This is a genomic window from Ruegeria sp. HKCCD4884, from assembly GCF_013110855.1.
In the GTDB taxonomy this organism is placed as follows: domain Bacteria; phylum Pseudomonadota; class Alphaproteobacteria; order Rhodobacterales; family Rhodobacteraceae; genus Ruegeria.
Genome location: NZ_WVRJ01000020.1, coordinates 1 through 57,671, shown reverse-complemented (window position 1 = coordinate 57,671; position 57,671 = coordinate 1). Strand labels below are relative to the sequence as shown.

At 56.7% G+C, this 57,671-nt stretch carries 44 protein-coding genes (1 of these 44 running past the window's edge); 25 read left to right on the top strand and 19 right to left on the bottom strand.

Features of this window, described 5'->3' with window-relative positions; translation table 11 throughout:
* Positions 1–802 carry the 3' portion of an Ldh family oxidoreductase gene (locus GS636_RS21345; protein WP_171672522.1) on the top strand. 212 nt of this gene lie to the left of the window's left edge, so the window shows 802 of its 1,014 coding nt (coding positions 213–1,014); its start codon lies beyond the left edge, outside the window; the stop codon is at positions 800–802.
* An 11-nt stretch (positions 803–813) separates the two neighbouring features.
* Positions 814–2,055: an FAD-binding oxidoreductase gene (locus tag GS636_RS21340; RefSeq protein ID WP_171672519.1), complete on the top strand. Its 1,242-nt coding sequence runs from the start codon at positions 814–816 to the stop codon at positions 2,053–2,055.
* Between the two features lie 53 nt (positions 2,056–2,108).
* On the opposite strand, the gene GS636_RS21335 is transcribed toward GS636_RS21340, so the two are convergent.
* The 6 genes from GS636_RS21335 to GS636_RS21310 all read right to left on the bottom strand — a co-directional run bounded on the left by GS636_RS21335 (position 2,109) and on the right by GS636_RS21310 (position 8,131).
* Positions 2,109–3,104: an ABC transporter ATP-binding protein gene (locus GS636_RS21335; RefSeq protein WP_171672517.1), complete on the bottom strand. Its 996-nt coding sequence runs from the start codon at positions 3,102–3,104 to the stop codon at positions 2,109–2,111.
* Positions 3,101–4,135: a Gfo/Idh/MocA family protein gene (locus GS636_RS21330; protein WP_171672514.1), complete on the bottom strand. Its 1,035-nt coding sequence runs from the start codon at positions 4,133–4,135 to the stop codon at positions 3,101–3,103. Before GS636_RS21330 ends, GS636_RS21335 begins: the two co-directional genes overlap by 4 nt.
* Positions 4,132–4,971 carry a carbohydrate ABC transporter permease gene (locus tag GS636_RS21325; protein WP_171187418.1) on the bottom strand — a complete coding sequence of 280 codons (840 nt, stop codon included), beginning with the start codon at positions 4,969–4,971 and terminating at the stop codon, positions 4,132–4,134. Before GS636_RS21325 ends, GS636_RS21330 begins: the two co-directional genes overlap by 4 nt.
* A gap of 10 nt (positions 4,972–4,981) precedes the next feature.
* Entirely contained in the window at positions 4,982–5,896 is a 915-nt protein-coding gene (locus GS636_RS21320) for a carbohydrate ABC transporter permease (RefSeq protein ID WP_171095593.1), read from the bottom strand.
* Between the two features lie 64 nt (positions 5,897–5,960).
* On the bottom strand, positions 5,961–7,211 hold the full coding sequence (locus tag GS636_RS21315; protein WP_171187420.1) for an ABC transporter substrate-binding protein: 1,251 nt from the start codon (positions 7,209–7,211) through the stop codon (positions 5,961–5,963).
* The gene (locus GS636_RS21310) at positions 7,208–8,131 is read right to left on the bottom strand and encodes an N-acetylmuramic acid 6-phosphate etherase (RefSeq protein ID WP_253762955.1); all 924 of its coding nucleotides are present in this window, start codon (positions 8,129–8,131) and stop codon (positions 7,208–7,210) included. The genes GS636_RS21315 and GS636_RS21310 overlap by 4 nt, the downstream gene beginning before the upstream one ends.
* Positions 8,132–8,290: 159 nt before the next feature.
* Between GS636_RS21310 and GS636_RS21305 the strand changes: the two genes are divergently transcribed.
* From GS636_RS21305 to nagA, 4 genes are read left to right on the top strand one after another with little or no spacing between them, the layout of a single operon-like run.
* Complete coding sequence (locus tag GS636_RS21305; RefSeq protein WP_253762953.1) at positions 8,291–9,166, top strand: BadF/BadG/BcrA/BcrD ATPase family protein; 876 nt, start codon at positions 8,291–8,293, stop codon at positions 9,164–9,166.
* A complete protein-coding gene (locus GS636_RS21300; protein WP_171672508.1) occupies positions 9,153–9,908 on the top strand; it encodes a GntR family transcriptional regulator in 756 nt (251 codons plus the stop codon). Before GS636_RS21305 ends, GS636_RS21300 begins: the two co-directional genes overlap by 14 nt.
* A 13-nt stretch (positions 9,909–9,921) precedes the next feature.
* The gene (locus GS636_RS21295; protein ID WP_171672505.1) at positions 9,922–10,950 is read left to right on the top strand and encodes an SIS domain-containing protein; all 1,029 of its coding nucleotides are present in this window, start codon (positions 9,922–9,924) and stop codon (positions 10,948–10,950) included.
* Entirely contained in the window at positions 10,947–12,095 is a 1,149-nt protein-coding gene (nagA, locus tag GS636_RS21290; protein WP_171672502.1) for an N-acetylglucosamine-6-phosphate deacetylase, read from the top strand. Before GS636_RS21295 ends, nagA begins: the two co-directional genes overlap by 4 nt.
* A 22-nt stretch (positions 12,096–12,117) precedes the next feature.
* On the opposite strand, the gene GS636_RS21285 is transcribed toward nagA, so the two are convergent.
* On the bottom strand, positions 12,118–13,017 hold the full coding sequence (locus GS636_RS21285; protein WP_171672499.1) for a LysR family transcriptional regulator: 900 nt from the start codon (positions 13,015–13,017) through the stop codon (positions 12,118–12,120).
* 161 nt (positions 13,018–13,178) lie between these two features.
* On the opposite strand from GS636_RS21285, the gene GS636_RS21280 reads away from it, so the two are divergent.
* The 5 genes from GS636_RS21280 (at position 13,179) to GS636_RS21260 (ending at position 17,538) form a co-directional block, all read left to right on the top strand.
* Positions 13,179–13,673 carry a nuclear transport factor 2 family protein gene (locus GS636_RS21280; RefSeq protein WP_171672497.1) on the top strand — a complete coding sequence of 165 codons (495 nt, stop codon included), beginning with the start codon at positions 13,179–13,181 and terminating at the stop codon, positions 13,671–13,673.
* 20 nt (positions 13,674–13,693) lie between these two features.
* Positions 13,694–14,086: a nuclear transport factor 2 family protein gene (locus tag GS636_RS21275; protein WP_171672494.1), complete on the top strand. Its 393-nt coding sequence runs from the start codon at positions 13,694–13,696 to the stop codon at positions 14,084–14,086.
* Positions 14,083–14,685 carry an NAD(P)H-dependent oxidoreductase gene (locus GS636_RS21270; RefSeq protein ID WP_171672492.1) on the top strand — a complete coding sequence of 201 codons (603 nt, stop codon included), beginning with the start codon at positions 14,083–14,085 and terminating at the stop codon, positions 14,683–14,685. Before GS636_RS21275 ends, GS636_RS21270 begins: the two co-directional genes overlap by 4 nt.
* 138 nt (positions 14,686–14,823) lie before the next feature.
* A complete protein-coding gene (locus GS636_RS22965; RefSeq protein ID WP_171672489.1) occupies positions 14,824–15,990 on the top strand; it encodes an adenylate/guanylate cyclase domain-containing protein in 1,167 nt (388 codons plus the stop codon).
* Positions 15,991–16,281: 291 nt separating this feature from the next.
* Positions 16,282–17,538, top strand: coding sequence for an Hsp70 family protein (locus tag GS636_RS21260; protein WP_171672487.1), 1,257 nt, complete (start codon positions 16,282–16,284; stop codon positions 17,536–17,538).
* Positions 17,539–17,645: 107 nt separating this feature from the next.
* Here GS636_RS21260 and GS636_RS21255 read toward each other — a convergent pair whose 3' ends face one another.
* Positions 17,646–17,777: a DUF2256 domain-containing protein gene (locus GS636_RS21255; RefSeq protein ID WP_216602992.1), complete on the bottom strand. Its 132-nt coding sequence runs from the start codon at positions 17,775–17,777 to the stop codon at positions 17,646–17,648.
* Between the two features lie 9 nt (positions 17,778–17,786).
* A complete protein-coding gene (locus tag GS636_RS21250) occupies positions 17,787–19,286 on the bottom strand; it encodes an FAD-binding domain-containing protein (RefSeq protein WP_171672481.1) in 1,500 nt (499 codons plus the stop codon).
* Positions 19,287–19,661: 375 nt separating this feature from the next.
* Here GS636_RS21250 and GS636_RS21245 point away from each other — a divergent pair, with 375 nt between their 5' ends.
* The 3 genes from GS636_RS21245 to GS636_RS21235 all read left to right on the top strand — a co-directional run bounded on the left by GS636_RS21245 (position 19,662) and on the right by GS636_RS21235 (position 33,866).
* A complete protein-coding gene (locus GS636_RS21245) occupies positions 19,662–32,984 on the top strand; it encodes a hypothetical protein (protein WP_171672478.1) in 13,323 nt (4,440 codons plus the stop codon).
* Between the two features lie 18 nt (positions 32,985–33,002).
* Positions 33,003–33,482: an invasion associated locus B family protein gene (locus tag GS636_RS21240; RefSeq protein ID WP_171672475.1), complete on the top strand. Its 480-nt coding sequence runs from the start codon at positions 33,003–33,005 to the stop codon at positions 33,480–33,482.
* Between the two features lie 234 nt (positions 33,483–33,716).
* Entirely contained in the window at positions 33,717–33,866 is a 150-nt protein-coding gene (locus tag GS636_RS21235) for a M24 family metallopeptidase C-terminal domain-containing protein (RefSeq protein ID WP_371808764.1), read from the top strand.
* 50 nt (positions 33,867–33,916) lie between these two features.
* On the opposite strand, the gene GS636_RS21230 is transcribed toward GS636_RS21235, so the two are convergent.
* Positions 33,917–35,284 carry a tetratricopeptide repeat protein gene (locus tag GS636_RS21230; protein ID WP_171672472.1) on the bottom strand — a complete coding sequence of 456 codons (1,368 nt, stop codon included), beginning with the start codon at positions 35,282–35,284 and terminating at the stop codon, positions 33,917–33,919.
* A gap of 140 nt (positions 35,285–35,424) precedes the next feature.
* On the opposite strand from GS636_RS21230, the gene GS636_RS21225 reads away from it, so the two are divergent.
* The 4 genes from GS636_RS21225 to GS636_RS21210 all read left to right on the top strand — a co-directional run bounded on the left by GS636_RS21225 (position 35,425) and on the right by GS636_RS21210 (position 39,506).
* Complete coding sequence (locus GS636_RS21225; RefSeq protein ID WP_171187466.1) at positions 35,425–35,652, top strand: hypothetical protein; 228 nt, start codon at positions 35,425–35,427, stop codon at positions 35,650–35,652.
* 24 nt (positions 35,653–35,676) lie between these two features.
* The gene (locus tag GS636_RS21220) at positions 35,677–36,939 is read left to right on the top strand and encodes a DUF3179 domain-containing (seleno)protein (protein WP_171672470.1); all 1,263 of its coding nucleotides are present in this window, start codon (positions 35,677–35,679) and stop codon (positions 36,937–36,939) included.
* A gap of 11 nt (positions 36,940–36,950) precedes the next feature.
* On the top strand, positions 36,951–38,618 hold the full coding sequence (locus tag GS636_RS21215; RefSeq protein ID WP_171672468.1) for a sulfatase-like hydrolase/transferase: 1,668 nt from the start codon (positions 36,951–36,953) through the stop codon (positions 38,616–38,618).
* Positions 38,619–38,687: 69 nt separating this feature from the next.
* A complete protein-coding gene (locus GS636_RS21210) occupies positions 38,688–39,506 on the top strand; it encodes a hypothetical protein (RefSeq protein WP_171672465.1) in 819 nt (272 codons plus the stop codon).
* A gap of 91 nt (positions 39,507–39,597) precedes the next feature.
* Here GS636_RS21210 and GS636_RS22960 read toward each other — a convergent pair whose 3' ends face one another.
* The gene (locus GS636_RS22960) at positions 39,598–39,972 is read right to left on the bottom strand and encodes a YkgJ family cysteine cluster protein (RefSeq protein WP_171672462.1); all 375 of its coding nucleotides are present in this window, start codon (positions 39,970–39,972) and stop codon (positions 39,598–39,600) included.
* On the opposite strand from GS636_RS22960, the gene GS636_RS21200 reads away from it, so the two are divergent.
* Positions 39,874–40,344, top strand: coding sequence for a hypothetical protein (locus tag GS636_RS21200; RefSeq protein ID WP_171672437.1), 471 nt, complete (start codon positions 39,874–39,876; stop codon positions 40,342–40,344). The two genes, GS636_RS22960 and GS636_RS21200, sit on opposite strands and share 99 nt — an antisense overlap.
* A gap of 6 nt (positions 40,345–40,350) precedes the next feature.
* Here GS636_RS21200 and GS636_RS21195 read toward each other — a convergent pair whose 3' ends face one another.
* The 5 genes from GS636_RS21195 to comD all read right to left on the bottom strand — a co-directional run bounded on the left by GS636_RS21195 (position 40,351) and on the right by comD (position 47,351).
* Entirely contained in the window at positions 40,351–41,481 is a 1,131-nt protein-coding gene (locus tag GS636_RS21195) for a hypothetical protein (RefSeq protein ID WP_171672460.1), read from the bottom strand.
* Positions 41,471–44,815, bottom strand: a complete 3,345-nt coding sequence (locus GS636_RS21190) for an adenylate/guanylate cyclase domain-containing protein (protein WP_171672457.1) — start codon at positions 44,813–44,815, stop codon at positions 41,471–41,473. Before GS636_RS21190 ends, GS636_RS21195 begins: the two co-directional genes overlap by 11 nt.
* Positions 44,816–45,137: 322 nt before the next feature.
* Entirely contained in the window at positions 45,138–46,283 is a 1,146-nt protein-coding gene (locus GS636_RS21185; protein WP_371808763.1) for an alpha-hydroxy acid oxidase, read from the bottom strand.
* A gap of 10 nt (positions 46,284–46,293) precedes the next feature.
* Positions 46,294–46,848 (bottom strand): sulfopyruvate decarboxylase subunit beta, encoded by a 555-nt coding sequence (gene comE, locus GS636_RS21180; protein ID WP_171187480.1) that lies wholly within the window; start codon positions 46,846–46,848, stop codon positions 46,294–46,296.
* Entirely contained in the window at positions 46,845–47,351 is a 507-nt protein-coding gene (gene comD, locus GS636_RS21175; protein WP_171095649.1) for a sulfopyruvate decarboxylase subunit alpha, read from the bottom strand. Before comD ends, comE begins: the two co-directional genes overlap by 4 nt.
* Positions 47,352–47,475: 124 nt before the next feature.
* Between comD and GS636_RS21170 the strand changes: the two genes are divergently transcribed.
* A complete protein-coding gene (locus tag GS636_RS21170; protein ID WP_171672455.1) occupies positions 47,476–48,369 on the top strand; it encodes a LysR family transcriptional regulator in 894 nt (297 codons plus the stop codon).
* 11 nt (positions 48,370–48,380) lie between these two features.
* On the opposite strand, the gene GS636_RS21165 is transcribed toward GS636_RS21170, so the two are convergent.
* The 3 genes from GS636_RS21165 to GS636_RS21155 form a co-directional block, all read right to left on the bottom strand.
* Positions 48,381–49,658, bottom strand: coding sequence for an MFS transporter (locus GS636_RS21165; protein ID WP_171672452.1), 1,278 nt, complete (start codon positions 49,656–49,658; stop codon positions 48,381–48,383).
* Between the two features lie 122 nt (positions 49,659–49,780).
* Positions 49,781–51,124, bottom strand: coding sequence for an MmgE/PrpD family protein (locus GS636_RS21160; protein WP_171672449.1), 1,344 nt, complete (start codon positions 51,122–51,124; stop codon positions 49,781–49,783).
* Between the two features lie 138 nt (positions 51,125–51,262).
* A complete protein-coding gene (locus GS636_RS21155; protein WP_171095657.1) occupies positions 51,263–51,865 on the bottom strand; it encodes a helix-turn-helix domain-containing protein in 603 nt (200 codons plus the stop codon).
* 147 nt (positions 51,866–52,012) lie between these two features.
* Here GS636_RS21155 and glyA point away from each other — a divergent pair, with 147 nt between their 5' ends.
* From glyA to GS636_RS21130, 5 genes are all read left to right on the top strand, one after another.
* Entirely contained in the window at positions 52,013–53,266 is a 1,254-nt protein-coding gene (gene glyA / locus GS636_RS21150) for a serine hydroxymethyltransferase (RefSeq protein WP_171672447.1), read from the top strand.
* 11 nt (positions 53,267–53,277) lie between these two features.
* Positions 53,278–54,657, top strand: a complete 1,380-nt coding sequence (lpdA, locus tag GS636_RS21145; RefSeq protein ID WP_171672445.1) for a dihydrolipoyl dehydrogenase — start codon at positions 53,278–53,280, stop codon at positions 54,655–54,657.
* A gap of 14 nt (positions 54,658–54,671) precedes the next feature.
* The gene (gene lipA, locus GS636_RS21140; RefSeq protein WP_171672442.1) at positions 54,672–55,616 is read left to right on the top strand and encodes a lipoyl synthase; all 945 of its coding nucleotides are present in this window, start codon (positions 54,672–54,674) and stop codon (positions 55,614–55,616) included.
* Positions 55,617–55,640: 24 nt separating this feature from the next.
* A complete protein-coding gene (locus GS636_RS21135) occupies positions 55,641–57,059 on the top strand; it encodes a sodium:alanine symporter family protein (protein ID WP_171095665.1) in 1,419 nt (472 codons plus the stop codon).
* A gap of 79 nt (positions 57,060–57,138) precedes the next feature.
* Positions 57,139–57,561, top strand: a complete 423-nt coding sequence (locus GS636_RS21130) for a universal stress protein (RefSeq protein WP_171095667.1) — start codon at positions 57,139–57,141, stop codon at positions 57,559–57,561.
* The last annotated feature ends 110 nt before the right edge of the window (positions 57,562–57,671 follow it).

Below are 57,671 nucleotides of genomic sequence, written 5' to 3'. Positions count from 1 at the left end.
GTCGCCCAGGGTTGAGCGTATTGCCCCCGGCGTTTTACGCGGGGATGGTGACAACGGGTACTATCAACTTGCAGCCGGCATGGCGCGGGATGAACTGGTTGCAATGGCGCGTGAAAACGGCATTGCCTCTTTCACCTGCGCCAATTGCCACCATCTGGCAGCGTTGCGTTTTGACACCGAACCACTGGCCGAGGCGGGGTTGGTGGCGCTGGGAGTTGTGAACTCATTGTCTATGGTGGTGCCGCAGGGCGGTGTGCGGCCGGTATTCGGAACGAACCCGATGTCTTTCGCCTGCCCGCGCGAGGGGGCCGAGCCGGTTGTCTGGGATCAGGCGTCATCGATGGTTGCGCTGATGGATATTCGTATGGCCGCGGCAGAGGGGCACGATCTTCCGCGCCCGGCGGGTTTGGCCCCGGATGGTCAGCCCACTGCCGATCCAAATGCCATTCTGGAATCCCGAAGCCTGCTGCCCTTTGGCGAGCACAAAGGGGCCGCGATTGCCTTTCTGATCGAAGTCTTAGGCGCGGCGTTGGCCGGTGGCACGCTATCGGTCGACAATACCGAGCGTGTAGAGCATGGCGCTTTGAACATCAAAGGCGGGGCCACGTTGATCGCAATTGATCCTACGCGCTTTGGAAACCCGGGTTTCAATGACTACGTCAAGCGTATCTGTGCGGAAATCGAAGGCAACGGCTCGGCCCGTGTTCCGGGTGACGGACGGTTGAAAAACCGCGCCACCGCTCAGGAACAGGGCGTAGTTGTTAGTATGGAGTTGTTGTCGCAACTGCATGATTTGCAATAGGAATGCTGCAGATGGAAGAGGTCGCGGTTGTCGGCGGTGGCATTGTTGGCATTTCATGTGCGCTGGCGCTGCAGGCTGAGGGACATCAGGTTACGGTTTTTGAGCCCAACACCGTCGGTGAGGGGGCAAGTTGGGCGTCATGCGGTTGTATTGCCGTAGGTGAAATTGTTCCCTTGTCGCAACCCGGAATGATGTTGAAAGTGCCCGGATGGTTGCTAGACAGCGAAGCGCCCTTGTCGTTGCGTCCCAGTTCAGCGTTGAAGTTGTTGCCGTGGTTCACGCGGTTCACAGCGAACGCTCGCCCGTCAAAGATGCGCGCCATCGCGGCGGATCTGGCGCGGCTGACATTCTCGGCCACGGCGGATTTCAAAGCCCAGTTGGATGACATCGGCCACCCGGAATTGCTGATCGAGCGCCCGATCATCAAGCTGTTTGACGATGACGCTGACAAGGCGACTATGGGCGCTGCCTTTGATCTTGCGCGCGAACTTGGATGCACTATTGACGAGATTTCGGGCCATGAAGCTCATGAACTCGACCCCGCTATAGCGCCTGATTTCAAATATGCCGCGTTGTTGCGCGACTGGAGCTATGTGACGGATCCGAAACGTTTGGTTGAAGTTCTGCATCAAACGTTCCTAAAGCGGGGCGGCATCGTCAAACGGGCAGGGGCTGCAGGGTTCGACCGAGAAGGTCGACAGGTGCGCTCGGTCAGGCTGACCGATGGCACGGTGGCGCCAACAGGACGCGTTGTTTTGGCTGCTGGCGCCCGATCCAAAATGCTGGCGCGAGATTTGGGCGTTCCAATCCGGTTGGAAGGCGTGGCCGGATACTTAACGGCTCTGTCTGATCCGGGTCTGGAACTGAAGCACACGATTTTTTATCCAAAGGGAGGGTTCGGAGTCACGCCATACGATGGGGCCCTGGCTGTCGCCGGAACGATTGAGTTCGCAAGTTTGGATGCAGCGCCGAACTGGAACCGGGCGGATGTGCTTGTCCGGCGGGCGCATCGTGTCTTGCCCGGCTTAAAAACAGAAGAAGCTGAACGACGTATTGGGTATCGCCCCTTCACCCCTGACACGCGTCCGATCATTGGGCGCAGTGACCGTCTGGACAACGTTCATTTCGCCACGGGTCATGGTCAGCTTGGGCTGACTTTAGCGGCCACCACGGCCCGATTGGTCGCGGCTGATATGGCCGGGCAAAGCCCTCATGTCGACATAGGGGCCTTTTCACCAGACCGCTTTGCCTGATGGTAACGCACAGGTCATTTGGCTGACTGGGGCGGGTGAAGTTCAACAGAGGTTTAGGCGAGCCGAGCGCCCTGCGTATCGAAGCGATAACTGCGATCCGGTGTGAAACCAATATGTATCTTTTGGCCGGTTGCGACCTCGTGTTGACCGAACAGGCGGGCTGTAACCTGATGACCTTGCATCATTGCGATCACGTTGGTGTCCCCTCCCAAATGCTCGACATGGGTCACTTGTGCGCTCAAAGGGCTTTCATCTGTCAGATAGAGGTCTTCGGGCCGGACCCCCATTGTGATGTCTGTGCTTTCTCCAACTAAGCTGGCGGGGAAGAAATTCATCGATGGTGCGCCAAGGAAACCGGCGACAAATTGATTGGCAGGATTGTTGTACAACTCCATCGGGCTGCCAACCTGTTCCACACGCCCGTCGCGCAACACGACGATCTTGTCAGCCAACGTCATCGCTTCGGTCTGATCATGGGTGACATAGATCATCGAGGCATCGAGCTGCTGGTGCAAGTTTGCGATTTCAAGCCGCGTGTTCATACGCAAAGCTGCGTCCAGATTGGATAGGGGTTCGTCAAACAAAAACAATTTGGGTTCGCGTACGATGGCTCGGCCTATGGCAACGCGCTGACGCTGGCCGCCGGACAATTCAGACGGGTAGCGGTCGATGTAAGGTTCAAGGTTCAGCATCTTACTGGCCTTGGCAACACGTTCCTCGATGACCTGCTTGCTTTGACCTTCCTGTTTCAGCGCCAGCGACATGTTTTTGCGCACGTTCAAATGGGGGTAAAGCGCGTAGCTCTGGAACACCATCGCGATACCGCGTTTTGAAGGCGGGGTGAGGTTCATCACTTCGCCGCCTATGCGCACTTGGCCTGATGTAACATCCTCAAGCCCCGCGATCACACGCAGAAGAGTGGACTTTCCACAACCCGAGGGGCCGACGAAGACGACAAACTCACCGTCTTCCACTTCGATGTTGATGTCCTTGAGCACCTCAACAGTGCCAAAGGACTTGTTCACGTTCGTAAGCGTCAGGGCGGTCATGTGCGTGCCTCTTTCAGCGAAATGGGTTGGCCAGTACGGATGCTTTCGTCTGCTGCCAGACAGATGGCCAGCGATTGCACGGCGTCATTCATGTGGCGGGTTAGATCGATGTCGTCAGCAATAGAGCGCAGCATATAGGCCTGCTCTGCGTCGCAAAGCTCCTGATGGCCGGGTTCGTCGGGCATGTCGATCTGCCTGTCCCCTTCGGGGCGGTGGACCAAAATGCCGCCGACCTTGGTGTGGCCGTCGATATCTGAGGATGCGCCCTTGTTGCCATCGGTGATCGAAACCGACCCGTTGGGCGAGACGATGTCTTTCACGAAAAACGCGGTCTCAGACATCATCGGGCCCCAACCGGCCTCGTACCAACCGACCGAGCCGTCCTCGAAGACCACCTGAAACTGTCCGTAATTGTACATATCTTCGGCGATCTCATCGCTCAGGCGCAGGCCCATGCCATGTACGCGCACCGGGTCCGAATCCGTGATCTGGCACATCACATCGACGTAATGCACGCCGCAATCGACGATGGGCGAGGTGGTTTGCATTAGCGCCTTATGCGTTTCCCACTCGGCCCCGCTGCTTTGCTGGTTGAGGTTCAGGCGAAACACATATGGCCCGCCAAGGTCACGCGCCTCGGAAATCAGGCGCATCCACGACGGGTGATGGCGCAGAATGTAGCCGATCACCAGTTTGCAGTTGGTTTGGGTGGCCTTTTCGACAACGCGTTTGGCATCGGTCACTGTGGTGGCCAGTGGTTTTTCAACGAAGACGTGCGCGCCAGCTTCCATCGCGGCGCAGGCATAATCGGCATGGCTATCGGAATAGGTGGCGACAACGACCAAATCCGGATTTGTCTCGGCCAACGCCGAGTGGAAGTCCGAATAGGCAGGATACTGGCCCAGCTCGGGGTGATCCACATGACCGGACCTGTTCACCAATCCCACGATTTGCGCGTCCGGATGGTGGTGATGGGCCAGCGCGTGGCTGAGGCCCATATTGCCAAGGCCAGCAATCAGAACTCGGGTCATTTGACAGCTCCTGAAGTGATGCCGCGGATCAGTTGGCGCGAGAAGATGACATAGAGCACCAGCACCGGCAGGATTGCCATCGACAGGGCCGACAGAACCGCATTCCAATCGGTGACGAATTGACCGATGAAGACCTGACTGCCCAGCGTCAGGGTTTTGGTCTCCTCCGCCGGGGCGAGGATCAGCGGGAACCACAGATCGTTCCAGATCGGGATCATGTTGAATACCGCGACCGTTGCCATGGCAGGGCGGACGAGCGGCAGGACAAGACGGAAGAAGATCGTATATTCCGACAACCCATCGACCCTGCCTGCATCCTTCAGGTCGTCGGACACCTGTCGCATGAACTCGGACAGGATAAACACCGCCAACGGTAATCCTTGTGCCGTGTAGACAAGGATCAAGGCCCAAAGCGTGTTCACAAGCCCGGTGGCCACCATCATCTCGAGGATCGCGACAGTACCGATACGGATTGGAATCATAATCCCAAGCGCCAGATAGAGACCCATCAGCAGGTTGCCCTTGAAGCGGTATTCACTGAGGGCAAAGGCCGCCATGGCACCAAAAAGCAGGATGAATGCCAGCGACACCACCGTAACGATCATCGAATTCTGGAAATAGAGGAAGAAATCCCCTTGTTTCATCACCGTCTGGTAACCGATCAGCGAAAAGCTCTCAGCGTCGGGCAGGGCAAGCGGTTCGCGAAAGATGGCGCGGCGGGTTTTGAAGCTGTTGATGATGATGACGAAGACCGGGAACAGGGCGATCAGCGTGTAAAGGATCAGCGCCCCGTGCATGGCGGCGGTGTTCAGCGGGTTTTGGCGTGCTTTGTTCATGGCCATGCCCTCACAACTGGTACCGGCGCATCCGGGTCTGGATGCCGAAGAGGTAGATGCAGACCCCCACGAGGATGATCGCGAACATGGCCCCAGCGATAGCGGACCCCATATGCGGATCTCCCAATTGCAATTGGAAGCCAAAGAAGGTTCGGTACATGAATGTACCAAGGATATCAGTTGAGAAATCCGGCCCAGCTAGCGCGCCTTGCGACACGTATATCAGGTCGAACGCGTTAAAGTTGCCCACAAATGTCAGGATCGAGATGATGCCGATGGACGGCAATATGAGAGGCAGTTTGATTTTCCAGAACGCGGAAGCCCCGGTAATCCCATCGATCTCTCCGGCCTCAAGGATTTCTTCGGGGATCGACAGGAGGGCGGCATAGATCAACATCATCGGGATACCGACGAATTGCCAGACCGACACCAGCGCTAGCGTTGTCAGTGCGTATTCTTCTTTACCCAGCCACGGTGCAAACAGTGACTTTAGACCGATGGCGTCCAGCATCGACGGCGCGATACCCCAAAGGGGTGACAGGATCAGTTTCCAGGCGAAGCCAACGATCACAAAGCTTAGGATCGTGGGGATGAAAATCGCCGAACGGTAAAGCGCAGCGAACCGCAAGCGGGGATGTGACAAGATTGCCGCCAAGGCGATGCCGATGGGGTTCTGCACCAGCATGTGGATCAGGAAAAACCAGAAGTTGTTTCCCAACGCGTTCCAGAACTGTTCGGACCAGATCGGGTCGAAAAACAGGGTGCGGAAATTTTCCAAGCCCACATAGACGCGCGCCTGATCAACCTCGCTGAACAGTGCAAGACGGAGGGTGTTGAACAAAGGGAAGATCATCACCGCCGTGTAGACCAGAACCGCAGGGGCAAGGAAAACGGCGATGTGCCAGCGGATGCGGCGGGTCTGCATGACGGTCTCCGGGAAAAGGTCCGGACGCGAAACCCCGCGTCCGGTGATGGTTAGCGCTCAGGCTTTACTGATGGGGTGCGTACCAACTGGCCAAACCGTCCTGCAACTGCTGGCCCAACGCCTCGGGGCTTTCCGTGCCTTTAATGGCAGCGACAGATGCACCCCAGGTTTCGTTTTCCAGGTTTGGCGTGCCACGCGACAGGATCTGATAGGTCGAACGGATTGTGCTTTCACACTCATCCCGCCAGCCGACGATTTCCTTGGCCAGCGGGTCTTCCAGCTCGACCGGAGTGTTGGACAGGGGGAAGAACCCGGGAACCGCGTTGCCAAAGATGCTGGCGAATTCCGGGCTTGCGACCCAGGACAGGAAAGTTTTTGCGGCCTCTTGGTTTTCACTGGCCGCGTTCAGGCCGATGCCAATGTCAGTGTGGTCAGAGATATAGCAGGTGTCGCCTGCATTCTGGACCGGAGGTTTGAAAGCGCCCATTTCGAAATCGGCCTGCGTATTGAAGCCAGCGATTTCCCAGCTGCCCGCCGGGTAGATTGCGGCGCGACCGAGGGTAAACAGGTTCTGACTGTCGGGATAGGTTTGCGCTTCGTATCCGTCGCCCAGATAGTCCGCCCATTTAGCCAGTGTCGCATAAGGTGCAACCCATTGCGGGTCCGTCAGTTTCTGCTCGCCTTTTATCAGCGCCAGGCGGCCTTCTTCGCCTTTCCAGTAGTTCGGGCCGATATTGTTATAGCCCATCGTGGCAGCTTCCCACTGGTCGTTTGTGCCCATCGCCATTGGAATATAGGTACCGTCTTCCTTGATCTTGTCCAAAGCGGCAAAGAACTCGGCCTCTGTGGTGGGGACTTCAAGGCCCAACTCATTGAAGGCGTCTTTATTGTAGATAAAACCGTGGATCACCGACGCCATAGGCACGCAGAAACTGGCGGATGCGTCATCGGTCTGCCATGCGGATTTCGCAACATCCGAGAAATTGCCCATGGCCTCGAGGTCGGACAGGTCAGTTAGGTGCCCGCTTTCGTACAGCGCCAGCGAAGCGTCAAACGGGCGACAGGTGATCAGGTCACCGGCCGATCCGGCCTCAAGTTTCGAGTTCAGAACTGCGTTGTACTCGGCAGGCGCGGAGGGTGAGAAGATGACTTTGATACCCGGGTGCTCTGCTTCGAAGGCGGGAATGATCTTTTCCTGCCATAGGGCCAGGTCGTCATTGCGCCAGCTTTCGATTGTCAGCGTAGCCTCTTGTGCATAAGCGCTTGTGACCAGCGCTGTGCTCATCAGAGCCAGGCTTAGAACTTTGCGTTTCATTTTGCTTCTCCCAGGTTTGTGTTTTCGTTGTTTCGCTTTAATCGGTTCATTGCGGGTCGGAGGTGGCCGTTTGTTTCATCCAGAAGTGCTTGCGCGGCTTCTTCAGATCCGACACCTGCTGCGACGAGTACCGCACATTTGAGGTCGCCGCCCGTGATGTTCAGTGCCGACGCCGCTTGTTTGGGATCAACGCCCGTCAGCTGACAGACGATCCCGTTGGCACGAGCACGTAACTTGTCGTTGTCGGCGCGTAGGTTGATCATCATTCCGTCCTGAATATGGCCCAACTCGACAGCCATCAGTGTGGAAAGCATATTCAACGCAATTTTCTGCGCGGTGCCTGCGCCCATTCGGGTCGAGCCGGATACAAGTTCCGGCGGGGTCTCCAGCAAGACCGCATGGTCCGATAGCTGCAAGAGTTCGGAGCCAGCGTTGTTGGCGATGCCAATGACCTGGGCACCTTTGTCGCGAGCAATGCGAGCGGCCGCGACGGTGTAAGGTGTAGTTCCACTGGCCGAAACTGCGATCAGAGTGTCACGGGCGGAAAGTTCAGCCAACTCATCTGTTAGGGTGGTCGAGATGTCTTCGACATCTCCGGGCATCTCTGCGCTGGAAGGCAATCCGCCCGCCATGTGAATTTGGATCTGATTTGCCGGGATGGAAAAAGTGCCCCCAAGTTCCAGAGCATCCGCTGCAGCCATGAGGCCAGAGGAACCTGCCGCCAAATAGCGCAGAACGCCTTTCGCCCGGACCGTGGCCGCCATGGCCTGTGCCCCGTCACAGATAGGGCCCACCGCATCCAGTGGCGCAGACGCGGCCAAGGCTTGCGACTGCGCCAGAAGGGCGGCGACATCTGACAGCGGGCGCGTGTCGAGCCCGATTGCATTTGGGTGCAACTGTTCTGTCACAGGTGTGTTCAAGTGATTCTCCCCCGGTCTGTCGGCATCATACCTTTTAGATACCATTAGTCTACCATTTTGTTTATTGCCCTCAATAATGCAATTTAACTCGCATTAGGTCGTATTTTGGCCTTCTAAATTCGGCAAAGGTATTATAAAGGTCTCTTCATGACTCGCTGCATGGATAATCTGGTTTTGGCAATAGACGGTGGAGGTACGCGGTGCCGCCTCGCTTTGTCGGATCGTGCTCGAAGCTGGCGGGTTGAGGTTGGGTCGGCGAACGTGTCGACCGATTTCGATGCGTCCTGTGCTGAGCTTTCGCAAGGATTGGCCGCCTTGGGTCAACAAGCTGGCATTGACGTAGCAGACCTCGCCAAAGTGCCGGCATATCTGGGGTTGGCAGGTGTCACGGGGCCCGCGGTAGCTGATCGTCTGGCCGCGGTCCTGCCCTTTACGCATGTGCGCATAGAAGATGATCGCCCATCTGCCCTTCGCGGGGCGTTAGGGCCACGTGACGGGTTTGTTGCACATTGTGGAACCGGGTCTTTTCTGGCCATGCAGCAAGGTGGAAAGCCAAGATTTGCCGGAGGATGGGGGCCGGTGTTGGGGGACCAGGCTTCGGCTCAGTGGGTCGGAAAACGGGCGTTGTCCGAGGTGCTGGAATGTGCTGACGGGGTGATTGCGTCGTCTGAAATGTCCGAACACTTGCTGCGCCGGTTCGAGGGTGCGACTGGTATCGTCAAGGCCGCATCGAGAATGTCTCCTACGGAATTTGGTGCCCTTGCACCTGTCGTCACACAGTCTGCAGGGAAGGGGGACACTGTTGCGATGTCGATCCTTCAGGCGGGTGCCGACTATTTGGCGGACAGGCTGAAAAAGATGGGCTGGATCCTCGGTGTTCCCATTTGCCTGACGGGTGGAATAGGTCCGCACTACGCTGCCTTTTTACCAAAAGACATGCAGCAAGTTTTAACGCAGCCATCAGGCGATCCGCTTTCAGGGGCGATCGCTTTGGCGCATGCGTTCAAAGAGGAGGTCGAACATGAGCGTTGTTGATTTCCTAAAGCCCGAGGGCTGGCTGGGCCAGTCTGCCGGACCACGTTACGTGCAGCTGCGCCAGCGGCTTGAACAGGGAATCGAGGAAGGTATCCTCCTGCCAAACAGCTCTCTGCCGCCCGAACGTGAGATCGCGGAATTGACCGACCTGTCGCGTGTAACAGTCCGCAAGGCCATTCAGGAGTTGGTGCGCAAAGGAACAATCGAGCAACGGCAAGGCTCAGGTTCGTTTGTGCGGGAACCAGTCGCGCGGGTCGAGCAGTCCCTGTCGCATCTGACCTCATTCACAGAAGATATGGAACGGCGTGGTTTTGAAACGACCTCGACGTGGCTGGAGCGGGGTATTTTCCTGCCGGCGCCCGATGAAATGCTGGCGTTGGGCCTGTCGGCCAATGATCAAGTGGCCCGAATCCACCGCCTGCGTGCAGCCGGAGGACGCCCGATGGCCTTAGAACGCGCCGCGCTGCCATTGGACATCCTACCCAACCCAACCGAGGTGACCGGGTCGCTTTACGCCGTACTTGAACAGTCAGGTCATCGCCCGGTCCGCGCGATCCAGAAGATCTCGGCCATCAATCTTGAAGCAACCGAAGCGCGGCTGCTGGATGTCGCCGAGGGGACGGCAGGATTGCGTATTCAGCGTACGTCATATCTGGAAAGCGGACGTGTGGCCGAACTCACCCGTTCCATCTATCGCGGGGATGCCTACGATTTCGTGGCCGAACTGCGCCTATCAAACTGAAAGGGCGGACCTGATGTCCAACCAACTCACGCTTATGCGGCAGGAAATCAACGAAATACCTGTCGCCGTTGACCGCCTGCTGACCGAAGGATCCGAGGCCATCAAATCAGCGGCGCAAGAAGTGCGCGCGCGCGATCCGCGCTTTTTGATTTCTGTTGCGCGGGGATCATCCGATCATGCTTGCAGCTATCTGAAATACGCGTCAGAGCTGTTGCTGGGCCTGCCCATGGCGTCGGTTGGGCCAAGCGTCAAATCGATTTATGGCGTCGATATGCGCTGTCCAAACGCGCTGTGCATATCGGTGTCGCAATCTGGGCAAAGCCCAGACATTGTTCGCCTGACCCGATCGCTGACCCAAGGCGGCGCTTATTCTGTGGCGATCACCAATGATACTGGTTCGGCCTTGGCGAATGTTGCCTCGGCCGCGCTGCCCATTCATGCCGGACCCGAGTTGAGTGTCGCGGCGACCAAAACATTTGTGACGTCTTTGGTTGCGGGGCTTTGGTTGCTGGCCGAGATCAAAGGCGACGCAGATTTGCTGGCGGCCCTCCGCAACCTGCCCAAAGATCTGGAGCAGGCCATTGCCTGCGACTGGGGTGTAGTAATCGATGCGATCGATGGCCAGTCGCTGTTCACGTTGGGCCGCGGAACGTCCTGGGCGATCTCGAACGAGGCGGCATTAAAGTTCAAGGAAACCTGCCAGATTCACGCCGAAAGCTACTCCTCTGCCGAAGTGTTGCACGGTCCGGTTTCAATAGTGGATCAAGGTTTTCCGGTCCTCGCCTTTTCCTCTGGCGACGCTGCCGAGGCAAATATTGCAGAGGTCGCAGATGCACTTGCCGCCAAGGGTGCACAGGTTTTTGCAACGACGGATCGCGTAAAGGATGCTGTTTCTCTGCCGCATGTGCGGACAGCGCATTGGATGACCGATCCTGTCGCTGCCATTGCTTCTTTCTATGGGATGGTTGAAGCCGTCGCTGCGCGTCGCGGCATCAACCCTGATACACCGCGCCATCTTCGGAAAGTGACCGAAACAGTATGAATGGCTCAATCATCACCTTCGCCGGCGGTCCGATTTTTGACGGAGAGACACTGTTTCAAGATCATGCCATTCGGTTTGTAGACGGCACAGTCGACGCGATAATACCGACAAATGAACTGCCGACCGACACAAGGATTGAGGATCTGTCAGGTGACATCCTCAGTCCTGGCTACGTTGATTTGCAGGTGAATGGCGGGGGAGGTGTGATGTTCAATGACGCGCCTTCGGTCGAAACGTTGCAGCGGATCGCTCAGGCACATCGCGGGTTGGGGGCAACTGCAATCCTGCCGACGCTGATTACGGACACGCCAGAGAAAACAACTGCTGCCATACAGGCTGCGATACAGGCGGTGCGCCAGAGGGTTCCTGGCATTGCAGGTCTGCACCTTGAAGGGCCGCATTTGTCGGTGCGTCGCAAGGGTGCCCATGACGGCGCGCTGATCCGCCCGATGGAGGAAGCTGGTCTTGATCAGCTTTTGACTGCCGCCCGCGAATTACCTGCGCTGATGGTCACGTTGGCACCAGAGAATGTTTCGGTTGACCAGGTCAAGGCTTTGACTCAGGCGGGGATTATCGTCTCGCTGGGCCACACCGACGCCTCATTTGACACTTGCATCACTTACGCAAAGGCTGGTGCCCGCTGCGCGACGCATCTGTTCAACGCAATGAGCCAACTCGGCAGTCGAGAGCCCGGTTTGGTGGGAGCAGTGCTTGCAAGCGGGAACCTGTTTGCAGGTTTGATCGCAGACACTGTGCATGTTCACTCCGAAACGATGCGCGCTGCATTTGTAGCCAAACGCGGGCCGGGAAAAATATTCTTGGTCAGCGATGCGATGGCCGTGGCTGGCACTGATCAAACTGCGTTTCATCTGGAAGGGCGGCTTATCCGGCGCGAGGAGGGCAGACTGACACTGCAAGACGGTACATTGGCAGGGGCGGATTTGGACCTGACAACCGCCATACGGAACCTGGTGACTAAAGTCGGAATGCCACTGTCGCAAGCTTTAGCAGCAGCAACCAGTGTTCCGGCTGAATTGATCCTCAAGGGGGCGTCCAAGCCAGTCCGACAACTGTCTGACATGGTGCGAATCTCGCCCGATTTGTCGGAAGTGACACCGGTTCAGTGCGTCACTGATGCTGCTTGAACGGAAAGGGTTTTCTTATTTTCTAATTAGAACCTCTTTGCTGTTTTATGTGCTCAATGAACAGCTTTAGTGGCATCATGCCCCTGTATTCCCGCGGGTAATAAAGGAAAATACCGGGCGTCTGGCCCAGATGGTTTTCAAGAACAGGCTTAAGGTGGCCTGCCCTGATTTCAGCGGCCACAAAGGCCCCGAATGTATAAACCAGCCCCAACCCCCGTTTTGCAAGATCAACCGAAGCTGGCAAAGTGTTTGTGATCAGATTGCCTTGCACTTGAACGGAATACGGTCCCTCTTTGGCTTCAAAACGCCACGGAGCAATCTGGCCAGAAGACTGAAACCTGTATCGAATACAGTTATGCTCAAGAAGATCGCGTGGGTCCATGGGCGTGCCGCGGGCAGTCAGATAGTGCGGACTTGCTGATACAGCCAGTTGCAATGGCTGAGTAAGTCGAACCGCGACCATATCTTGCGCAACTCGGTCCCCCAACCGGAACCCAGCATGCAATTCTTCGCCCAAAATGTCCGAGAGCGCATCCGTCAATGACAGCTCCAGCTCAATCTCGGGAAATTTGGCGCAAAAGCTGTTCAGGATCGGGCTCACGTATAAATGGTACGCAAAATCAGGCATGGCCAACTTCAGCGTGCCACGGGCGGCATGGCCTGTGCTGCGTGCACTTTCTACCGCCTCGGACAGTTGGTCAAAGGCTGGGCCCGCTCCACGGATGAGCGCACGCCCGGCTTCGGTCAGGCTGATTGAGCGCGTTGTTCTTATGAAAAGTGCCGTATCCAGCTGATCTTCCAGCGACTTTAACTGATGACTCACGGTCGATGGTTTGATGCCAAGTGCGTCTGCGGCGGCCCGCAACGACCCGTGCCTTGCTATGGCGGTGAAGATTTCAAGCGTTGCAAGCGGTAAGCGCATAGGATCCCCGATCTTGGCTTTGTTCGATTCTATACATGAAAGTAGTGAATTTTGGGGGAATTATCACGAAAAGGCTAAATAACTAAGTTCTCGTCATCACAGCATAGACCGGCAGAAAGCGTTGCAGTTGCCCGACGCCTAAGCGCCTGAGAGGACAAGAGATGAGAATCCTGACCAAAGCCGCAGCACTCGTCACCGCAATCATTGCAGGAGACACCGCCATGGCGGCCTCACCGGAAGAAAACATCAAAGTGGTCCAAGACTTTTTTGCCGCCTACGGCGCGAACGATCTGGACGGAATTGCTGCCGTGATGGACGAGGACGTCAAATGGCACATTCCGGGTCGTCACCCATTGTCTGGAACGAAGAACGGGCGTGAGGAAGTGCTCGCCTTCTTCGCACAATTGGGCACAGCCGGGTTCCAAGCCCAGCCGATCTATTTCGGCGCGGATGAAACACATGTCGTGGACATTCATCGCGGTTGGTCGAATGCAGACGGAAAACCGAATGTAGATACGACCTGGGCGCTGGTCTATCGCATCGAAGAGGGCAAGATCGTCGAAGCGACGAACCTTTCTGCCGATCAGGATGCAGCAAATACGTTTTTCTGGTCGCAGTATGATCTGGCTCCGCTGCCGGACCGGCTGGCTGATTGAGTCGCCGAATGGTGAACTCCATGAACGACTATCCCAAAATACGTTCCTTTATCGCAGATTGGTTCGCGCGGTTTGACCGGCTTGATCCGATCGAGGCATTCCTTGAGGACCTACACCCCGATGTGGATTGGGACATGCCGGATGTTGACGCGACCTTGACAGGGCACGCTCAGGTGCGCGCGTGGTATACAGACGTACTTGCAACCTTGCAGCGCCCGACCGAACATCACGTCAGCAAGATAAAGGTCACGCCGGGCGCTGCGGAGTTCGAAGTTCTGTTTCGTGCCACAACCGTGAGCGGAGAACATATCGAAGCGCGGGTTCAGGAAAACTGGCGGTTTGACACGCGTCCCGATGGTCGCCCCCTCATCACCGTTTATTCAGCGAAACTTCTGCAAGAGGCAGACACATGAAAACACTCGTTCTCACCGCGCATCCAGACCTGAGCAAATCCCGGATCAACCGAGTCTGGTTCGATGCGCTTTCAGACGCGCAAGAAGTCACCACACGCGATTTGACCGATATCGGTGGTGCTCAGTTGCATTTTGATATCGAAACGGAACAAGCATTGCTGATGGCCCATGACCGGATTGTATTTCAGTTCCCGTTTTACTGGTACTCTGCGCCGCCTGTCATGAAGGCGTGGATGGATCAGGTTCTGAGCTATGGCTTTGCCTACGGACCCGGTGGGGATCATCTGAAGGGGCGCGAGTTTCTGATCCTTGTCTCTACAGGTGGGCCCGAGCACAGTTACCACGCGGGAGGGTACAACAATTACTCGATGGCCGAGTTTCTGAAGCCTTTCCAGCAAACCGCGAACCTTGCCGGAATGACCTATCTGCGCCCCTTTGTGGCTCATGGGATGGCGCTGGCCTCGCAAGATCAAATCGAAGCGACCGTACCGGACATGTTGGCTCATTTAACCGACCCGGACTTGGATCCAAAAGTTAAACAGGCACGCTTGTTGAAACAACTTGAGGATGACCCGACCAAAGCCGCCGCTGTCAGTTGATCATACCCCCAAAAGAAACCGCCGCACGTTTGGCAAACCGCATTGATGCAGAATTTCAAAAGCGTCTGCATCAGTGCGGGTTCTCTCCTAGGAATTGATATGTAGACTGTAAACACGTCCATTTTGTGCGAGGGGCTCGTGTCCGAAATTGATGCACTGAACCATTGGCTGATTTCTGAAGGACGGTTGTTGGGCGATGAAACCGCAATCGTGCAAGGCTATTGCGAAGGCCTTGTAAAGCTTGGTGTACCATTGGCACGGGCACGGATTGCACAAAACTACTCAAATCCATTGCTCAGCGCATGGGGTATTATCTGGACCCCTGAAAACACCCGTCGCTATACGGTTCCCACGACTGTGCTGTCGACAAGTGCTTGGCATGGCAGCCCATTTGAATACATCGTCACGCGTCGGTGCCCTCTGCGAAAGCGGCTGGCGGACCTCAACCTTGAAGATGAACACCCGATCTATTCAGAACTTGCCGAAGCGGGTGCCACGGATTTTCTGGCCATCCCACTGGAACATGGAAATGGATCGGTTCAAGGCACCAGCTTCACTTCAAATGCTGAAATCGGGTTTTCCGATACGCACATTCGATACATTGAAGAGTCGCGTTACGCACTTGCGGCAGCTTTGGAACCCATAGCGATGCGTCAGTCACAAAAAAGCCTGCTACAGACTTATCTGGGTCATGGTCCAGCGGTGGAGATCGGTCAGGGGCATATTAAGCGCGGGGAACACAGAACGGTTGCAGCCGCGATCTTGTTTGCGGATCTCAGGGGGTTTACCGAAAAGGCCCAGGCTTGGCCCGAGGAAAAACTGCTGGCCATGATGGGAGACTATTTTGAAATGGTGGTCTCGCCAATTCAGAACGCAGGCGGCGATGTGCTCAAATTCATGGGCGATGGCATTCTGGCAGTTTTTGAGGCCGACAACAGCGACGAGTCCACTTGCAGATTGGCAGTCGAGGCTGCTTCTGGAGCCTTGGCCAATCTTGGCGAATACAACAAACAAGCGGATGAACGAAGCCAAGAGGCAATCGAGTTTGTCATCGGCATCGACTTTGGTCCTGTGACATTTGGCAATATCGGCAGCCCTGATCGGTTGGACTTCACAGTTGTAGGACAGACTGTCAATCTCGCTAGTCGTGTGCAGGATCTTTGTAAGATACTGGGTGAAAAGACCCTGATCACTTCGCGTGTTGCGAAACACATGGGAAACATGGTTCAGTCCGTTGGTCGTCACGCTGTTCGAGGTTTAGACCAAGATATTGAGGTTTTCAGAATTTCTGCCAAAGGATCGTAACGCTTTAGGTTTTGAGAGCGGGTTAGTCTGTTTTGATCCTTGCAGACATACTTTCCGCGCACCTTTGATCGGTCGGGAAAAGGGGTACCCAGAAGTGAATGAAGGGCACCTGAATCCTGCGCACCCAGAGAGTTGGACGTTTGTGGGTTATGAAGTTAACGCTCGGAAAAAGCGTTGCGCATCGTCTGATGGACCGGTTTCAACATGTATGTGAGCAGCGGAGGCTTGACCCCGCTTTGAGACAACTTTAGGTCCTGCGCTCTTTGCTCAGACAATTCGGAGACATGTGCCATGACCCCCATCCGCCCGTGGATCGGCATCGACTTTGGTACGTCAAATTCAGCTGTTGCTTACATGGATGCAAACGCGGCTCGACTTGTACGTTTCGATGGCGATGCACAGACACTTCCAACCACTTTCTTTTTTGACTTCGAAACGCGCGAAACCTTGATTGGTGAACCCGCCAACCAAGCGCTTTTGGATGGGTTGGAGGGGCGTTTCATGCGAGCGCTCAAGCGGGTTTTGGGTACTGCTTTAATGCATGAAAAGCGGCAGATTTTGAACGAGCGGCTGACATTTGTCGAAATCATCGGTTCTTTTCTGCGCCAACTGAGGGAACAGGCAGAGGTCGAACTTGGTGTGCCGTGCACACGCGTTGTATCGGGGCGACCTGTAGTATTTCATGGGGTGAACGACCCGCGAGAGGCTCAGGCAGAAGCTGATTTGCGCGCATGTTACATAGCCGCCGGATTTACGGATGTTCAGTTTTGCCCTGAGCCCGCCGCAGCGGCCATCGCGACAGGTGCCACTGAATGCGGCTCGGGTACTGGGCTGGTTGTCGACATTGGGGGTGGAACGTCTGACTTTTCGGTCTTTCGGTCCCATGCAGCCGAATTAGAGATTCTGGCTAATCACGGCGTGCGCATCGGGGGAACGGATTTTGATCGCGCGATCAGTATCGATCATGTGATGCCGCATTTGGGCAAAGGTTCGATGGTCCAGGATGTCTTTGGCAGCGGGGCATCGAAGGCCCCCAACGCCATATTTAACGACCTGGCGACCTGGGAGGTGATCCCGTTTCTGTACACGGCGCAGAACCGGCGCACGGTGGGCGACATGATACAACTGGCCCAGTCACCTGAACGGTTGGCCCGCCTTGCTTCGGTGCTTGAGCACGAATTGGGGCATGAACTGGCCTTTGCTGTTGAACGTGGAAAGTTTGCTGTGAACTCAGGGTCAAAAGATCCAGCGATCAAACTTGACGTGCTTGAGGCTGGGTTGGCGGTACAGTTAAGTGACGCGCTGGTGGCCGACAGTCTTAACGATCATACTTCACGGTTGGAGACTGGGGTGCAAGAAGCGTTGCGTCTGGCGGATTTAACTGCAGAACAGATCGACCGGGTTGTCTATGTTGGCGGCTCAAGCCTGATGGCCATTGTCCCCGAAACGATGCGACGTGTTTTCCCGGATGCCGAACATTCCTTTGCATCTGTTTTTACCGCAGTGGCCGAAGGTCTCGCGATCATGGCAGCGCGAGAGGGCGTGTAACCGTCGGTGACCAGTTTTAGTCAAGGGCGCGTTCTTTGAGGGGTGCAAGAGTTCACTTTTTTGAAAACATGAGGCGCATGTCACGGCTAAATGCTTTAACAGGCTGATCATCTGGCGCGCCTGCATCGGTCCGAGCAATAGCGAACCTGATCCCAGACCTTTGCCCATTTCCGACGCCATGTGAAAGGTCGCCCACATCTGAAGCAAGTTTTAGAGGGCAGGTCAGATTTCTTGCGCATGCGCATCGGTTAGCCGTCCAGTGGTAAACTCAGTTGGGCCGAAGGTTTTGATCGTGCTTTAGACGATGAGCGGCGTTTGCGACTTCCGTGTTTGGACTGGATGGCGGCGGCTTCGATGTGAAAGGCCGGAGTGCGACGGACAGCCCAAATCCTCTCGCGTGCCAGCTTTGCGGCGGCAAGGTGGTCAAAGATTCGCTCGGGATATAGCGTGCCAACCACCGCCGCAGTATTCGGTGCGGACCACGGCTCTTGTAGATAAGGATCGGCTATCGCGGCCAACTCAGGCACCCATTGCCGGGTAAAAGCACCGGACGGATCCTGATCTTTTCCCTGTTTCACAGGATTGTAGATCCTCACGGCATTGATACCGGTTGTGCCGGATTGCATTTGGACCTGGTTCCAGTGAATGCCCGGTTCATAGTCGGTAAATAGCCGCGCCAATTCCAAACCCGGCGCGCGCCAGTCAAGCCAAAGGTGATAGCTTGCGGTTGCCATCACCATCGCCCGCATCCGGAAGTTCAGCCAACCCGTTGCTCGAAGTGAACGCATGCAGGCATCCAGAAAGGGATAACCTGTTTGACCATTGGCCCAGGCATACAGGTTCGCGGGATCTGGCTGCTCAGGGCGTAAGTCGTCGTAAAGCTTGTGCAGGTTCTTGAATTCTATCCTGGGTTCGTCTTCCAGTTTCTGGATGAAGTGGCAGTGCCAATGCAGACGACCCGAAAAAGAACGCAGCGACTTGCGCCAGGCTTGCGCACCCGAACTCAAATTTTGTTGCCTCTGCCCCGTCGCCTGTGCCACCTCGCGCATCGATACGGCCCCCCAAGCCAGATAGGGCGACAGGCGCGAGCAGGCGTACGCGCCTTGTAATGGCGAAGACATTGCGCGTTGATAGGTTTCTCCTCGACTGTGTAAAAAGCTGTCCAAAAGCTTTAAACCGACGCTTCGCCCACCGGGCTGTCGATCCGGGCAGGAATCTGACACAAGCTGCAGATCCTTCGAGGACGGCACACGGCCTAGATCCATTTCAAGCGCCGAAAGAACTGGCGGCAGAGCTTTGGGTTGCGCCATATGGGCGTCCCAGCGTCTGGCCCACCCTTCGCGCGAGGTCATTCGGCGTTGTACGCCGTGGTTTTTAACTTCACGCCATCGCACCCCGTGTTCAGTGCACCACTCAGCCACCTTCAGGTCACGGCGATAGGTCCAGTTGTTGCCGGTTTCTTCGTGCGACCAAAGCGCAGAGAGGTGCTCCGTAGCATGTAGATCTGACAGGACCTTAGTGATTTCCCCGGTTCGTATAACCAGAGGCTGACCCAACTTGCCCAGATCAGCGCGCAATTGTTCGAGCGTTTCGGCGATAAAGCCCCAGTGGCGGGCAGACATATCAGGTTGCTGCCAAAGGTCCGGTTCTACGACATAAAGCGGAAGCACCTCTCCGCACTCCGCAGCACGTGTAAGGGCGGAGTTGTCCTGCACGCGAAGATCGCGTTTGAACCAGACGATCTGCATTGCGTTAAGCCCGTATTCCAAAACTTCCGAACATAGCGCAGACACTTAGAGCGGAAGTGAAGGTCATCCAGCCTAACAGAGAGCTGCAATCTTAGGTTGTGACCTCTGCTCAGATTGAAACGAACAACCATTGCGGGTGGCATTCGTTATCGCTTTGGAAACATTGCATTGTATCGAAGTGATACTTTTGTGTTGTAAATCAGCAATTAGTCTTACCAAACCGTTAATGAGTGAACAAATTCACATCAATCGTCTTAAAATTGCAGATACTCTTCACAAGATGGTGATGGGGAAAGCTCGAATTGCAGGTGACTGCTTTTCGGGAACCTGTCCGGTTGCCGTGTCGTTTGAATGCGTTGGTTGTGAGGTTCCAGAGTGATCAAGAAATCAAATTTGCTGGTTACTGTTTCGTTTTTAGCTCTGATTTCAAATCCTTTGCTCGCTGCGCCGACGGCGGCCTCGAAGGTTGGTGATACCGTCAAAAACCCGGTGACGGGTCAGGATACAACAGTTAGCGCACTGATCGTAGACCCCGCATCCACGCCAACGGCGGGTACAACAGCCTTCGTTGAAACCGCAGACGGCTACGTTTTTCTGGTCAAGAGCGCAGGCGACACAATCTACAATTCGGACAATCCTCCGCTTGCCTTCAATATTGTCTCTATTACTGGAACGACTGCTCAAATCAGCGGCGGCGGAGCGACCGGTACGGCAAGTTTGTCGACACAGTTGACGCTGTCTCAGTACAACAGCGACTTCAACAGCTCGGGTACGCCGGGGACGGTGACACCACCTGTCAACGTCTCAGGCCCTAATGGGGTGAGTCAGGTTGTCTATGGACAGGATGGCAGCAATGGGCGGGACGGTGCATTGGTGGTTCCGCCGAGCTCTGGTGGAAACGGCAGCACGGGCCCGACTCAGACCCAGTCGCTTAGCAGCGATGTGAATGCCACCAGCAATGTCGGATGGGAGATTGGCAGTGTTGGCGGCGACGGCGGCGACGGCGGGGATTCCTATCTAAGCTTTTGGGACGGGCGCGATGGCGGTGACGGAGGTAAGGGCGGCACGGTAAACGCAACGCAAACGGCCAGCAGCACAATCCAGACATCGGGCGCTAACAACGAGGGGATCTTTGCGTTCAGCCGCAGCGGCCAGGCTGGGAACGGCGGCAGTGGTTTTGCGGCACCGGGTGGCGGCACCGGAGGCCACTCGGCCGATGGTGGTAACGTGACGGTGACCCAGGCTGGATCGATTTCGACCAGCGGTGACTATGCTGACGGTATCTATGCGCTGAGTGTGTCAAACAACGGCGGTAATGGCGGTTCGCAATGGGGATTGGTCGGATCCTCCGGCAGCGGCGGCTACGGCGGCAGCGGTGGCAACGTGGTGGTTAACACGGCGTCCACCGGCACTATTCTGACCACCGGCAATTTTGCCAACGGGATTCTTGCTCAGTCTGTCGGTGGGTCTGGTGGCTCTACCGGAACCAGCGGCAACCTTCTTGTTTCACTGATAGGTAGCGCAGATAACGGCGGCAACGGCGGGCAGGTGTCGGTCTCGCATGGTGGAACCATCGAAACGCGGGGCAGTTTCTCTCGAGGGATCGTTGCCCAATCCATCGGCGGCGGGGGCGGTTCCGGTGGAACTGCCGGGGGCCTCGTTTCTCTGTCGTTGGGTGGTGTGGGATCAAATGGTGGCAGCGGTAGCGCCGTCAGCGTGTCTGTGCAGGGATCAGGAAGCATACTGACCCTTGGGGACGGAGCTGACGGGGTGATGGCGCAGTCAATAGGTGGCAGTGGTGGTACCGGTGCAAATTCCTTTGGTTTAGTTGCCATCGGCGGCGGTGGGTCTCGTGGCGGTACAGGTGCGGCGGTTAGCGTCAGCAACTATGGGCGCATTGTGACCCAGGGGGATGGCGCGCGTGGCATCATCGCTCAATCCATTGGCGGCGGTGGCGGTGACGGGGGATCGTCCGGCGGCATGGTGTCTGTTGGCGGCAACGGCAGCGGCGGCGGCAGCGGTTCGACCGTGACCATTGTAAACGATGGAATCATCACCACGGGCGGCGACGATGCGATAGGCATTTTGGCCCAGTCTATCGGCGGTGGCGGCGGCAATGGCGGCTCGTCCGGGTCTGTTGGGGCCTTTGTGGGCGTCGCAATCGGCGGCGATGGCGGAGCGGGTGGCAAAGGTGGTGACGTCAACGTTACTTTGTCCAATACAGACAGCAGTCAGCCTTCGGCGATCCAAACGTCGGGCGCGCGATCCACAGGCGTTTTTGCGCAATCTGTTGGTGGCGGTGGCGGCAACGGCGGCGGGGCTGTTTCGGTTGCTGTAGGCGCTTTTGGCGCTGCTTCTGTTTCCGTCGGCGGATCGGCAGGCAGTGGAGGAGATGGGGGCAATGTAACGCTTGCTGGCGGCGGTTCGGCTTCGGTGCAAACCGGAGGAGATGATTCAACCGGCATCATGTTGCAGTCCGTTGGCGGTGGCGGCGGCAATGGCGGGTATGCCGTTTCGGTTGCGGTCTCCGGCGGTCCGGTTTCTGGCTCTTTGGCAGTTGGCGTTGGAGGTGACGGCAGTACAGGTGGCAAAGGCGGTAACGTCACGGTTGGTCAGTTTGACAGCAGTGGCGCAGCCGTTGCCGCCGGTTTCGAAGGTACGGTTGTCACAACAGGGAACCGGTCAACCGGTATGCTGTTCCAGTCTGTCGGCGGGGGTGGCGGCAATGGCGGTTTGGCTGTTGCAGCAACCGGCGGTGCCTCGGCGCTGTTTTCCGGCAACGTCTCGGTCGGAATCGGTGGTCAGGCTGGCAGCGCTGGGAATGGTGGGATCGTACAGGTCTCGACCAATGCGGATGTGACGACGACCGGCACAAATTCAAGCGCGATTATTGCGCAATCCGTCGGTGGCGGCGGCGGCAACGGCGGGGGCAGTATCGCCGCCGGGATCAGCGCCAGCGGTGGGGCATCTGCTGGGGTTAATGTCAGCGTTGGAGGCAATGGCGGCGGGGCAGGAACTGGAGGCAAGGTCACTTTGGTCGCGGGTGGCTCATCCATCGAGACCAGCGGCGCGTTTTCCAGCGGTGTTGTCGCGCAGTCCGTTGGTGGCGGCGGCGGCAATGGGGGCTACAGTATCGGGGCCAGCGCCAATATCGGCGGTGCGGCCGCTGGGTCGGTGAATGTCGGTCTGGGTGGCAAATCCGGCGGTGGCGGCACGGGAGGCACTGTAACTGCGCAGGTTGGTGCGAATGTCACCACCCGCGGAAACGATTCCGGGGCGGTTGTCGTTCAGTCCATCGGTGGCGGTGGCGGCAACGGTGGATTCAACGTCGCGGCAGGTTTGGCTGCAGGCGGCGCAGGCGCGGGAACAGTCAACGTCGGTTTGGGAGGTTCAGGTGGCAACGGGGGCAACGGAGGCACTGTTTCAGGTGTTCGTGTCAACGGAGATGTCCGAACCGAGGGTCTGCGTTCGACGGGTGTGGTGGTGCAATCCATCGGCGGCGGTGGTGGTAACGGTGGTTTCAACGTCACCGCAGGTGTCGCCGCAGCGGGCGCCGGAGCTGGTACGATTGGAGTCGGGCTGGGGGGCAATGGTGCTTCGGGCGGCAATGGCGGCATCGTTGAAGGTCAGGTTGCAGGAAACGTTACAACACTGGCTGATGCGTCAAGTGGTGTGGTGTTTCAGTCCATTGGTGGCGGTGGCGGCAATGGTGGTTTCAACGTAACAGCCGGAATAGCGGGGGCTGGTGCCGGCGGCGGTGCCGTTTCCGTTGGCCTGGGCGGCGGCGGCGCTGGTGGTGGTGTCGGGAAGACAGTCACCGGGCAAGTCACGGGTACAGTCCGCACAAGCGGCACGGATTCTACTGCGGTTCTGGCACAGTCGGTCGGTGGCGGCGGTGGTAACGGTGGGTTCAACGTCAGCGCGTCCCTGGCAGGTGCAGGTGTGGGCAGCGGTGCTGTTAGCGTTGGTTTGGGCGGTGATGGTGGCACTGGTGCGATCGGTGGCACTGTCACCCTTACCACAACCAATTCAATAGAAACGACTGGGGATCGTTCCTCGGGCGTAGTCGCGCAATCGATCGGCGGCGGTGGTGGCAACGGCGGTTTCAACGTTTCGGGTACCGGGGCTGGTGCGGGCGTCGGGTCAGGCGCGGTGAGCGTTGGCTTGGGTGGTACCGGCAGTGGCGGTGGCACCGGTGGCGCAGTTACTTTGACGTCCGGCGGCACGGTATTGACGCGGGGCAACGGATCAACGGCCATTCTGGCGCAGTCTATCGGCGGTGGCGGCGGCAATGGCGGCTTCAACGTCAGTGCGTCAGTCCAGGGATCGGGCACCGCTGGCGGTGGTGTGTCTGTCGGCTTGGGTGGAAATGGCGGTGGCGGAGGCGACGGCAGCACTGTCAAAGCCACGTCAAACAACGCTGTTGAAACGCGCGGAGATCAATCTTCGGGTGTCGTCGCACAATCCATCGGGGGCGGTGGCGGCAACGGCGGGTTCAACGTGGCCCCTGTTCTGTCAGGCGCGGGAACAGCCAGTGGTGCGGTCAGCGTCGGTCTGGGTGGATCGGGTGATACCGGCGGCAATGGTGGTGCAGTCACTTTGACGTCCAACGGCACCATTTTGACCAAAGGTTTCGCGTCCAGCGGGTTTGTTGCGCAATCCATTGGCGGCGGCGGCGGCAACGGCGGTTTTAACGTCTCTCCAACCGTCTCAGGCGCTGGCACCGGCGCGGGGTCGGTCTCGGTTGGTCTTGGGGGCTCTGGCGCGGGTGGTGGTGACGGCAGTACGGTCACGGCCAGTACCACTGAAAACGTGGTGACCATGGGTGCTGCTTCGGTGGGTATCCTTGCTCAATCCGTTGGTGGCGGCGGTGGCAATGGCGGCTTTAACGTCTCACCAGCACTGGCCGGGGCTGGCACAGGCGCGGGCGCAATCAGCGTTGGCTTGGGCGGGTCCGGCGGCAGCGGTGGCACCGGTGGCGTTGTTGGGCTGACAGTTGCCAACAGTGTTCGCACCGAAGGCAACCAATCCAGTGCGGTCGTCGCGCAATCCATTGGTGGCGGCGGTGGCAACGGCGGGTTCAATGTCTCGGCTTCTGTAGGTGGAGCAGGTACCGGCTCTGGCGCGGCTGCAGTGGGTTTGGGTGGTCGCGGAACCGGCGGCGGCAACGCTTCGTCGGTCACGGCTGACGTCACTGGTAACCTTGTCACGTTAGGCGAAACCTCTTCCGGGTTATTGGCTCAATCCGTTGGCGGCGGTGGCGGCAATGGCGGCATGAATATCTCGGTCGCGGTGGCTGCGGCTGGAACGGGTTCGGGTGGTGCATCTGTTGGTCTGGGCGGCGCGTCCGGCACTGGCGGCGATGGCGGAACGGTACAGGCAACGCTGACAGGCGACGTCTCGACCCAAGGCAATGAATCCGGAGCGTTCATCGCACAAAGCCTTGGCGGCGGCGGTGGCAATGGCGGCATGAACGTCTCAGCGACAGTGACTGTCGCCGGAAAAGGAAGCGGGGGCGCATCCGTAGGGCTTGGCGGCAGCGGTGGAAGCGGTGGTGATGCCAACACTGCTACGGGCACCGTTGTGGGCAGCGTGAATACTGCGGGCAACAACTCGGGCGGTGTTCTGGTGCAATCTGCTGCTGGTGGAGGCGGCAACGGCGGGCTGAACGTCTCTGCGGCTGTCAATCTCTCGGGCACGGGCGGCGGCGCTGTTGGCGTCGGCATTGGTGGGTCCGGTGGCAGTGGCGGAAATGCCAATGCTGCAACCGGTACGGTCACAGGCGATGTGACAACGATGGGCGACACGTCGACCGGCGTTTTGGTGCAATCCGTTGGCGGCGGTGGCGGCAATGGTGGCGTCAATATCTCGGGCGCGCTTAGCATTGCGCGTACAGGTTCCGGTGCTGCAGGCATCGGCGTTGGCGGCTTTGGGGGCAGCGGCGGAACAAGTGGCACCGTTAACAGCACGGTTACGGGAAACATCAGCACCTCTGGCACACGGTCTGCGGGTATCATCGCCCAGAGCCTTGGTGGCGGCGGCGGCAACGGCGCAACCAACGTTTCTGGTGCGATTTCAGTGGCCAGCAACTATTCGGGCGGCCTCGGTGTTGGCGTTGGCGGATTTGGCGGAAGCGGCGGTGCTGCAGAAAATGTCACGCAGCAGGTCACGGGCAATGTGACGACTGCTGGGGATGATTCAGTTGGTATCCTGACGCAGAGCCTTGGCGGCGGCGGCGGCAACGGTGGTGTGAACATTTCATCCGCGCTCTCCCTGTCTAGGTCGACCAACGCGGCCGTGGGTATCGGCGTGGGTGGCTTCGGCGGCGGCGGAGCAGACGCAGGGGCACTGACTCAATCGACTGTCACGGGCGGCGTGCGCACTGATGGCGACCGCAGCACCGGTGTTCTGACCCAAAGCCTTGGCGGCGGCGGTGGCAATGGTGGCACCAATATCTCGGCATCTGTGAGCATCAGCCAGCAGAACGGGGGCGGGATCAGCCTTGGCGTTGGCGGCTTTGGCGGTGGTGCTGGGAATGCCGGAGATGTGATCAGCACCCTGCGCCCCAGCACAAACGCTGGCGGAACCAGTTCGATTGTCACAACTGGTGCGGAAAGTATCGGAGTTATGGCGCAATCCGTTGGTGGAGGCGGCGGCAACGGCGGTCTGAATGTATCCGGCGCGGTAAGCTTGTCTGGCAAATCCGGTGCGGCTGTGGGTCTGGGCCTCGGCGGTTTCGGCGGCGGCGGCGGAGACGCTGGCACCGTGAAACTAAATGTACAAAGCGACGTTGTTACAGCAGGGGACGGCTCGCACGGTTTGTTTGCGCAAAGCGTTGGCGGTGGCGGCGGAACCGGTGGCACAAATATCTCTGGGACGCTGTCGCTGACCAAACCTTCGGGTTCCAGCACGATCTTTTCAGTCGCGGCGGGTGTCGGTGGTTTTGGTGGCGCGGGCGGCAACGCGCAATCTGTCGATCTGGATTACACCGGCAATGTTCAGGCGGTGCCAATGGTCATATCCAACGGCACTTCGACTGTTGATCAAAGCAAAGGAGCCAGTGGCATCATTGCGCAATCGCTTGGCGGCAGCGGCGGCAATGGCGGGATAAATGTATCCGGCGGTTTGGCGATTAGCGGCAAACCCGGCGCGGGTCTGACCGATCAAAGCAAGTCCTACGCAGTTGTTGTTGGGGTTGGCGGTTTTGGCGGTGGCGGCGGCGACGCCGGTGACGTCTCGGTTGATATCGGTGCAGGAAGCACGATCCGGGCGCATGGTACAGGGCAGTCCGGTCTGCTGGCACAATCCGTTGGCGGCGGTGGCGGCAATGGTGGCATGAACGTCTCGGGTGGGATCGTGTCAGACAGTTCCCTGATCGTGGGTGTTGGCGGGTTCGCGGGCAATGGCGGCAAAACGGGTGACGTTACTGTCACGTCGCAGGCAAACATCACGGTCACGACAAACCCTGATGACATCTCGATCCCCAACACCACAACGTTCGAGGACAAGCTGCGCGATTTCCTGGGCAACACGATTGTCGATCAAACTCAGGAACTGACCTCAACTTTCGGACTTGAGCGTCTGTTTATCGACATGGGTGTCTTCAATGAAGAAAAGCAGGATACAGACGGGTCGGCTGGTCTGCTGGCGCAGTCCATCGGCGGTGGCGGCGGCAATGGCGGCTTGAACGTCTCGGGCGGTATCGCGCTGAGCAAGGACGGTAAAATACCCTCGGTCACATTCGGGGTTGGCGGCTTTGGCGGCAACGGCAATATCTCGGGCAATGTAGCGGTGGATCATGCGGGCGCGGTTTCGGTTGCGGGCAACTGGAAGCACGGTGTTCTGGCGCAATCTATTGCGGGCGGCGGCGGTAACGGCGCGCTGAACGTGACCGGTCAACTGAACTACGGCGATTCCAACAATTCCAGCGGCAAGACTGATCTCAGCATCGTTGGCGGCCTTGGCGGCCACGGAGGCACCGGCGCGGATGCGGGCGACGTAACTGTTGCGCAAACCGGCAATATCTCGACAAACGGTTATCACGCACGTGGCCTCTTTGCGCAGAGCATTGGCGGCGGTGGCGGTACCGGTGGGATCAACGCGACGTTCGTGGGTACCAAAGACAGCTCACCGATCGCGATGGGCATTGGTGGCTTTGGCGGCGGCGGCGGTGACGCGGGCAATGTCACCGTAGCGCGCGGAACGTCGACAGCGGCAGCGGGTACCATCACAACCGATGGGGCCGGATCACACGGGATCGAGGCGTCCAGCATCGGTGGCGGCGGCGGTGACGCCGGGATCAACGCGGTTGTCGGTATTAGCAAAACAACCGGCAGTCAGAGCAATGGCGGCACGGGCGATTCAAGTGGCCGCAAAACGCCCACGAACACAGGCGTCGATGACTCAGTCATCGCAAACTACAATGCGGTACTTGATGAGCTTGAGGGAAAGGTGAACCCGGCGGATTCCTCGGGTAATAAAACGGGTGTGTCGGCTGTGGTGGCCATTGGCGGGTCTGCCGGAACAGCGGGTGATGGTGGCACGATTGATGTGGACCATTACGGCAATGTCCTGACCAAGCAGGACGGCAGCCACGGGATTTTTGGGCAATCCATCGGTGGCGGTGGCGGCAACGCAGCCTTGAACCTGGGGATGACCTACGAGTTGGCCTCGGACGCGACCAACAAGGGCTTTGGACTGGCGATTGGCGGTGGTGTCGGAAACGGCGGCGACGGTGGTGCTGTCGATTTGCGCCATACCGGTGACATCACCACGCAAGGGGCAAATTCCCACGGTCTGTTCGCGCAATCTGTTGGCGGCGGGGGCGGCAACGCCGGTTACAACTCTGCCTCTACCTCGGTGGATGGCGGCAACGTCAACATCCAGATCGGTCGCGTTGGCGGTACGGGTGGAAAGGGCGGCAACGTCTATGCAAGCTCGAACGGAATCATCTCTACGCAGGGCAACAGCTCTTATGGCTTCTTTGCACAATCGATCGGTAACGGAGGCGGAAACTCGACCTCGACCTCGGTCAGCATCGGAACCCCTAAGACCGGCGACAGCAAAGGCAACAAGGCCAGCCTGTCCGTTGGGCTTGAAGGTGGCACCGGCGGTGAAGCCGGCGATGTCACAGCTGTTGTGGCTGGTACGGTCTCAACCCAGGGTACGGATGCCCATGCGGTGTTTGCCCAAGCGGTAGGTGGCGGCGGCGGCACCGGCGGCAAGGCCAGCAACTCGGCCGGCAAGGGCACATCGATTGCCCTGTCTATCGGCGGCAGCGGCGGCAGCGGTGGCTTGGGGGGCAAGGTTGACCTCACCAATACCGCGCGGGTCGCGACCTTTGGCGACCGGTCAAACGGGTTGCTGGCACAATCCATTGGCGGCGCGGGCGGCACCGGCGGTATGGTTCAGGCGGGTCAGTCGAACCTCGATACCATCAAAGCCGTAGTAAACCCGTCGACCGTTGGGACCACTGCATCAATCAATGTCGGCGGTACAGGCGGGGACGGCATGACCTCGGACACCGTATCCGTAGACAGCGACGGGATCATCACAACCCAAGGCACAATGTCTCATGGCATCTTTGCGCAATCCGTCGGCGGCGGTGGCGGCATGGGGGGTGTGGTCGAGAACCGCATCATCAGCCTGCGCAAAGACATCGGCAACACGGCTACGTTGTCAATCGGGGGCAATGGCGGCACGGGTGCGACCTCGGCGGCTGTGTCGGTCACGAACCGAGACCTGATCCAGACTGTTGGTGACAAATCCGTTGGTATCTACGCGCAATCCGTTGGCGGCGGTGGCGGAGACGCTCAACAGGTGCGCAACATCATCCTAGGTCGGTCCTCGGACGGCGCAACGACAAACGCCATTCTGATTGGTGGCACCGGCGGCATAGGCGGGGCTGGCAGCACAGTGACAGTTGCAAATACGGTCGACGGTACAATCCTGACCAGCGGTGCTGAAAGTCACGGTATCTTCGCGCAGTCTGTTGGTGGCGGCGGCGGCACTGGCGGTTCGACTATTTCGGTCGACGGCCGTTATGGCGGGGCTGAGGCCAGCACGCGGCGGGCACTGCAATTTGGTCTGGGCGGCTCGGGTGGCACAGGCGGTATTGGCAGCACCGTTTCAGTGACCAATGCGGGTACTATCGTGACCACGGGTGCCGGAGCGCATGGAATTTTCGCCCAGTCCATCGGTGGCGGTGGCGGAAATGGAGGCAGCTCCATCACCGGGACGCTGCGGCTGAAAACCGGCGACAACAGCTCGCCCACAGCGCAGTTGAATATCGGCGGCTCGGGCGGCAGCGGTAACGTTGCAGGCAATGTAATCGTTTCCAACAGCGGCGATATTCAGGTCGATGGCGCAGGGGCTTACGGTGTCATGGCGCAATCCGTCGGTGGCGGCGGCGGCAACGGCGGTCTGGCCGTGTCCATGGATGTGAATGACCTCAAGAACACGATGACCGGCAAGTCTTACTCCAAGATCGCCATTGGTGGTTCGGGCGGATCGGGTGCCGATGGCGGAGACGTCACGGTCAATCATACCGGCACCATTGTGGTGAACGCCCAAAACGGGTTTGGCATTTATGCGCAATCCGTAGGCGGCGGTGGCGGTAATGCAGGTTACTCGGTCTCGTCCCCGCTGGTTTCGGCGCTGGATTACACCATTTCACAGGCCTTGGGTGCCCGTACAGGAACAACCGGTTCGGTCGGCACCGTTACCGTGAATTCGACTGGCGACATTCTGGTGAACGGCGAAGGTGCGCAGGCTGTGTTTGCTCAATCGGTGAATGGCGGTGGCGGCAATGCCAACACATCGGTCAATTTCACAACGCGGACCTCTGGCGCGACAGGTTCGGTCGTGCGCAGCGACATTGCCCTTGGCGGCGACGATGTATCAGGCACGGCGGGCAATCAGGTTACGCAGACGCATGACGGCAACATTGCCACGACGCGTGACAGATCGACCGCCCTGATGGTGCAGAGCGTCGGTGGCGGCGGTGGAACCGCGTCCACCAACGTGGACGTCGAGGATGGTGACGCCATCGACGTCACGGCACGACTGGGTGCAATCAACACCGACGATGCAAGTGGTGGAGATGTAACCGGCAACCGTACGGGTGATGTTGGCACAGATGGCGCATTCTCGTCGGCGGGTACAGTGCAGTCGATTGGTGGCGGCGGCGGTAAGCTGGTGCTGAACAGCAACGGCAGTGGCGTGGCCGGTACAGAAAAGGCTGCATCGGTGATCCTGGGTGCTGATCCCAGCTTCAACAACGATGGCGGTGCGATCAGCTTGTCGCTGGACGGTGATGTCTTTACCGGCGGAGACCGCGCGTTTGGTCAAACGGTCCAAAGCATCGGAGCGGGCGGTGGCGAGGTTGTGATCTCGGGGCTTGGTGCCACCGATGTGACCCTGGGCGCGCAGGATGGATCGACCGGGGACGGCGGCAATGTCAACTTCACCAATATCGGTGATATGACCACAAGCGGCCAAGGCTCTCATGGCTTCGTCATTCAGAGCATCGGCGGTGGCGGCGGTATTGTCTCGACCGACATGGCGCAAAGCCGGATCACCGTGGGTCTGTCGACCAACAATGGCGGCAATGGTGGAGATATCGATTTCACGCAGACCGGGACCATCGTAACCACCGGCCAAGACGCGATTGGTGTGCTGGCGCAGTCTCTGGGCGGCGGTGGCGGCATGGTGGATTCAGTCTTCCGTGGTTCCGCTGGCGGCGCGGGTTCCGGTGGGGCCATCGACATGGCGCTGAGCGGCAATATCATGTCGGTTGGCGCAGGCGGCATCGGTGTTCTGGCGCAGTCCGAGGGGCGTGATGGCGCAGGTGCCATTAATCTTGGCCTCGATGGTGTCATCATGGGTGGCACCGGGCAGACGGGCTCGGTTGCTTCGATCGTTGTTGACGGGGGCACGAACAACGCGCTGTCGCTGTCGGCGAACAGCGTTTTGTTGGCCGGGAACAATCAACTGCTGAATGGCGGGGATGGGAACGATCAGGTGACACTTTCGGGTGCGGCGCTTGGAAACCTGAACCTTGGCGCAGGTTCCAACGGCCTGACCGTTGCAAACGGGGCTGCGTTCTATGCGCTGGATACCGTTGATCTGGGTTCGGCGGGGCTGATGCAGGTGAACGGCGAGTTTGTTCTAGGGGCCAACTGGGGGCTGAACACAACGTTCACGTCATCTGTGCAGGCCAGTAACTTTGCTTTCTACGGCAATGTCAGCCAAACGCTGGACCTGACCGGAAGCCTTGCCTTCGGCAATAGCGCAACGTCGACGTTTGATGTGTATTTCCTCACCTCAGGTGTATCTGGTGGTAGAAGCGATCTGGTCAATGTGACCGGAAACGCAACAATTGGCGGTACGTTGACGCCACAGCTGAACACGCTGGAACGCGCTTTGCCTTTGGTGATCATCAATCCGAATGGCACCGCAGCGGATGCCGGAACAACGATTCAGGACACGGTGGTTCTGGACTATTCGATAGGTTTGAATGGTTCGACATCTGACGGCAGTTCCATCGATCTGGTGGTTGCGCCCGACTATTCGACGCAAGGGATGAATGCCAACCAAACGGCCATCGGTAACTATATCAACCAAGTGCTTTACGGTCAGGGATCGGCGGCACAGGGCGAGTTGTTTGCCCTCATCGGCAATATGCAATCCGAGGCTGAGGTCATCGCTGCAATCAACACGCTGTCGACGTCAGACTATGCGTCTGATCTGGTGGATGCTTACTACGCCACACGGGTGTTTGCAGACACACTGCACAATTGCGAGCGCTTCACGGATTATCAGGTCGGTGATGATCCGCGGAACTGCATGTGGTTCTCGGGTGGCAGGTCCTTCTTTGACCGCGACCAGACGGGAATCTACGATGCGCTCGACATAAACGCGACCAACCTGTCTGCAGGTGTGCGTATTCCGGTCGGAGATGAGCTTTACGCAGGATTTGCCGTGGGTCACGACCGGATGAGCCTGAGCAACGGGTCGTCCTATACTGCAAATGGCGACCGGTTCAATCTTGGCGCGTCGATCACCAAGTATTCTGGTGTGTGGGAATTCGCAGCCCAGCTGTCTGCCGGTTGGTCGGACTACGATACGCTCAGCGCTGGTGGGATCGTTGGCGTGTTGCCAGGCGGGACTGTTGTGAACACGTCGGGGATCAGTGAGATCACCCACAAGACCAACCATCAGAACCTGCGGTTGAGCTTTGCCTATGACCACAGGTTCGCTGGAGGCGCGTCTTACCTGCGCCCTGAGTTGTCATTTGACGCAACACGTCTGGCCACCACGAGTAACGGTCAAGCCACGTTGTCCGGGGTCACCCTGCAAGACGACAGCAACATGATCTACTCGCTGACACCTTCGTTGGAAATGGGGACCGAACAGGTCCTGAGCGGCAAGCAGAAGCTGCGCGCCAGTTTGCGGGCGGGTGCCATCTTCTCGTCCGATGATACAGTATCGGTCACTGCCGGGTTCGCGGGGGCCAGCGCTGCAGATGGCGGTTTTGCCAATACCAGCTATGTCGGCGACAGCCATGGGGTCATTTCGGCACGGCTTGGCTTGTTCGCACTGGATGACAGCCGCTTTATCAATCTGAGCGTGGATCATATGTTCGGAGACTCAACTGAGGCTTTGCAGGTCGGACTTGGCCTTGGAGTACAATTCTAATTCATGAGGAACATCAGAATGAAAACTTGGATTTGTGTCTTGGGCGTCTCGATGGGGTTGGCGCTGCCGCTGACCGCTCAGGAAACCGAGGCACCGCTTTGGTCTGTCAATTGCAGCAATTTGGTCAGTGGGGGCGAGTTGGTTTGCGAGATGACACAAAGCATTGTTCTGGCCGAAAACAATCAACGTCTGACCTCGATCGCATTTGTGAAACCGGCTGGAAATGACGAAGTTGAGGCTGTGCTAACCCTTCCTTTTGGACTGTTGTTCTCAGAAGGGCTGGTGGCCAGTGTTGATGGCACCGAAGTGGCGCAGCCCGCGTTTTTGACCTGCGAGGCGCAGGGGTGTTTTGCCCGCTCAACGGTTTCCTCGGACTGGATGTCCGCCATGCGCGCCGGAGACCAATTGACGATCGCGGGGGTCAACCGGATCGGTGAACCGATTACCTTTACCTACGATCTGGCGGGTTTCAGCAAGGTCTCTGATCTGCTGCCATAAGTTCCACCTCAGGGTTACACCTGGACTGCGCCCGCACAGGCTGGCGCAGCACTTTAATTTCGAATTCTGCTTGGAGCACCTTTAGTTCGGGGCGACCTGTCATATGGCGGCGATGTGCAGGTATCATTCCAGTTCTGAAAAGAGCCAAAGACCCGCACCACGCACCGTTGACGTCCTGGTTAGGTTGCCGAAGTAGCAAGGAAAATACAAAACAGTCACCCATAACCATGTCCTATACAAACGGACATGTTGCTGCTCGAGATGCTGACCGATGCCGAGCGTGAATGGATAAACGCGTATAACCAGCGCGTGGTTGAGACGCTGGGGTCCGGTTTGTCACCTGATGCGCTCGCATGGTCAAAGACAGCGTGCGCGCCAATTTGACCTGTAGCGGCATCATAAACGCGGCTTGTTCATGCGATCCTGAGCAATGCCTAAATCTCGTTCAGGGCGCTGATTATGTCTTCGGCATGTGACGGATCGGCGAACAGGGCCCGAAGTAAAGCGCTCAGGGGGTAGTTGGGCCAAGCCTCATCCAAGAGAAGAATTGTTGCCTTTGCCCGGTCGTACTCTCCCAACCTTTGATAGGCTGCGGCAAGATAACCGATCGAGATGGCACTGACCGGGTCACCCAATCTGATCGATCTGTTGAATTGGTCGACGCAGCCTTGATAATCTCCCAAATGAAAATTCGATGATGCCAGCACGCTTCGATATGGGAATCTACGATTGGTGGTGTCGTAGTTTTGCGCGCGTTTGGCGGACCTGGTAGCACGTTCAAAATCTCCACCAAACAACGCAAACAAAGCGTCAAAGTTAATAACATGGATGTCATCAGGCGCGAGGCGGATCGCACGGTTCGAATGGGCCATCGTCGCGTCGAAGTCGCGCTTGGCAAAAGAGACAAGAGCCAGCGCCGAGTGGCTCCAGCCTTCACTGGGTGCGAGTTCTACGGCTTTATCGGCATGCGCCTCTGCTTGAACCAGAAAATCGCGCTTCTCTGCTCCGGTCGGAGTGGTGATCGCCAAGATTCCTAACGATTGTGCCGAGCCCGCGTATCCGCCAAAATACGAGTTGTCCAACGCAATGGCACGCTCAAACATACCGCTCACAGCTTGCAATCGGGCACGATCCAGAACTGGGAACATCAAAGGACGCGCTTCGTCAGCCAGATTCATCGCCTGCAGCTTGGAGGGATTGGTGGAAAACAGAGCTTCCCGGGCAGCTTGTTGTTTTCTCGCGGCTTCGGATGGGGCTGAGGTGCTTGTCGACTGCAGAGGGTTGAATTGCAGGTACAGTCCAGTGGCGGAAATAACCAGAACAATGATTAGTGCAGCGCTGCGCAGCCAATGGCGACGCGTCCAAGGCTCGCGGTTTTCATGCTTGGTCGAAATCACCTCAAACCGGGGTACATAACCTCCGGGATCCACGTGAATGCGCAAACACTCATCCTGGCCGGAATTCGAGTAATAGTTTGCCAGTCGCCGCCGCATACGGCCGGCATCTACGCGCACCACGGCCATTGGATCGCCGCGCCCACCCAATGATCTGCCGTAGACATCCTCGGCAATCGACTTGGCCCGGATGTTGTCCCCGTGCCCAGCCAAAAGAGTTTCAACGACATATCGTAGAAAAGACTGTAACCGCTCAGCCCCTTCAAATTCCGGGCTGTTCAATATGGCATCCAATGCCTGCCGGATCTCAGGATCCGTCAGGTTTTTCGGAATCGGATCACGGCCCGATTCTGAGTGTAACCCCCTAGATGTCACCACATCAGCCGCTTTCACGCTTTTCGTAAGCATCTGAAAATAAACATGTTACGACGTAACATACGTTAAGATACCTGAATATGTAAATGAATTTCGACGATACTTAACCGGAAAGGAGGGGGAATAGCCTTTTCGCTGAGGCCTAAGCGAGATCAGGTACCTTGGGGATCGACATGGTTTCATTGACATTAGTGTTTCCGGAACAAACGAACGAAATCGGCCGACTACGCAGTTCGGATACGGTGTTTGCTCAGATCTGTGCCGACTATGAAAGCTTGACAGCGCTGCTGCCCTGCGATGCCAGCGATCCAACCTACACAGATTTAACTGATAGCCTTCGGGGGCTTGAGGACGAAATTCGGCTCTACCTCGCGTCCAAATCAAATTCCTCCGAAGGTTAACAAACCGCAGGAAAGGTGATCCAAATGCTGGCTAACTTGTTGTTTTATTTGGGTCTGGTCGTATCGTTGTCTATCGGCTTTATGTATTTCCGCGACCTGGGGGATATCAGCCAGATGGTGTTGAAGGTGAAGCGGAACAATATGATCCGGTTCATTCGAAACGAAAACACTTATATCGCAGTTGGTGTTGGCGGGTTGGCTTTGATGCTGTTGGGTCATCTGATGGGCGGCGGTCCGGGTTGGTTGTTCTTCCTCGGCGCGCCTGCCGTAACGCTTCTTATAGTCTTCCTGTTCGTTTTCCCTTGGATCTGGGTACACGTTGGTCTGCGAAACCAGCAAGACAGCGCCCGTTACTTCCCTATCTCGGAAGCCAAGCAATTCATAAACCCTTCGGCAAGCGTTCTTGTGATCGAAAACAACGGACATGCCCGCGCCCATTCCGATGCGCAGTTGATGCGCCCGCATTTGGCAGGAAATTCTGAAGGGTTGGGTGGCGACGATATTGTGATGACATACTGCGCCATGGCCAATCTGGGTCTGGCTTACAAACCGCAGATCAATGGCAAACGGCTTGATCTTGAAGTCATGGCCCAGCATGGCAACAACCTGATCCTGCGGGACAACACGACAGGCGAGCCCATTCAGCAGATTTACGGCCGTTTTGACAATGATCCGTCCGATCAATCTGCTATGCAGCCTTGGCCTACCTTTCGGATGAGTTTTCGAGGCTTCCAAAAGGCATATCCAGATGGCGAAGTGTTTTTGAACAAACCCTCTTCAAACCCTTTCTTGCGGCTATTCGATCTGTTCACCGAGACCGTTTTCGCCTCGGGGATTGCGAAGCAGCATCAGGAGTCAGCGCCGGTCATGGATAACATGAGCCATAGTGATGACCGGTTGCCCAACAAAACCTACGTTTGGGGCGTTACAATAGCTGACGATGCTGTCTGCTGGACCGATGACTTCATTGCTGAGCATCAAGGGTTGATCAATGCAAACGTTGGGGGCCGAGATGTCGTGGTTGCCTATGACCCGGTCTATGAAAGCGTGGGTGTCTGGTACAATGACGGCGGCGCTCCGATAACGAAAATTGATTTCTTCGGCAATTCAAATCACGGAAAGCTCAGCCGTGTCGAAACCCTGAGATCGGGGATGTTCTGGCATGTCTGGGTCGAGTTCTTTCCGGCTACAGACATCAACCGCGTAGGGACTGAAACATTGGACGCAGCCCAAATTCAGAAGCCTCCAGTATCCGAACCCGAAACAGAACCGAAACAAAGCCAATGAGTGGAGGCGACATGAGACAAGTGGTTTGTCTATCAGCGAGCGTATGTATCGCAGCTCAAATGTTAACGGCGCAGGAAGCGCCGATCATTCACGACGCCGAGTATTACATACTGCAAGCCCAACACGCCGAAAAATGGGCCGAGGATGATGCTGCGGTTGACGCGCTGCTTTCCGAGTTCCGGGAGCGCAATAATGGCAATCCGCCAAACATCCTTTCCATCCTGATTGATGATCTTGGTTTCGGGGATATGGGTATACCGGAACTCAACGCAGTACGAGGCATTGAAACTCCGAACATCAATCAATTCTCGGACGAAGGTATGCGGATGGTGCGAATGTACACCGAACCATCCTGTACTCCGACACGGGTTGCTCAAATGACTGGGCGTCTTCCAGTACGCATGGGAATGGGCAACACGACTGTGGATATAGCTGGCTTCGGTCTTCCAGGAAAAGAAGTCACTCTTGCTGAGGTTCTTAAAGAAGCCGGCTATGCCACCAGCCATGTAGGTAAATGGCACATGGGTGACATCGCTGAGAGCTGGGCGATGAACCAGGGTTTCGATTACGCACAACATGCGATCCACCAACAAGGTCAGCTTACGATTTTCAACGACGATGCCATTCGCGAGCAAGTCTCAGTCGGTATCGGAGATTTTGTCCCTGAGTACGTGCTCGACGAGTGGTTCCGCCCAGACGCTTCAGCAATGATGACCGTCATCGAAGGCGAGGCAGGTGGACCTATCCGCGAGATTAGAATGCAACCTGGTGAACGTTGGGGCGCATTGAAATACGATGAGATGAACCAAGCGTATCAAGACAAAACGATAGAAGAGCTAAGACGTCTTGCAACCGGTGAGCAACCATTCTTCCTTCAATACTGGCCGATGATCCCACTACATAACACGCGTACTGGACGAACTGGGCCAGAGTCACCCAATGGGGGCCTCTACGCCGATAAGCTCCAGTTGCTCGATGAATACCTCGGGGAAATCTTCGCCGAAATGGAAAATCTGGACGTCGCCAATAACACTGTCGTTGTTGTCATGGGTGACAACGGACATTTCACCAAATACTCACCTCAATCCGGCTTCACACCGATGATCTACAAAGGTGGCAAAGGCGACACCACCGAAGGCGGGGTTCGAGTTGACGCCTTTATTCGCTGGCCTGGTGTTATCGGCCCAGATTCAATGGTTAACAACATCTTACACGTCTCCGATCTCTATACGACACTGTCACGTATTGCTGGTGCAGATGGGTTCATCCCGCGCGATCGGCTGGTAGATGGCGTCGATCAGTCAGCATCGATTTTGTTCGCTGATGAATCCAAAGGTCGCCGAGACTCGTTGATCGTGTATAACATTGATAAACCCGGAGCGATCATTAAGGATAAATTCCGAATGAACCTGCCGAAGGACCTAACAAACGGTATTTTGGCAGACTTCATAGACATTTATCGCGACACTCACGAAAAGTACCCTGTCTCGACTGAAGTCGGTGCTTGGGGAGGTCAGGAATTCGTTCGAATTCTCGCTCGTCACCAAGCCCGGAAGGAAAAATTCCCTGACGAGAAGCCCGCGTTCGGCATCCCTTACGAGGGGATTGAAAACATTCGCCCTGAAACCGCCGCGGCAGTTGAGGCATTCAAAATCAAGCAATCCTCGGTAAGCAAATGAGGTGCGTTTTGCCCAAGCATCGCCAGCGTGGCCTGTTCCTGTGGAAGTGAAAAGCTAGGAGATCGGTAAATGAACTTAAATACACCTGCTTGCGCCGTCAGCGCGATAGCTCTGTCCTATCTGCTTGCTTTTGGCGCGTCCGCTCAATCGCTTCCCGCGCCGGGGCAAGATGACGAAGGCTGGCGGCATACCCTTGGATTTTACTTATTCACACCACTCAGAACCACAGGAACGTCCACGGTTGCAGGTCTTTCGGCTGATCTTGATCTTGATCTGGGCGACGTCTTGGAAGTTCTCGATTTCGCGGCCGCCGGGCGTTACGAAGCCTGGAATGGTGACCTGGGGATTATCGTTGATGCCAACTATGTGGGAATAGAAGAGGACGCGACGCTGCCAGGGCCGCTCGGGTCGTCGGTGAATGTGGATGTACGGCAAAAATGGTTTGCGGTCTTAGGCGCTTATCGAATTGCAGACGGCACCTATGGCACCGCCAATCAACGCTATACCGTCGATCTTCAGGGTGGCATTCGATACAACTCGATCCGGCAAGAGATCGACATCACAACACCAGGGCCAACCACTCCACCTGTATTGGGAGGGGATCAAGGCTGGGTTGAACCGGTCATCGGTGCGCGCGGCATGTGGCGATTGAACGAACGATGGACGGCAGTTACGTCAATCGACCTTGGTGGTTTCGGGGCTGGGGGAAATGATCTTCAGATCGGCGCGAATGTCGGTTTCGATTATCAACCCTGGGACAGAACATCGATCATATTTGGGTATCGCTATTTCAGCGTTGACTACAGTGACACACTGAGCACGGGTGCGTTTGCCTATGATGTGACCCAACACGGGCCCTACTTTGGATTAAAGTACTTCTTCAATTGAGTGTCTTTACCAAGCAATTCTGACCTATCGTGGCCAAGCCCGATCTGCTCGGGCTGGGTTCAGAGATACTTTGCTCTTTGTCAGTCGCCTTTCAGGTAGACGGGATATGATCTTCGTCACTGTGCAGATTTCTTTCAAATGACAGAAAGTCATAGTACCCGCACCGATCGCCATGTGGATATGCGCGGCAAGCCTTGGGCCGCGCGTCGTATACTGTGCAGACGCGCAGGTCCTGGTCGAAAAACACGCATATCTTTTTGTAAACGCGATCAACTTTATGCTTAAGCTTCAACGGATATTGGCTGCGCCCACTGAACATTCCAAACTTGGTGTATTTTGAGATCAGTTTCTCTTCCGAGATGTCCAAATGCGAACACAGCCTGGTGACGTCGGGGGCGAGCAGGTCGATTTCATCGTAGGTGCAACAAAACCCGGGGCATTTGCTGCAATCGTAGTTGGCTGCCATTTTTACCCCTTGAAGTTTGCTGTGTGGTCTCTGCCTCTGGCAGAGAAATATGGAATATCGGCATGCGTTCAGAACGTTGACTGGGCGTCTGGGATAGAAACTAAAACCTTGACCGATTGGATGTGCAAGCTCATTCTCCTGATCAGAAAGGGAGATACCATGAGTGATTTAACTGTTTTTGTACAAGAAGCTGATTTGAATGAACTGCCCATTGCCCATCTCAACAAGATTGAAGAAATTCTTTTGCGTTCGCAGGATAGCGCTGTGCAGCAACTGGAAAACATCACTACAGCGATCAAGCTGATCAATGACAACCGCCAAAGACGCGATGGCGGTGGTGGTGTTAAGAAAAACCCGAACAACAAAGGCTGATCCCGGTCAAGATGTCTGAGCGGTGGCTTTGCGCAGCATGTCCGCCGCTCGTGCAAAATTTGGTCGATCACGCAGCAGGGTGGCTACAACAGGATCTGACCAATCAATATGGTCAAGTGCCCTGGCAATTTCTGCGATGCCATAGTCCTGCTGATTTGCGCCACCTGAATGCAAAACGGTCTTTAGGGAAGACAATCCAAACGTAAGCAAGTCGTCCGCGCGTTGCCCTTTTGGCCCGTCGGGCTCCGGGTCCCATAGCGAGCCATGGGTCATCCAGCGGCGGGCTGTGTGCAACAGGTTGCTAAAGCCCACATAAAAGCTTCCAACGCCGATATAGTTCTCTAGCGTATAAACGCGATGTGTGAACTTTCCGGGCAAGAACAGGGTTTCACCAGGGCGGATGACGAACCAGCAGGCACTTTTCAGAGACAAAAAAGCCTCGGCATCGAACCGGGCGCGGGTTGTCACACTGATCCGTTCAACATCGTCCAGACCAGCTGCAAGCCCTTCATAAGTGTCCCATGCCAGCCACAATTTGCTTCCGATGCAGCAATGATTGCAAACCGCCATATCATCTGAATGAGAGTCGGTCAGTTTACCAGCTGTGCTGAACACTGCAGTCAGCATTTCCAATTCGCGAATGCTTTCGGAAGCACCGGACATGAGATTCCACGGTTGCAGGAAATCCACGTCAAAGAACTCGGAGAGCGCGCTGTCTCGAACCGGGAGGTCTGTGACGCCCATGATAACGCCAGACTGCCGCCAGCGTTGCAGGATTTCCGCGATACTCAGGTCCCGCTTTTCGTCACTTGTTCCCAATCGAACCGGATAAGTCTCTGAGGAAGTGCACTTACTCAACCGGGTCGCCAACTGCTCTGGTGTGCAGAATATGGCACCGTCGCTTTTACGCGCCATGGGCTGAGGGAAATCCCGGTAAAGCGCTGGGGCTTGTTTGGCCATGTTGTCGAACAGGTGCCGTTTTTGAAATGGAGCGGGCTTTAATTCCATGTCCAAAAGCCTTTGCCCAGATCCTTCGGGGAACCGAAGCGCGTTATCGATCTTCCTGAGCTTGCGGAAAAACGCCAGAACGTCCTCTTTCGATTGAGCGGTGTCTGCGCTCTGTCTTTCACGCAACATTCGGAGATCTCCCGCCTAACCGCTCAAGATGCTTCTGTGCTCTTTTCAGGTCGACTGTAGGGTTGCTTGTGTCGACTGCGGCCAGTGCCCGCTTGAGGAACACCAGATCGGGCCATCCCGGATCCTGGGTCGACGCGTGATCTGCCATGCTGAGCGCGGTTTTGAGCATGAGGCTTGCAGCCCCCTGTTCTTCCGCAAGTGTGAAGGCGTCAAGAAAGCACAAGCGCGCGCCATCACGGTCTTGGTTTGAACCCAGCAACAAAAGCTCTCCTTTGACGCGCTGCGCTTCGGGCGATAGCCAGGGTTGTTTGGTGATAATGTCGTCCACCAAGTCCAGCCCGGCGTTTTTCTTACCCGTTTCAAGATGAACCTTAGCTTCAAGCAACGTACAAAACCCTTGCTGCCAAGTATTTGACATAAGGGCCAGCCCGTCATCATGAAGCCCTTTTTTCGCAAGTGCCCAGCCTTTCAGATTAAGGCTCCACTCGACAAAGAAAGGATAGTTGTGGCGTTTTGATTGTTCGATTATTTCGTCTGATACCTCAATCAGGGCATCATATTCAGAACTGAAATGCAGCAGGACTCCACGCATCGCCAGTGAGTACACAATGGATTGTTTATAAGCGATTTTCTTTGCCAGTTCCAGCGACCGATCCGCAAACTCAACGGCCTTTTTCGTATGACCCATATACCACCGGTTGAACGACAAAAAGCACAAGCTTTCGACGCCGGGGTCCTCGCCGGTCTGGATGGACAGCGATTGAAAACGTGTGGGATCATAAATTTCGACAGATTTGGACAGATGTGTTTCAGCCTGTCGGTGATCACCCCGTAGTGTAGAGGTTACTCCACACAGGTTCCGGGCCACCAGTTTTGAGACTTCGTCATCTCGCTGCTTGGCAAAATCCAAGCAAAGATCTGCAAGTTCCTGCGCGCGTGCATAGTCCGACCCAACCTGCGCTGAGTTCCACATTCCATAAAGAATTTCATGCAAACAGGTCTTGTCTTCACCGGAATTGGTAAGCTGCCAGGCGTCTTCATAGGCCTGAACAGTTTCAGGCGCAGTATAGCCTTTTACGCTTGTCAGTGCTGCGCCATAGTTCGTAAGCAATTCGATTTTTTGACGTCTCTTTTCTTGATTTGACGGCTTGTTATCGATCAAAGCAAGCGCTTGCTCAAAGTGGCTGATCGCTTCTGTCGTGGCCGAGTGTTCCATCGCGCGGCGCCCGGCCGCTTCCCAATACCTCAGCGCTTTTTCTGTGTTGTTTGCCCTGCCAAAGTGTTGGGCCAGAATTTCCGGAGAATTCTTGATTGACTCAGTGCTGGAGTTCTCAAGAACAAATCCGATGCGCGCATGCAATTCGCGCCGGGCCTTGCGTGTGAGGCCATCGTAAATGGCGTCTTGAACCAACGCGTGTTTGAACTTGAAAACACCGTCCACCGTGTCCGAAGCAGCAACCAACAGGCCAGCGTCGATCAAAACTGCTAGAATGCGGCGCGCTTCGTCGCGTTTTACCCTGGAAATTCTGGACAGAAGAAGTTCAGAGAACTCCCGGCCAATCACGGCGGCACAGCCTACGAGTTTGCGTGCCTCGGGTGACCTGTCCAAACGTGAAAGCAATGAGTCGTACAGTGTTGCCGGGATCGTCACGTAGTCACGCTGACCGAAAGTGCCCTGCTTTACACCTGTGTCTGAAGCCATGTTGGCACAGACGGTCTTGGTCAGTTCCTCGAGAAAGAATGGAATACCGTCCGACTTATGCAAAATTTGCTGTTCCAGTTGCTCTGAGATGGGCATGCCCGGAGACCAGTTTCGAATGATCTGGATGCCCTGTGCGCGAGAGAGCCGGTTGAGCCTCAAACTGGAAACGGAATTCTGGCGATTGATTTCACCGATTTCATCCTGTCGTGATGTAATGACCAGAAATGCCCTGTGGTTGGGTATTTCAGCAGCAAGGGCATGCAGAAGCTCCAAAGACGTGGGGTCTGCCCAATGCGCATCTTCAAAAAGGATGATCTTTGGTCGGCCATCATTGGAGTGCAGAAGAATCTTGACGAGGCACCTGATGCTCTCGGCTTTCTGCCTTTCGGTCGACATAGCCGCAGGCGCGTCCTTGTGGGTGTCGAAAAACAGCATATTTGCGATCGTTTCACGATCCTGGTGATCGTGGATGCCTTTTCCGCTTAAGAATGCGTAGAGCTTAACCAGTTTCTTTTCGTCTTTATCGGCGTCGGTTATGTGCGCTTTGGTGGCTACGTAGTCCATAACAGGATGAAGGTAGCTGTTAGTGTAGTAGGACCGACACTCCATCTGCACGGTTTCAGCGTTCACTGAGGCGCTCTGCGTCAGAAGAGCGGTTGTGATCGCTGACTTTCCGATCCCGGCTTCGCCGGAAACTATTGCGATTTGCCCGTCGCCTTCTACGGTTGTCGCCCACAAGTCATTCAGAATTCCAATTTCGTGGGCGCGGCCAATAATCTCACGAGGGAACTCTCTGCTTTGATGAGAGGGGCGTTCGCTGCTGCCAACAGTTCCCAACACTTCGTAGATTTTATGGGGCTCTTCAATTCCGCGCAGTGTTATTCCTTCGTGCAACTGAAAATTGAACCTCTGCCACGCCAAGGAGGCTGTGGTGGAACTTACAAAAACTGAATTCGGCTGCGCCGCACCCTGAAGTCGTGCTGCAAAGTTCGGCGTAAAGCCCAGGATATCAATATCTTCGGATTTTCCCGTTGTTTTCTTGTTCAGTAGAACCTTGCCAGTTGCGATGCCAACACGCACAGCCAGCCTTCTGGAGATTTCAAGGTTTGAATCTTCACTGTATTTTTCAATTGCTTTGACAATATCCAGCCCGGCGTGAATTGCGCGTTCAGCGCCATCTTCGTAGGCATGCGGGTGGCCAAAAAAGGCCATCATCCCATCGCCAAGTCTAAAGGCCACAAACCCATCATAGCGTTCGACGGCAGCGGTCCACAGCGCCCGGCATTCCGAGATCGCCTCGCTCAGATCTTCCGAGTCGAACGTATTTGAAAGTGCCGTCCACCCCACCAAATCGCTGAAAAGGACCGTTATCTGCCGATGCTCAGTTGTGGTTTCTGCATTTGTGTCCAGTCCGCGAACAGGTGCGGTGTCAGATTTGGTTTCAAATGACGCCCGGTAGTGCCGCCGGAACCGCAGACGGTCTCCGATTGGAATTCCAAGCTCAATAAAGTCGGCATCCGTAAGCTCACCGATCATATCCGGTTCAATCGCGGCCTTTTTCATGATGTCGGCGTATTTCCCCAGCCCGGCTTGTTCCAGCCAACTGGACAGGGAGGGAACGATTGGTGACATCTTCAGACAAATCCTGTGCTTTGATTCAAATCCAGTTCTTCAGACGTTTATACGTCAGCACCTTAGCCTAATTGGGCTGGTGGCAGTTAATGTTTCAGTAAATTGGTCTTCTTTGAATTGTGCTTTAGTACCGCTAATCGGTTGAGATATCTAGGCTCTTGTCTGACAATCTTTGGGATTGTTGCTTTAGCGCGGGTTAAAGCTGGTCAAGATTACCGATGCGGAAACCTCTAAGACGGGACCTGATCGGCTGTTCGTATCACATCTTTCACCAGTATCGAGGAAGGCCCCGGTGCTGACAAGCACAACTCGGAAAAGGTAACTATGCCGCCGACCCATCTTGAGGCTTGTTCGAAAAGCCGAGGCTTTGTCCTAGGTGTGCGGGCAAGGGTGATGTGGCGCCGATCTGGGCCAGTGTCAAGCTGGTTTCCTGTGATATCACATCCCACAATTCCCGCAGCCCTGCCTCGCCCTTCGCGGCGATGGCGTACAACAGGATGCGCCCCAAAAAGGTGAAATCAGCGCCCGAAGCCAGTACTTTCACGACGTCTTCACCACTGCGTAAACCGCTGTCGTAGAAAAGAGGGAATTGCGGGCCAACGGCCTGACGAATGGCGGGCAACGCCAGAACCGGGGGAATGGCTGAGTCCAGTTGCCGACCGCCATGACTGGAAACTTGAATGGCATCTACCCCAGCCTGTTTTAGCCGCAGCGCGTCTTCGGCATCCAGGACACCTTTTACAACCAGCTTGCCTGCCCATCGGTCACGCAGGCGAGCGAGATAATCCCAATCTGCGCGGGCGCGAGATTCGGTGCGGTCAAAAGTGCCGTCGGGGAAATTCGCCATTTGTGGTTTGCCACGGAAAAGAGTGCTTAGTGACCAGCGTGGATGCATGGCGAAATCGACAAATTGCCGTGGTCCGATCCGAAACGGCATCTTGAAACCGTGGCGCAGTTCGCGCGGACGTCGGCCAACTTCTGGCACGTCCAGGGTCAGAACCAATGTGCCATAGCCAGCCGCTTTGGCCCGGTCCACAAGACCCATCGCGCTGCTGCCGTCGCCGCTGAAGTAAAGTTGGAACCACGCGTGGCCTTCAGCGACTTCGATGATCTTTTCCAACGGAGTCGATGCCACGGTCGAAACCCCATGTGGGATTTTGTAGTCGGCCGCCAGACGTGCCAGCATTAGGTCCGCTCCGGGCGCGGCCAGATTGCACATACCCATGGGAGAGATGCCAAACGGCCTAGCAGCGGCATGGTCAAAGACGGGAAGGTCCAGGCTTCGGTCGCTGACATCCACCAGCACCCGTGTACGCAGGCGAATGTCCTGCAAGGCGCGCCGGTTCAACTCCGCGCCGTGCTCTTCACCCGCGTTGCCATCCATATAATCAAACACCATCCAAGGCAGACGCCGGCGGGCGATCCGCCTGGCATCCGCGCTGGAATGGATCTGGCCGGACGGCAGCATGGTCGAGACCTCAGGCCTGAACAGCTTTCATGAAGCGGTCACGGATCACCACCGGGTCCATGGTGATGACGGGCATCTTGGCATTGCCGCTTTCGCATTTGGCCACGATGATGGTCATCTTGTCTCCGGCCAGCGCGTCTTCGACAGCCTGTTTTGTATCCTCGGCCCGGCATTCGACCACATTCTCGCAGCCGCAGGCGGAAGCGACCGCCGCCAAAGAGGTTTTCTGCCCCGCATAGGTCGGCTGATCGCCGGTGGAGCCATATGATCCGTTATCAACGATCAGCAGGATGAAATTGTCCGCCACATTGTTGGCGATCGTGGGCAAAGTCCCGAAATTGGTCAGAACTGAGCCGTCTCCATCGATGGCAATCACCTTTTTGTCCTGCGCAAGCGCCAATCCCAAGCCGATGCTGGATGCCAAACCCATTGTGCCAAGCATATAGAAATTGGTGGGCTGATCGTCGATGGCGTGCAGTTCCTGGCTGGGGATGCCGATGTTACAGACCACCAGCTGGTCGCGGATGACAGGAGCAATTTCTTTCAGAATCTCGGATCGGATCATTGGTCTCCGTAGCCTCCCCAGAAGGATGCGTCGGTCAGAATGGCGACCGGCTTGTTGCACATGAAGGTGTATTTCAGGATCGTATCCAGCTCATCCGCGTCACTTTCCTTATGGAAGTGATAGGTCGGGATGTTGAGCTGGGCCAGCAGCGCCTTGGTGTGCACCGCCATTTCAACCTGGCAGGCCACTGGCTCGCGCAGCTCGCCCCGGTATGAAATGAGCATCGGCAGCGGCATCCGGTAATACTGGATCAACGTGGCCAGCGTATTGATTGTCACGCCGATCGCGGTGTTCTGCATGATAATGGCGGGTCGCTTGCCCCCCATCCACGCCCCGGCACACAGGCCCATGCCTTCGTCTTCTTTGTTTGAGGGGATGTGAAAGATCTCTGGGCGCGCTTCGACCTCGTCGATGACACCGGCCAACTGCTTGCAGGGCACGGTGGTCACGAAGCTGATGTCATTGGCCACCAGATCATCAACGATTTTGCTGTGGATGGACATTGTCAGTTCCTTTGTTCACTGACATTCATATCGCGTAAAACGTATGCTTTATTCAATTTAAATTTACTTTACCCTGAATAAAGAGATAGTTTAGTGCGATTTCTAACCATGAGCGAGTGGTTTCATGAGCATCACGCTGTACAAAACCCTGATTGCAATCGCTGAGACTGGCAGTTTTGCGGCCGCCGCCGACAAGGTCTATGTGTCTCAGGCGGCGATTGGACAGCAAATGAAACGGCTTGAGGATCAACTGCAGATCACATTGTTCGACCGCAGCGAACGCACCCCCAGGCTCAATCAAACCGGTTGGGCGCTGGTGCCCAAGGCAAAAGAGCTGGTGCGTGCCTATGACACTATCCTGGACGGCGTGGCTGGTGACGCTGCTTTTGGTGGTGAGTTCAATCTTGGAGCTGTGTCTTCGACCATCCGCAGATTGATTCCAACCACTGTCCGTCGCTTGTTGGAAACTCACCCAGAGCTTCGCGTTCACGTAACTTCGGCCTTGTCCGGAGATTTGCAGACTCAGGTTGAACGCGGCGTGATCGACGCGGCAGTATTGAGTTCGCCGGAAGCCCTGACTTCAGAACTGGAATGGCACCCCTTTGCGGACGAAGAACTGGTGCTGGTGACTTCTCCCGAGGTGACCGATACCGATCCGACGCGAATCCTTGCAGAGCAGCCTTTTGTGCGTCACGCCCGGGATGGGACGGTGGGTGTTCTGGCCGATACTTGGCTGGCCCGAAACGGAATCCGGGTGAGATACGCCATGGAAATGAAATCTTTGGAGGATCTCACAAGCATGGTGGCGCATAACTTGGGCGTTTCTATCGTGCCGAACCTGTGTATGCCCGATCCGGAATTCGCACGGTTGCGTAAGATACCTTTGGACGGCAAACCCGTTTCCCGTGCGCTTGGTGTCTTGCTGCGTGCCGACAGTCCCAGAAAGCGACTAATCAACCTGTTTGTCGACGAAATCCGTACGTCTGTGGCGCAGCGTCCGGCTGCGCACAGTGGTTAAGGTGCGGGGCGCTAGGTTTTTTCAACGGGGTCATCTACGCGAGCGTCCTCGTCAAAACCTGCCTCTTCTTCCTGAACCAAGGTTTCAGCTTGCAAGACACCGGGTTGGGCCGCGCCGATAATGCCCACAACTTGCACTTCACCAGTTTCAGATGGTGCGGCGACTTGAAAGCGTCGGATTAACGCAATCAGCGCAACAGAAAGCCCGATACTGGCCAAGAGCACCTGTAATCCGCGACCTCCGAACAATGATATGGCGTTTGGGCCCAACATGGTTCCGACCAATAGCCCAATGTTCAGCAGCAGAACCATGGTGCCGCTGGCGGGTACGATTTGGGACAATCGGAGTTGATCATTCGCATGAGCGGTCAGGATCGAATAGGTCGGGTACAATCCGATGGCGATCGCTACAAAGCCGTAAACGATATATGAGGGAGACGTGTTGACCGCCATCCATGCCCCAGACACCGCCACGATAACACCCAAGCCGATGACAACGTAGCGCCTGTCAGTGTGATCGGATATCCAGCCCACAGGGTATTGAACAACAGCACCGGCAATCAGTGCCGCCACCAGGGCACCCGAGGCCTGTGCGGCTGAAAACCCTTGTTGCAAGGCGTACAAAGGCAAGGTGATGTAATGTGCCGAGACGCCGATGCTGACCAGAACGATGCCAATTACAGCGATGGGCGAGACCTTGTATAATCGCGTCACAGGCATGCGTTCCGGAACCGTATAGTCTGGCGCTTTGTTGCCGGAAAGTAGCAGCGGTACGATAGACAAAGAAATAAGGATCGAGACGGTGCCGAACAGCAGATTGCCCGTCGGATCAGGAAAGCCAACAAGCGCGGTACCTAACGCAGGCCCTGCAAGCTGGATAATGAAGTAGAGCGACAGCACTTGCGCACGCGTATTGTTTTCGGATTTGGCGTTCAGCCAGCTTTCGGTGATCACGTAGAGCCCAGGGTAACAGAACCCTCCCAAAAAGCGCATGACGCTCCAACTAACGGCGTCGCTGGTCAGCAGGTGTACGATTGCTGCGATGGACACCAAAGATGCAAGCGCTGAAAAGGCCCGAATATGCCCGACGTTTTCCACCAGACGCGGGGCCATCGCCGTTCCCGCAAGCGCGCCCAGAGGATAACTGGCCTGCATGACAGAGATGGTAAAGTCGCTAAATCCCAGGCTTGCCCCGCGAATTGTAAGCAGAGTTGCCAACAGGCCATTGGCGACCATCAGCATGAGCATCCCTAAGAACAGGGCCCAGTTTTCATTTAGTGCGCGTATCATGCCCCATGGCTAGTGCGGACCGGATTTGGAATATACCAATCCCGCGACATGCGGATGTCGCGACGAGCCAAAGACAAATCTTTCAGTTTAAATCCGGCACTTTGCCAGTCGTTCAGGAATGCTCAGACCGGAAGGCAACAGAGATCCAACAGTCTTTGGAAACCCGCGTTATCAAGCCCGTCGAATTGCAGCGCCAGTTCTGCGATTTCTTGCGCACGTTCCGCGCCAAGCACAGGGTCGGCAAGATCGTGGAATTTGGCTCGAATCTCAGCGTCGCTGAGGGGCATATCCGCGTCTCCACGCGGCGTTCGGGCAGCATCCTGGATGCGGCGGCCATCGTTCAACACCAAAGTGACTTGAGCCCATCGTTTGTCGGTGCTGATGCGGGTCATCTCGGGGTCGTCAATCAGCTCAATGGTGCGGCTGACGCGCAGGATGTCCGGGTCGCGCAGAGCTGCTGCGCAGAGCTCTTCGATCCCGACCTTGCCCCGCACAATCATTGCAGCCACCGGAAACGCGATCGCATAAGCAAATTCGTCCTGATTTGCGGGCTCATGCCCAGCCAGACGGGTGGCATAGTGGAAGGTGCGGATTTCGACGCGTTCAATCTGGGTATGAGACAGGTTGTGGTGTCGCATCATCTCTTTGACGGAGTCGAGTGACGGATGTGCCCAGCGACAACAGGGATACGCTTTGTAATGCGTGTGATCGACCAACCGCCAGCCAGATCCCAGATCAGCCCAGAAAGCGGCTGCGTCCTCGCCTTCACAGGTCAGGGCAGGGGCACCAGTAAAGCCTTCCATCGCAAGATAAGCCGCCGTTACACCAGACGGCGCGCCCCATCCAACCCCATCCCGCACCATGGTCGGATGATCAATGCAGCGCATCATCTGGCTGCGCGGGCCGTGGTATTCCCCAATGCCAGCTGCTTGGCGGATTTGCTCGGCTGTTCCTCCAAGTAACTTGACACCTGCTGCCGCAACGCCGACGGCAGTCCATGCCCCGGATGTGTGGTAGTCAGCGCAGGTCGCGTGCTGCGCCAACCCTGCGCGGTAGGAGAGTTCGTACGCGGTGGCCAGCACCTCGGCAAAGCGGCGACCGCTTATTTGTGGGGCGCTGGCTTGAGCCATAGCGATCAGGGCGGGAAAGATCGCTGACCCCGCATGACCCTTGCAAGGTGTTGTGCCGTCGTGTGCGTCAATGCTGTCTACAGTGAACGCCCCGGCCATAGCTGCGCCAACCGGGCTGACCGCCCGCCCATCCATAAGCATCTGTGAGTGTCCGGCCCCACCTGCGCCAAAAATCAGCGGCGCAACGCGTCGCGCGATATCTGACAGTTCTGTAGTGGACCCGACGGCTGCGACCCCCATCGTATCAAGAAATGATCTGCGCAGTGTCCACAGTGCTTCTTCGGGCAAATCATCGTAGTGCAGGCCAGCGGCGAACATGTCAAATCTCTGGCTCATGAAATAATGTCCTCGCAAATTCCGGCCCCGGTGAAGCGACCATTATCCCGAGCGGGTCGAAAAACAAGACGTTCCCATTTCGATTTGGCGGTTACGGAGCTCGATGAGAAACACTCAATTTCTTGGGCCGGGGCGAGTTCAATCCAGAGATACCCATAGAACCTTTGCGTCTTCCTTGCTGGTCGAAATACATCCATGTCCCATCCCGCTGTCATAATACAGTGAATCCCCGGCCTTCATCGGCAGCGGCCGATAGTGTTCCGACAGAAAGATCAGCTCACCGCTTAGGACATACATGAACTCCTCGCCGGAATGGCGCACAAGCGGATCGAACTCGGACATATCTCGTGCCCGGATCGTCGCAATATAGGGCAGCATGCGTTTGCTGGTCAGGTCCGAACACAGCAGTTCGTGCAGATAGGTCGCGGTTTCCCGGGTCTCGCCCTGACCTTTGGCCGTGAAATCGCGCCGGCCCGATATGCCGGATTGGCCTGTTTCCAAGAACAACTGTGGTGGGTTCATATCCAACGCCTGGGTCAGGCGGCGCACGATCTCGAAGCTGGGCTTGGTTTGGTTGTTTTCAATCTTTGACAAAGTGGAACGACCGATTCCCGCTGCGCGCCCGGCCTCTTCCAAAGTCCAGCCTTTTTCCCGCCGTGCATCGCGAATGGACCGGCCCAACGCCGCGCCTTCGTCCTCTTCGTCTTGGACAGAACCTTCATTCCAATGGTCGTCGCCCATCAATTTCCTCCCGATTTATCGCAGGTTACAGATTCCCCCGTAAACACGCAATATCACGAATATGAGAATTATGTTGCTAAGAGGAGCGAAATTCCACTATTGGAAACAAAGTTTCGAGCTCAGGATTCGAAAGCGGAGGAGGAAACCATGTTCAAAACGTCGCTGAAAGAGGCTGATCCCGTCATCGCTGCGTCGATTGACCGTGAGGGCGCGCGCCAGGCCGAGCAGATTGAGCTCATCGCATCCGAGAACATCGTTTCTCAGGCCGTGATCGAGGCGCAGGGCTCTGTCCTGACCAACAAATACGCCGAAGGATATTCGGGCCGCCGGTATTATGGCGGATGCGAGTATGTTGACGAGGTCGAATCTGAAGCGATTGAGCGGCTGAAAAAGCTGTTTGGTTGTGAATATGCGAACGTTCAGCCCCATTCGGGTGCGCAGGCGAATGGCGCGGTCAAACTGGCGCTGCTGCAACCCGGTGACACCATTCTGGGCATGTCGCTGGATGCTGGCGGCCACCTGACCCATGGTGCGAAACCTGCCCAATCCGGCAAATGGTTCCGCCCAATCCAATATGGTCTGACCGAAGCTGGCCTGATCGACTATGATCAGGTTGAGGCACTGGCCAAAGCAGAAAAGCCCAAACTGATAATTGCGGGCGCGTCGGCCTATTCGCAAAAGATCGATTTCGCCCGCTTCCGCGCTATCGCTGATGAGGTCGGTGCCTGGTTGCTGGCTGACATGGCACATATTGCGGGTCTGGTCGCAACTGGCCTGCACCCTTCGCCTATCGGTCACGCGCATGTGGTGACATCGACCACGCACAAAACCCTGCGCGGCCCGCGTGGCGGCATCATTTTGACCAACGACGAGGCGCTGGCAAAGAAGATCAACTCGGCGGTATTCCCCGGCCTGCAAGGTGGTCCGCTGATGCATGTAATCGCAGGCAAGGCTGTGGCTTTCGGTGAAGCATTGAAGCCTGAATTCAAGGACTACATGCAGCGTGTGGTCGACAGTGCATCGGCTCTGGCAGATGTGATGATCGCGCGCGGGTGCGACATCGTTTCCGGCGGCACCGAAAACCACCTGATGCTAGTCGATCTGCGCCCAATCGGCGTAACCGGTAAAGACGCCGAAGCCGCGCTGGAACGTGCGGGTTTCACTTGCAACAAGAACAGCGTGCCCGGCGATCCGCAAAAGCCAACCATCACCAGCGGCATTCGTCTGGGTACCGCAGCCGGTTGCAGCCGGGGCTTCGGGCCAGAAGAGTTCAAACAGATCGGCAACCTGATCGGTGATGTTCTGGATGCACTGGCCAAATCACAGGAAGGCGATGCCGCCGTTGAACGGGCAACCCGCGAACAAGTCCGCGCGCTCTGCACCAGCTATCCGATTTACTGAAAGACGACGAAATGACTTATGACCTGATTGTCATCGGCGGTGGACCGGGCGGTTATGTTGCCGCCATCCGCGCAGCCCAGCTGGGCTTGAAAGTGGCGTGTGTCGAAGGGCGCGGGGCACTGGGTGGCACTTGTCTGAATGTGGGGTGCATACCCTCCAAAGCGTTGCTGACCTCCTCGGCCAAATTTGCCGAACTCTCCCATCTCTCCTCCCATGGCATTGAGGTCGGGGAGGCCAGCATAGACGTCCCTGCAATGATGGGGCGCAAGGACAAGATCGTTGGCGATTTGACCAAGGGCATCGCATTTCTGTTCAAGAAAAACGGCGTGGATCTGATCGAAGGCTGGGCAAGCATTCCGGCGGCAGGACAGGTCAAAGTGGGTGACGAGGTTCATGAGACCAAGAACATCCTGATTGCTACGGGGTCCGAGCCTACGCCATTGCCGGGGATCGAGATTGACGAACAGAACGTCCTGAGTTCGACTGGCGCGATTGCGCTGGACAGCGTGCCGGATCATCTGGTGGTGATCGGGGCTGGCGTGATTGGTCTGGAACTGGGTCAGGTCTGGGAGCGATTGGGCGCGAAGGTCACGGTTGTTGAGTATCTGGACCGCATCCTTCCTGGCATTGACGGTGAAATTGCCAAATTGGCGCAAAGGGCGCTCAGCAAGCGCGGTTTGAAGTTCCAGTTGGGGCGTGCCCTGAAATCCGTTGAAGAAAACGCGACTGGTCTGACATTGACCGTGGATCGCGTCGGTAAAGACAAAGAAGAGGTGATCGAAGCCGACAAGGTTCTGATCGCCGTTGGTCGTCGTCCCGTAACTCGTGGACTGGGCTTGGAAGAGCTTGGCGTCGCAGTCGACCCGCGCGGCTTCATCGAAGTGGACGGCAAGTTCCAGACATCTGTTCCGGGCATCTATGCCATCGGCGACTGTGTCCCCGGACCGATGTTGGCTCATAAGGCTGAAGAAGATGGCGTTGCTTGTGTTGAAATGCTTGCGGGGGAAGCCGGACATGTCGATTACAACACGGTTCCGGGTGTGGTTTACACAGACCCCGAGGTCGCCTCTGTCGGTTTGACCGAAGAAGCTTTGAAAGAGGCAGGCACCGAATACGCCGTTGGCAAGTTTGCCTTCATGGCCAACTCGCGTGCCCGCTCTACCGGTGAGACAGACGGTGCGGTCAAGGTTTTGGCAGACCCGAACGGCAAAATCTTGGGCGCGCATATCTGCGGGGCGCATGGCGGCGATCTGATCGCTGAATTGGTTTTGGCCATGACCAAGGGCGCCACCGTGACAGAGGTCGCAGCAACCTGTCACGCGCATCCAGCGATGGGAGAGGCGGTCAAAGAAGCCTGCCTGGACGCCCTGGGCCGCGCAATCCACGCGTAAGAAAGAACAGCCAGATGACTATCCAGCTTCGCCCTCGCCACCCTGAAAAGGCCAAAAAGGCTGACAGTGTCATCCCGCGCAAACCCAAGTGGATTCGCAAGAAAAAGGGCGATAGCGCCGAGTATTACGAAACCCGCCGCCTGATGCGCGAACATAATCTGGCGACCGTTTGCGAAGAGGCTGCCTGCCCGAATATCGGCGAGTGCTGGTCCAAGCGTCACGCCACCATGATGATCATGGGAGAGGTCTGCACACGCGGGTGTTCCTTCTGCAACGTCTCCACGGGCCGTCCCGATGCGCTGGATGCGTTTGAACCGGGTAGGGTTGCCGCGGCGGTGAAAAAATTGGGCCTGCGCCACGTGGTCATTACCTCTGTCGACCGCGATGATCTGGACGATGGCGGAGCCGAACATATCGCGCAGACCATTCGCGCCGTGCGTCATCAGAACCCGAGCACCACGGTCGAGGTTTTGACCCCTGATTTTCTGGGAAAAGGTACCGCCTCAGATATCGTATTTGACGCGGCACCGGATGTTTTCAACCACAATCTGGAAACTGTGCCGCATCTTTATCCAACGGTACGTCCCGGTGCGCGGTATTATACTTCGCTGCGTCTTCTGGATGATGCGAAACGCGCCAATCCCGAGATTTTCACCAAATCCGGCCTGATGGTGGGCTTGGGTGAAAGCCTGAATGACGTGCGGCAGGTCATGGATGACCTGCGCGCCGCTCAAGTCGATTTTCTGACGGTCGGCCAATACCTGCAACCGACCCCGAAACATCATCCAATTGACCGGTTCTGGTCACCGGAGGAGTTCGCCCAACTGGAACAGATCGCACGTTCCAAGGGCTTCCTGCACGTGTCGGCAACCCCGCTGACCCGTTCATCGTTCCACGCGGACGAAGACTTCGCTGCTCTTAAGCAAGCCCGCCAGCGGGCCATCGCAAACAGGGCATAACCAAACGCAAATGGGAGGGAAACCATGGAAGCGTTAACTTCAATCACAGGGGCCATCAATGGCGTCGTATGGGGGCCGTGGATGCTGGCGCTCATCCTTGGCGTCGGCTTCTTCCTACAGGTGGGCCTGAAATTCATGCCGATCCTGCGCATTGGCACGGGCTTCAGCCTGCTGTTCAAAGGGCGGGAAGGTCAGGGCGAAGGGCAGATTAGCCCGTTCAACGCGCTGATGACCTCGCTGTCGGCGACCATCGGTACAGGTAACATTGCCGGTGTGGCCACTGCTGTCTTCCTGGGCGGTCCGGGCGCCTTGTTCTGGATGTGGATGACCGCCCTGGTGGGCATGGCCACCAAATATGCCGAAGCTGTCTGCGCGGTGAAATATCGCGAAAAAGACGAGCTGGGCAACTATGTCGGCGGCCCGATGTACTACATCAAAAATGGTCTGGGCGCGAAATGGGCCTGGTTGGGCGTTGCCTTCGCTCTGTTCGGCGGCATTGCGGCCTTCGGCATCGGCAATGGCGTTCAAGCCAACGGTGTTGCACAGGTTCTGGAAACAAACTTCGGCATCAATGAATCGATCACAGGCATTGTGCTGATGATCCTGACCGCCGCCGTTATTTTGGGTGGTATCACTCGCATCGGTGCTGTTGCAGGTAAACTGGTTCCGTTTATGGCCATTGCCTACATCGTTGCGGGCCTGCTGGTTCTGCTGATCAACATCGGTTCAATCGGCGCAGCGCTGAGCGATGTGTTCACTTATGCGTTCACGCCTTGGGCTGCCAAGGGCGGCGCAGCTGGTGCAGCAGTGTGGCTTGCCATCCGCTTTGGTGTGGCGCGCGGTGTCTTCTCGAACGAAGCTGGTCTGGGTTCTGCCCCGATCGCCCATGCCGCAGCCGAGACCAAGGGACCTGTAAATCAGGGCCTGATCGCGATGCTGGGGACATTCATCGACACGATCATCGTGTGCTCGATCACGGGTCTGGCGATCATCGCTTCGGGCGCATTGGATGCATCGGTTGCGGATTTCGTGGCCAATGGTGAAACCGAAGGATACAAAGCGATTTCCGGCGCAGCTCTGACGTCGCTGGCCTTTGAAACCACTCTGCCGGGTATCGGTGGGTATCTGATTGCAATCGCTCTGTCGATCTTTGCATTCACCACCATCCTGGGCTGGTCCTTCTATGGCGAGAAATGCGTTGAGTTTCTGCTGGGTGTTAAATCCCTGCTGCCTTACCGCATCCTGTGGATCGTCGCGATCTACTTCGGCGCAACAGCAGATTTGGGCTTTGTCTGGCTGCTGGCAGATACGCTGAACGCTATGATGGCTATCCCGAACTTGATCGCTCTGGCCTTGCTGAGCCCAATCGTCTTCAAGCTGACGAAAGAGTTCTTCGCCTCGAACGGTCAATCGGAAGAGCCCGGCGGAAAAGCTGCCGAATAAGCTCGGCCCTGACGAATGCGGGGGGCCACACCGGCCCCCCGGTTTTGAAACAGAATTCCATACCTCGAGGAGAGACGTGATGGCCACGAAAATCCTGCTGCCTATTGATCACAACGACGAACGCTCGTGGAAGAACGCCCTGCCGCTCGCGCTGGAACAGGCCAAGTTCTACGGTGCCGAGCTGCACGCCGTAGCCGTCATCCCCGAGATCATCCAGCTGCCGAACCTGCCTGCTAACTATGGCGCTGGCGCGAAAGATCACGTTCGCAACGCGGTTCAGGCCATCTTGGATCACGGCAATGCCTCCGACGTGCACGTGCATGTCGAAGAAGGCAGTGTTTACCGCGAAATTCTGAAACTCGCCTACAAGGATGGCTTTGACCTGATCATCATGGCCTCGACCAAAGGCGATTTCCCGAACTACGAGATTGGCCCGAACCTGGCCCGTGTGGTGCGCAATGCGCATTGCACAGTCACAGTCGTTCGCGACCAATCCCGTTGATTGAAAGGTTGGTATGATGACCGATATTAGACGCACGCCCTTGTACGATTTGCATGTTGAGTTGGGTGGTAAGATGGTTGATTTTGCGGGTTGGGAGATGCCTGTCCAGT

Excerpts from the sequence above, each read along its gene's own strand:
- nagA (WP_171672502.1), top strand. The coding sequence starts at position 10,947 with ATGAATGGCTCAATCATCACCTTCGCCGGCGGTCCGATTTTTGACGGA.
- GS636_RS21320 (WP_171095593.1), bottom strand. The coding sequence starts at position 5,896 with ATGCAGACCCGCCGCATCCGCTGGCACATCGCCGTTTTCCTTGCCCCT.
- GS636_RS21335 (WP_171672517.1), bottom strand. The coding sequence starts at position 3,104 with ATGACCGCCCTGACGCTTACGAACGTGAACAAGTCCTTTGGCACTGTT.
- GS636_RS21260 (WP_171672487.1), top strand. The coding sequence starts at position 16,282 with ATGACCCCCATCCGCCCGTGGATCGGCATCGACTTTGGTACGTCAAAT.
- GS636_RS21270 (WP_171672492.1), top strand. The coding sequence starts at position 14,083 with ATGAAAACACTCGTTCTCACCGCGCATCCAGACCTGAGCAAATCCCGG.
- glyA (WP_171672447.1), top strand. The coding sequence starts at position 52,013 with ATGTTCAAAACGTCGCTGAAAGAGGCTGATCCCGTCATCGCTGCGTCG.
- GS636_RS21275 (WP_171672494.1), top strand. The coding sequence starts at position 13,694 with ATGAACGACTATCCCAAAATACGTTCCTTTATCGCAGATTGGTTCGCG.
- GS636_RS21240 (WP_171672475.1), top strand. The coding sequence starts at position 33,003 with ATGAAAACTTGGATTTGTGTCTTGGGCGTCTCGATGGGGTTGGCGCTG.
- GS636_RS21190 (WP_171672457.1), bottom strand. The coding sequence starts at position 44,815 with ATGTCACCAATCGTTCCCTCCCTGTCCAGTTGGCTGGAACAAGCCGGG.
- GS636_RS21185 (WP_371808763.1), bottom strand. The coding sequence starts at position 46,283 with ATGCTGCCGTCCGGCCAGATCCATTCCAGCGCGGATGCCAGGCGGATC.
- GS636_RS21130 (WP_171095667.1), top strand. The coding sequence starts at position 57,139 with ATGGCCACGAAAATCCTGCTGCCTATTGATCACAACGACGAACGCTCG.
- GS636_RS21215 (WP_171672468.1), top strand. The coding sequence starts at position 36,951 with ATGAGACAAGTGGTTTGTCTATCAGCGAGCGTATGTATCGCAGCTCAA.
- GS636_RS21230 (WP_171672472.1), bottom strand. The coding sequence starts at position 35,284 with ATGCTTACGAAAAGCGTGAAAGCGGCTGATGTGGTGACATCTAGGGGG.
- GS636_RS21300 (WP_171672508.1), top strand. The coding sequence starts at position 9,153 with ATGAGCGTTGTTGATTTCCTAAAGCCCGAGGGCTGGCTGGGCCAGTCT.
- GS636_RS21135 (WP_171095665.1), top strand. The coding sequence starts at position 55,641 with ATGGAAGCGTTAACTTCAATCACAGGGGCCATCAATGGCGTCGTATGG.
- GS636_RS21220 (WP_171672470.1), top strand. The coding sequence starts at position 35,677 with ATGCTGGCTAACTTGTTGTTTTATTTGGGTCTGGTCGTATCGTTGTCT.
- GS636_RS21315 (WP_171187420.1), bottom strand. The coding sequence starts at position 7,211 with ATGAAACGCAAAGTTCTAAGCCTGGCTCTGATGAGCACAGCGCTGGTC.
- GS636_RS21285 (WP_171672499.1), bottom strand. The coding sequence starts at position 13,017 with ATGCGCTTACCGCTTGCAACGCTTGAAATCTTCACCGCCATAGCAAGG.
- GS636_RS21340 (WP_171672519.1), top strand. The coding sequence starts at position 814 with ATGGAAGAGGTCGCGGTTGTCGGCGGTGGCATTGTTGGCATTTCATGT.
- comD (WP_171095649.1), bottom strand. The coding sequence starts at position 47,351 with ATGTCCATCCACAGCAAAATCGTTGATGATCTGGTGGCCAATGACATC.
- lpdA (WP_171672445.1), top strand. The coding sequence starts at position 53,278 with ATGACTTATGACCTGATTGTCATCGGCGGTGGACCGGGCGGTTATGTT.
- GS636_RS21255 (WP_216602992.1), bottom strand. The coding sequence starts at position 17,777 with ATGCGCAAGAAATCTGACCTGCCCTCTAAAACTTGCTTCAGATGTGGG.
- GS636_RS21200 (WP_171672437.1), top strand. The coding sequence starts at position 39,874 with ATGCGAACACAGCCTGGTGACGTCGGGGGCGAGCAGGTCGATTTCATC.
- GS636_RS21225 (WP_171187466.1), top strand. The coding sequence starts at position 35,425 with ATGGTTTCATTGACATTAGTGTTTCCGGAACAAACGAACGAAATCGGC.
- GS636_RS21165 (WP_171672452.1), bottom strand. The coding sequence starts at position 49,658 with ATGATACGCGCACTAAATGAAAACTGGGCCCTGTTCTTAGGGATGCTC.
- GS636_RS21280 (WP_171672497.1), top strand. The coding sequence starts at position 13,179 with ATGAGAATCCTGACCAAAGCCGCAGCACTCGTCACCGCAATCATTGCA.
- GS636_RS21325 (WP_171187418.1), bottom strand. The coding sequence starts at position 4,971 with ATGAACAAAGCACGCCAAAACCCGCTGAACACCGCCGCCATGCACGGG.
- GS636_RS21295 (WP_171672505.1), top strand. The coding sequence starts at position 9,922 with ATGTCCAACCAACTCACGCTTATGCGGCAGGAAATCAACGAAATACCT.
- GS636_RS21195 (WP_171672460.1), bottom strand. The coding sequence starts at position 41,481 with ATGTTGCGTGAAAGACAGAGCGCAGACACCGCTCAATCGAAAGAGGAC.
- GS636_RS22960 (WP_171672462.1), bottom strand. The coding sequence starts at position 39,972 with ATGGCAGCCAACTACGATTGCAGCAAATGCCCCGGGTTTTGTTGCACC.
- GS636_RS21210 (WP_171672465.1), top strand. The coding sequence starts at position 38,688 with ATGAACTTAAATACACCTGCTTGCGCCGTCAGCGCGATAGCTCTGTCC.
- GS636_RS21170 (WP_171672455.1), top strand. The coding sequence starts at position 47,476 with ATGAGCATCACGCTGTACAAAACCCTGATTGCAATCGCTGAGACTGGC.
- GS636_RS21160 (WP_171672449.1), bottom strand. The coding sequence starts at position 51,124 with ATGAGCCAGAGATTTGACATGTTCGCCGCTGGCCTGCACTACGATGAT.
- GS636_RS21305 (WP_253762953.1), top strand. The coding sequence starts at position 8,291 with ATGGATAATCTGGTTTTGGCAATAGACGGTGGAGGTACGCGGTGCCGC.
- GS636_RS21155 (WP_171095657.1), bottom strand. The coding sequence starts at position 51,865 with ATGGGCGACGACCATTGGAATGAAGGTTCTGTCCAAGACGAAGAGGAC.
- GS636_RS21250 (WP_171672481.1), bottom strand. The coding sequence starts at position 19,286 with ATGCAGATCGTCTGGTTCAAACGCGATCTTCGCGTGCAGGACAACTCC.
- comE (WP_171187480.1), bottom strand. The coding sequence starts at position 46,848 with ATGATCCGATCCGAGATTCTGAAAGAAATTGCTCCTGTCATCCGCGAC.
- GS636_RS21330 (WP_171672514.1), bottom strand. The coding sequence starts at position 4,135 with ATGACCCGAGTTCTGATTGCTGGCCTTGGCAATATGGGCCTCAGCCAC.
- lipA (WP_171672442.1), top strand. The coding sequence starts at position 54,672 with ATGACTATCCAGCTTCGCCCTCGCCACCCTGAAAAGGCCAAAAAGGCT.